Annotated in this window: 50 protein-coding genes and 4 pseudogenes (1 of these 54 cut by a window edge); 20 read left to right on the top strand and 34 right to left on the bottom strand. The window is 60.0% G+C overall.

Features of this window, described 5'->3' with window-relative positions:
* The 8 genes from KBY02_RS08970 to urtA all read right to left on the bottom strand — a co-directional run.
* Positions 1-502, bottom strand: partial view of an urease subunit beta gene (locus KBY02_RS08970; protein WP_011267498.1) — the 5' portion only. The gene continues 194 nt to the left of window position 1, outside the view; only the first 502 of its 696 coding nucleotides appear in the window; its start codon is at positions 500-502; the stop codon falls past the left edge of the window.
* Between the two features lie 33 nt (positions 503-535).
* A complete protein-coding gene (locus KBY02_RS08965; RefSeq protein WP_103359194.1) occupies positions 536-1,285 on the bottom strand; it encodes an urease accessory protein UreF in 750 nt (249 codons plus the stop codon).
* A complete protein-coding gene (gene ureE, locus KBY02_RS08960; RefSeq protein WP_225650199.1) occupies positions 1,282-1,722 on the bottom strand; it encodes an urease accessory protein UreE in 441 nt (146 codons plus the stop codon). The genes KBY02_RS08965 and ureE overlap by 4 nt, the downstream gene beginning before the upstream one ends.
* 22 nt (positions 1,723-1,744) lie before the next feature.
* Positions 1,745-2,434, bottom strand: coding sequence for an urea ABC transporter ATP-binding subunit UrtE (gene urtE / locus KBY02_RS08955; protein WP_060409723.1), 690 nt, complete (start codon positions 2,432-2,434; stop codon positions 1,745-1,747).
* A 2-nt stretch (positions 2,435-2,436) separates the two neighbouring features.
* A complete protein-coding gene (gene urtD / locus KBY02_RS08950) occupies positions 2,437-3,174 on the bottom strand; it encodes an urea ABC transporter ATP-binding protein UrtD (protein ID WP_011267502.1) in 738 nt (245 codons plus the stop codon).
* Entirely contained in the window at positions 3,171-4,313 is a 1,143-nt protein-coding gene (urtC, locus tag KBY02_RS08945; protein WP_103359192.1) for an urea ABC transporter permease subunit UrtC, read from the bottom strand. The genes urtD and urtC overlap by 4 nt, the downstream gene beginning before the upstream one ends.
* Before the next feature lies 1 nt (position 4,314).
* Entirely contained in the window at positions 4,315-5,217 is a 903-nt protein-coding gene (gene urtB / locus KBY02_RS08940; RefSeq protein WP_003432973.1) for an urea ABC transporter permease subunit UrtB, read from the bottom strand.
* 66 nt (positions 5,218-5,283) lie between these two features.
* Positions 5,284-6,465 (bottom strand): urea ABC transporter substrate-binding protein, encoded by a 1,182-nt coding sequence (gene urtA / locus KBY02_RS08935; RefSeq protein WP_011267505.1) that lies wholly within the window; start codon positions 6,463-6,465, stop codon positions 5,284-5,286.
* A 728-nt stretch (positions 6,466-7,193) separates the two neighbouring features.
* Here urtA and KBY02_RS08930 point away from each other — a divergent pair.
* From KBY02_RS08930 to KBY02_RS08920, 3 genes are all read left to right on the top strand, one after another.
* Complete coding sequence (locus tag KBY02_RS08930; protein ID WP_011267506.1) at positions 7,194-8,342, top strand: transporter substrate-binding domain-containing protein; 1,149 nt, start codon at positions 7,194-7,196, stop codon at positions 8,340-8,342.
* A complete protein-coding gene (locus tag KBY02_RS08925) occupies positions 8,339-8,971 on the top strand; it encodes an ANTAR domain-containing response regulator (RefSeq protein ID WP_003407311.1) in 633 nt (210 codons plus the stop codon). Before KBY02_RS08930 ends, KBY02_RS08925 begins: the two co-directional genes overlap by 4 nt.
* 223 nt (positions 8,972-9,194) lie before the next feature.
* Positions 9,195-10,730 carry an amidase gene (locus KBY02_RS08920; protein WP_032607967.1) on the top strand — a complete coding sequence of 512 codons (1,536 nt, stop codon included), beginning with the start codon at positions 9,195-9,197 and terminating at the stop codon, positions 10,728-10,730.
* A 60-nt stretch (positions 10,731-10,790) separates the two neighbouring features.
* Here KBY02_RS08920 and KBY02_RS08915 read toward each other — a convergent pair whose 3' ends face one another.
* The 5 genes from KBY02_RS08915 to KBY02_RS08895 all read right to left on the bottom strand — a co-directional run bounded on the left by KBY02_RS08915 (position 10,791) and on the right by KBY02_RS08895 (position 16,295).
* The gene (locus tag KBY02_RS08915) at positions 10,791-11,765 is read right to left on the bottom strand and encodes an aliphatic sulfonate ABC transporter substrate-binding protein (RefSeq protein ID WP_225650196.1); all 975 of its coding nucleotides are present in this window, start codon (positions 11,763-11,765) and stop codon (positions 10,791-10,793) included.
* A 76-nt stretch (positions 11,766-11,841) separates the two neighbouring features.
* Positions 11,842-12,801 carry a D-isomer specific 2-hydroxyacid dehydrogenase family protein gene (locus KBY02_RS08910; RefSeq protein WP_060405983.1) on the bottom strand — a complete coding sequence of 320 codons (960 nt, stop codon included), beginning with the start codon at positions 12,799-12,801 and terminating at the stop codon, positions 11,842-11,844.
* Positions 12,798-14,144 (bottom strand): LLM class flavin-dependent oxidoreductase, encoded by a 1,347-nt coding sequence (locus KBY02_RS08905; RefSeq protein ID WP_024642892.1) that lies wholly within the window; start codon positions 14,142-14,144, stop codon positions 12,798-12,800. The genes KBY02_RS08910 and KBY02_RS08905 overlap by 4 nt, the downstream gene beginning before the upstream one ends.
* A 196-nt stretch (positions 14,145-14,340) precedes the next feature.
* Positions 14,341-15,231 (bottom strand): arginase family protein, encoded by an 891-nt coding sequence (locus tag KBY02_RS08900; RefSeq protein WP_011267511.1) that lies wholly within the window; start codon positions 15,229-15,231, stop codon positions 14,341-14,343.
* Positions 15,232-15,365: 134 nt separating this feature from the next.
* Positions 15,366-16,295, bottom strand: coding sequence for a helix-turn-helix domain-containing protein (locus KBY02_RS08895; RefSeq protein WP_058399470.1), 930 nt, complete (start codon positions 16,293-16,295; stop codon positions 15,366-15,368).
* Between the two features lie 623 nt (positions 16,296-16,918).
* On the opposite strand from KBY02_RS08895, the pseudogene KBY02_RS08890 reads away from it, so the two are divergent.
* From KBY02_RS08890 to KBY02_RS26175, 4 genes and pseudogenes are all read left to right on the top strand, one after another.
* Positions 16,919-18,376, top strand: a pseudogene (locus tag KBY02_RS08890) (PAS domain S-box protein); the annotation flags it as partial.
* A 48-nt stretch (positions 18,377-18,424) separates the two neighbouring features.
* The gene (locus KBY02_RS26490; protein ID WP_371134797.1) at positions 18,425-19,051 is read left to right on the top strand and encodes a methyl-accepting chemotaxis protein; all 627 of its coding nucleotides are present in this window, start codon (positions 18,425-18,427) and stop codon (positions 19,049-19,051) included.
* The gene (locus KBY02_RS08885) at positions 19,048-20,535 is read left to right on the top strand and encodes a chemotaxis protein CheW (RefSeq protein WP_024642888.1); all 1,488 of its coding nucleotides are present in this window, start codon (positions 19,048-19,050) and stop codon (positions 20,533-20,535) included. Before KBY02_RS26490 ends, KBY02_RS08885 begins: the two co-directional genes overlap by 4 nt.
* Positions 20,536-20,590: 55 nt before the next feature.
* Positions 20,591-20,716, top strand: a complete 126-nt coding sequence (locus KBY02_RS26175) for a hypothetical protein (RefSeq protein ID WP_003315538.1) — start codon at positions 20,591-20,593, stop codon at positions 20,714-20,716.
* Between the two features lie 87 nt (positions 20,717-20,803).
* Here KBY02_RS26175 and KBY02_RS08880 read toward each other — a convergent pair whose 3' ends face one another.
* Together KBY02_RS08880 and KBY02_RS08875 are read right to left on the bottom strand one after the other, a co-directional pair.
* Entirely contained in the window at positions 20,804-21,202 is a 399-nt protein-coding gene (locus tag KBY02_RS08880) for a hypothetical protein (RefSeq protein ID WP_024642887.1), read from the bottom strand.
* Between the two features lie 123 nt (positions 21,203-21,325).
* Entirely contained in the window at positions 21,326-22,201 is an 876-nt protein-coding gene (locus KBY02_RS08875) for an MBL fold metallo-hydrolase (RefSeq protein WP_225650194.1), read from the bottom strand.
* 107 nt (positions 22,202-22,308) lie between these two features.
* Here KBY02_RS08875 and KBY02_RS08870 point away from each other — a divergent pair, with 107 nt between their 5' ends.
* A complete protein-coding gene (locus tag KBY02_RS08870) occupies positions 22,309-23,199 on the top strand; it encodes a LysR family transcriptional regulator (protein WP_058822659.1) in 891 nt (296 codons plus the stop codon).
* A 90-nt stretch (positions 23,200-23,289) separates the two neighbouring features.
* Here KBY02_RS08870 and KBY02_RS26485 read toward each other — a convergent pair whose 3' ends face one another.
* The 12 genes and pseudogenes from KBY02_RS26485 to KBY02_RS08815 form a co-directional block, all read right to left on the bottom strand.
* Entirely contained in the window at positions 23,290-24,018 is a 729-nt protein-coding gene (locus KBY02_RS26485; RefSeq protein WP_371134796.1) for a methyl-accepting chemotaxis protein, read from the bottom strand.
* A gap of 129 nt (positions 24,019-24,147) precedes the next feature.
* Positions 24,148-25,074 (bottom strand): annotated as a pseudogene (locus tag KBY02_RS26480) (cache domain-containing protein); the annotation flags it as partial.
* Between the two features lie 370 nt (positions 25,075-25,444).
* A complete protein-coding gene (locus KBY02_RS08860) occupies positions 25,445-26,017 on the bottom strand; it encodes a sarcosine oxidase subunit gamma (protein WP_060405982.1) in 573 nt (190 codons plus the stop codon).
* Positions 26,018-26,020: 3 nt separating this feature from the next.
* Positions 26,021-28,927 carry a 2Fe-2S iron-sulfur cluster-binding protein gene (locus tag KBY02_RS08855; RefSeq protein ID WP_103378204.1) on the bottom strand — a complete coding sequence of 969 codons (2,907 nt, stop codon included), beginning with the start codon at positions 28,925-28,927 and terminating at the stop codon, positions 26,021-26,023.
* Positions 28,924-29,229, bottom strand: a complete 306-nt coding sequence (locus KBY02_RS08850; protein WP_096104324.1) for a sarcosine oxidase subunit delta — start codon at positions 29,227-29,229, stop codon at positions 28,924-28,926. The genes KBY02_RS08855 and KBY02_RS08850 overlap by 4 nt, the downstream gene beginning before the upstream one ends.
* A gap of 13 nt (positions 29,230-29,242) precedes the next feature.
* A complete protein-coding gene (locus KBY02_RS08845) occupies positions 29,243-30,484 on the bottom strand; it encodes an FAD-dependent oxidoreductase (RefSeq protein ID WP_096134868.1) in 1,242 nt (413 codons plus the stop codon).
* Positions 30,466-31,368, bottom strand: a complete 903-nt coding sequence (folD, locus tag KBY02_RS08840; RefSeq protein ID WP_225650192.1) for a bifunctional methylenetetrahydrofolate dehydrogenase/methenyltetrahydrofolate cyclohydrolase FolD — start codon at positions 31,366-31,368, stop codon at positions 30,466-30,468. Before folD ends, KBY02_RS08845 begins: the two co-directional genes overlap by 19 nt.
* Positions 31,365-32,231: a formyltetrahydrofolate deformylase gene (gene purU / locus KBY02_RS08835; protein WP_003407853.1), complete on the bottom strand. Its 867-nt coding sequence runs from the start codon at positions 32,229-32,231 to the stop codon at positions 31,365-31,367. The genes folD and purU overlap by 4 nt, the downstream gene beginning before the upstream one ends.
* A gap of 296 nt (positions 32,232-32,527) precedes the next feature.
* Positions 32,528-32,983 carry a hypothetical protein gene (locus KBY02_RS08830; protein WP_003407855.1) on the bottom strand — a complete coding sequence of 152 codons (456 nt, stop codon included), beginning with the start codon at positions 32,981-32,983 and terminating at the stop codon, positions 32,528-32,530.
* Positions 32,984-33,382: 399 nt separating this feature from the next.
* Positions 33,383-34,111 carry a DUF4198 domain-containing protein gene (locus tag KBY02_RS08825; RefSeq protein WP_096126683.1) on the bottom strand — a complete coding sequence of 243 codons (729 nt, stop codon included), beginning with the start codon at positions 34,109-34,111 and terminating at the stop codon, positions 33,383-33,385.
* 53 nt (positions 34,112-34,164) lie between these two features.
* Complete coding sequence (locus tag KBY02_RS08820; RefSeq protein ID WP_225650190.1) at positions 34,165-36,276, bottom strand: TonB-dependent siderophore receptor; 2,112 nt, start codon at positions 36,274-36,276, stop codon at positions 34,165-34,167.
* Between the two features lie 188 nt (positions 36,277-36,464).
* Complete coding sequence (locus KBY02_RS08815) at positions 36,465-37,766, bottom strand: Nramp family divalent metal transporter (protein ID WP_003407872.1); 1,302 nt, start codon at positions 37,764-37,766, stop codon at positions 36,465-36,467.
* 160 nt (positions 37,767-37,926) lie between these two features.
* Between KBY02_RS08815 and KBY02_RS08810 the strand changes: the two genes are divergently transcribed.
* A complete protein-coding gene (locus tag KBY02_RS08810) occupies positions 37,927-38,676 on the top strand; it encodes a carbon-nitrogen hydrolase family protein (protein ID WP_103359182.1) in 750 nt (249 codons plus the stop codon).
* A gap of 6 nt (positions 38,677-38,682) precedes the next feature.
* Here KBY02_RS08810 and KBY02_RS08805 read toward each other — a convergent pair whose 3' ends face one another.
* The 3 genes from KBY02_RS08805 to KBY02_RS08795 form a co-directional block, all read right to left on the bottom strand.
* Entirely contained in the window at positions 38,683-39,936 is a 1,254-nt protein-coding gene (locus KBY02_RS08805; RefSeq protein WP_024638453.1) for an MFS transporter, read from the bottom strand.
* A 105-nt stretch (positions 39,937-40,041) separates the two neighbouring features.
* Positions 40,042-40,224, bottom strand: a complete 183-nt coding sequence (locus KBY02_RS08800) for a DUF1289 domain-containing protein (RefSeq protein ID WP_003315517.1) — start codon at positions 40,222-40,224, stop codon at positions 40,042-40,044.
* Positions 40,225-40,226: 2 nt separating this feature from the next.
* Positions 40,227-40,598, bottom strand: coding sequence for a hypothetical protein (locus KBY02_RS08795; RefSeq protein ID WP_011267529.1), 372 nt, complete (start codon positions 40,596-40,598; stop codon positions 40,227-40,229).
* Between the two features lie 427 nt (positions 40,599-41,025).
* On the opposite strand from KBY02_RS08795, the gene KBY02_RS08790 reads away from it, so the two are divergent.
* The 5 genes from KBY02_RS08790 (at position 41,026) to KBY02_RS08770 (ending at position 46,611) form a co-directional block, all read left to right on the top strand.
* Positions 41,026-41,325: a hypothetical protein gene (locus KBY02_RS08790; protein WP_024638451.1), complete on the top strand. Its 300-nt coding sequence runs from the start codon at positions 41,026-41,028 to the stop codon at positions 41,323-41,325.
* A 110-nt stretch (positions 41,326-41,435) separates the two neighbouring features.
* Positions 41,436-42,536: an SMP-30/gluconolactonase/LRE family protein gene (locus tag KBY02_RS08785; protein WP_412548785.1), complete on the top strand. Its 1,101-nt coding sequence runs from the start codon at positions 41,436-41,438 to the stop codon at positions 42,534-42,536.
* A 108-nt stretch (positions 42,537-42,644) separates the two neighbouring features.
* Positions 42,645-43,481, top strand: coding sequence for a DUF1206 domain-containing protein (locus tag KBY02_RS08780; RefSeq protein WP_024647903.1), 837 nt, complete (start codon positions 42,645-42,647; stop codon positions 43,479-43,481).
* 205 nt (positions 43,482-43,686) lie between these two features.
* Positions 43,687-45,672: a methyl-accepting chemotaxis protein gene (locus KBY02_RS08775; protein WP_225650186.1), complete on the top strand. Its 1,986-nt coding sequence runs from the start codon at positions 43,687-43,689 to the stop codon at positions 45,670-45,672.
* Positions 45,673-45,690: 18 nt separating this feature from the next.
* Positions 45,691-46,611, top strand: a complete 921-nt coding sequence (locus KBY02_RS08770; RefSeq protein WP_003407888.1) for a substrate-binding domain-containing protein — start codon at positions 45,691-45,693, stop codon at positions 46,609-46,611.
* Positions 46,612-46,708: 97 nt separating this feature from the next.
* Here KBY02_RS08770 and KBY02_RS08765 read toward each other — a convergent pair whose 3' ends face one another.
* On the bottom strand, positions 46,709-47,653 hold the full coding sequence (locus KBY02_RS08765) for a DNA/RNA non-specific endonuclease (protein ID WP_003407890.1): 945 nt from the start codon (positions 47,651-47,653) through the stop codon (positions 46,709-46,711).
* 205 nt (positions 47,654-47,858) lie between these two features.
* Between KBY02_RS08765 and KBY02_RS26475 the strand changes: the two are divergent.
* The 4 genes and pseudogenes from KBY02_RS26475 to KBY02_RS08750 all read left to right on the top strand — a co-directional run.
* Positions 47,859-48,614, top strand: a pseudogene (locus KBY02_RS26475) (MCP four helix bundle domain-containing protein); the annotation flags it as partial.
* A complete protein-coding gene (locus KBY02_RS26470; RefSeq protein ID WP_373605097.1) occupies positions 48,609-49,472 on the top strand; it encodes a methyl-accepting chemotaxis protein in 864 nt (287 codons plus the stop codon). The pseudogene KBY02_RS26475 and the gene KBY02_RS26470, both read left to right, overlap by 6 nt.
* Before the next feature lie 162 nt (positions 49,473-49,634).
* On the top strand, positions 49,635-51,431 hold the full coding sequence (locus tag KBY02_RS08755) for a methyl-accepting chemotaxis protein (RefSeq protein ID WP_011267534.1): 1,797 nt from the start codon (positions 49,635-49,637) through the stop codon (positions 51,429-51,431).
* A 179-nt stretch (positions 51,432-51,610) separates the two neighbouring features.
* A complete protein-coding gene (locus KBY02_RS08750) occupies positions 51,611-51,922 on the top strand; it encodes a DUF6482 family protein (RefSeq protein WP_024638445.1) in 312 nt (103 codons plus the stop codon).
* 7 nt (positions 51,923-51,929) lie between these two features.
* Here the strand turns inward: KBY02_RS08750 and KBY02_RS08745 are convergent, their stop codons facing one another.
* The 3 genes from KBY02_RS08745 to KBY02_RS08735 form a co-directional block, all read right to left on the bottom strand.
* Positions 51,930-52,331: a RidA family protein gene (locus KBY02_RS08745; protein WP_003403629.1), complete on the bottom strand. Its 402-nt coding sequence runs from the start codon at positions 52,329-52,331 to the stop codon at positions 51,930-51,932.
* 63 nt (positions 52,332-52,394) lie between these two features.
* On the bottom strand, positions 52,395-54,365 hold the full coding sequence (locus KBY02_RS08740) for a DNA topoisomerase III (protein ID WP_225650184.1): 1,971 nt from the start codon (positions 54,363-54,365) through the stop codon (positions 52,395-52,397).
* A 170-nt stretch (positions 54,366-54,535) separates the two neighbouring features.
* Positions 54,536-55,363: an HDOD domain-containing protein gene (locus tag KBY02_RS08735; RefSeq protein ID WP_024638442.1), complete on the bottom strand. Its 828-nt coding sequence runs from the start codon at positions 55,361-55,363 to the stop codon at positions 54,536-54,538.
* 333 nt (positions 55,364-55,696) lie between these two features.
* Between KBY02_RS08735 and KBY02_RS26465 the strand changes: the two are divergent.
* A pseudogene (locus KBY02_RS26465) lies at positions 55,697-56,728 on the top strand (cache domain-containing protein); the annotation flags it as partial.
* 93 nt (positions 56,729-56,821) lie between these two features.
* A complete protein-coding gene (locus KBY02_RS26460) occupies positions 56,822-57,586 on the top strand; it encodes a methyl-accepting chemotaxis protein (RefSeq protein ID WP_370661143.1) in 765 nt (254 codons plus the stop codon).
* Positions 57,587-57,671 lie beyond the last annotated feature (85 nt).

The following is a 57,671-nucleotide window of genomic DNA, read 5'->3' as shown; positions in this document are numbered from 1 at the left end:
TGCCGAAGGCACGTTCACGCGGGAAATCCAGCGCCTTGTTGACCTCGAAAAAGTGATAGTGACTGCCGATCTGCACTGGCCGGTCGCCGGTATTGATCGCGCGCAGGGTGGCGGTCGGTCGGTCGCCGTTCAGGTGGATATCGCCGTCAGGTGCAAGAATCTCCCCCGGTGTGGGCATGACTGCCAGCGGCAGTTGGCCCGGGCGGATTGGTTGATGCACAGTGACCAGTTTGGTGCCGTCCGGAAACGTGCCCTCGACCTGCAGCACCGGCAGCAGGTCGGCGACCCCTGGCATCACGTCATCGGTGTTGAGGATCGTTGAGCCGAAACCGATCAGCTCGGCGACGCTGCGACCTTCACGCGCGCCTTCGAGGATTTCGTCTGCGATCAGTGCTGAGGCCTCCGGGAAGTTCAGGCGCAGGCCCTTGCTGCGGCGTTTGCGTGACAGCTCGGCGGCGGTGTACAGCGTGAGTCGTTCAAGTTCGGTCGGGGTCAACAACATGAGGGGGCTCCAGAGCTGTCAGTAGAAGGCCGGTCAATTGGCAAACAGACGCAGGTCCTGGGTTTCGTGGCGCATCACGGCGATTTCTCCCATGGGTGTGAAGCCGCACGCGTCGTCCGGCTCAGGCGGCTCCTGCGCCAGCAGTTCGGTGATCAGCGGTTGAATATCGGTCAGCACCCGTTGCGCATCGATGTGGCCCATGACCCCGAGCCGCACGGCGGCGCTGACCAGCCCGGTACACAAAGCGTGCGCGGCAGCCAGCTGGCAGTGATCGCGGTGCATGCCGAGGTGATTCCAGAGCAGGCCCTGCACCACGGGCAGATGGCCCGGTGTGTTGCCTGTCAGAATCTGCTGCTGATAGGACGCCGCGCCCGATGTGCCCAGCGCGACATGCACGCCCAGCAATGCCTGGCCGACACGTCGTGAGCCCTGGCGCAGTTCCTCGGCCAGGGTCAGCGCTTCGATCCGGGCGTCCAGAGCCATCAACGTCGGCAGGTCATCAGCCGCGTGCCAGGCGGCGAGCAGAAACACTCGATCAAAACTGTTCCAGCGATGGCGCAACTGGCCCTCGACGAAGCCATGCACTTCGGCACTGCGGTTATGGCGAACAGTTCGTTGTCGTTGTCGTTGTCGTTGTCGGCGTCGCGGCGCGACTATTTCTCCGTGACCGAGATGCCCGTCGGCCACCAGCGTTTCCAGACCCCACGACCACGCCACTGCGCCGCCGGGGAAGAAACTGTCGGCCTGTTGCAGTGCCAGCAAGAGGCTGCTCGAAGCGTTCATGCGCGCTGCACCCGGCCGTCCGCGAGCATGGGCGCCAGACGCTCGAGGTAGTCAGCTTCCGGGCCATTGAGCGGGATCTGCAAGGTGTCTCCGGCAAAACGCACCGCCCAGTGCATGTTGCCGGCGAAATAACCCAGTTCCAGCGCGGCGGCCGCATCGCGCGGCTGCAGGTCGAGATATTCCTGATCCTGCATTTGCACGACGATGGCGCGTTGACTGTCGAGCATCAGCACCGAGCCGTTGCGCAGGTGTTGGTGACGTTCCAGGCGGATCGCGCAGTCGGTGCCGCGGTCGCTGGCCAGGCGCAGGCGATGACGCTGGATGTCACTGCCGGACAGGCTCAGGGTTTCCACCTGACCGGCGTGGCTCAGGTCATGCAGGCGGTCGGCGAGGGCAGGGTCGCTGGCCTGGCCCAGAATGCGGTCGAGTATCAGCATCACGATGGCTCCTGTGCGTTGTTCAGATTGTCAGGTAGCGCAGGATGCGCTCGCGGTCGACGGTTTCGCGGACCTCGCTGTGGACGAACTCGCCTTTTTCGATGATCAGGTAGCGGTCTGCCACCGCCATGGCGAACGACAGCACCTGCTCGGAAACAATCAACGAAAACCCGCGTTCCTTTTTCAGCAGGTTGAGGGCTTTGGCGATGTCCTTGATGATCGAAGGCTGGATGCCTTCGGTGGGCTCATCGAGGATCAACACCTTGGGGTTGGAGACCAGCGCGCGGGCGATGGCCAGCTGTTGCTGCTGGCCGCCGGACAGGTTGCCACCCTTGCGTCGGCGCATCTCGAACAGCACCGGGAAGTATTCGAAGATGTAGTCGGGAATCGGCGCAGCGGGCGCGCCCTGCATGCCGGTCAGAATGTTTTCCTCGACGCTCAGGTAGGGAAAGATCATCCGCCCCTGGGGCACGAAGCCAACTCCGGCGGCGACCCGCTCGTAGCTCTTGCTGGCGGTCAGTTCCTGCCCGGCCAGGGTGATGCTGCCGCTGCGCGTCGGCAGCATGCCGACCAGGCTTCTGAGCAGGGTGGTCTTGCCCATGCCGTTGCGGCCCATGACCGCGAGTGACTCGCCTGCCGCCAGCTCCAGGCTGAGGTCACGCAACACGTGGCTGTCGCCGTAATACACATTGAGGTGAGAGACATTCAGCATGTTCAGTGCCCCAGGTAGACGTCAATGACGCGAGGATCGTTCTGCACCTGATCCATCGAGCCGTAGGCCAGGGTCTTGCCCTGATGCAGGACGGTGACCTTGTCGGCCACCGATTTCACGAACTCCATGTCGTGCTCGATGATCACCATCGCGCGACCCTTGGCGATGAGCTTGAGCAGGCCAGCGGTTTTCTCCCGCTCACCTGCGCTCATGCCGGCGACGGGCTCGTCGAGCAGCAGCAGTTCCGGGCGCTGCATCAGCAGCATGCCGATCTCCAGCCACTGTTTCTGGCCGTGAGACAACAGCCCGGCCTTGCGTCCTAACTGGTCCTTGAGAAAGATCATTTCGGCGGTCTGCTCGATTTCGGCGTTAAGCGCTGCGTTCTTTCCGGCGAACAGGCAGTTGAAGATGCCGCGCTTGTCCGGCGAGGAAATATCGAGGTTTTCGCGCACGGTGAGGTCTTCGTAGACCGACGGGTTCTGAAACTTGCGGCCCACGCCAGCGCGGGTGATCTGGTACTCGATCATGTTGGCCAGTTGCAGGTCCTTGAAACGGATGCTGCCGGCACTCGGGCGGGTCTTGCCGCAAATCATGTCGAGCAGGGTGGTCTTGCCCGCGCCATTGGGCCCGATCACCACATGCACCTGGTTTTCCTCGACATAGAAATTGAGGTTGTCGACCGCCTTGAAACCGTCGAATGAAACGGTCAGGTCTTCGACACTCAGTAACATTGCACTCATGACTGCGTCTCCTTGTTGCTCAGGCGCTGCAGCAGCCCGGCCAGCCCGGTGGGCAGGAACAGCACCACGGCCATGAACAGGAAACCGATGAAGTACTGCCAGAAACTGACGAAGTTTTCCGACAGCCAGGTTTTTGCCGTACCGATCAACAGCGTGCCGTACACTGCCCCCACCAGCGACAGGCGCCCACCCAGTGCGGCATAGATGACGATTTCGGTAGACGGAATGATGCCCACCAGCGAGGGCGACGCCAGACCGACCTGCAAGGTGAACATCACCCCGCCCAGCGCGGAAATCAGCGCGGCCACGGCAAAAATGAAGGCCTTGAACAGCGCAGTGTTGTAGCCCGAGAAACGCACCCGGTCCTCACGATCACGGATCGCCACGATCACCTTGCCCAGACGGCTGCGCAGGATGAAGCCGCACATCGCGACGCTGGCCAGCAGCAACAGTGTGGTGATCAGGTAGAGAATCCAGGGTGTCTGGGGCGTCTGCAGGCTCAGGCCGAAGGCCGTCTTGAAATCGGTCAGGCCATTGACGCCGCCGGTGTAGCCCTGTTGGCCGATGATCATGATCGACATGATCGAGGCCAGTGACAGGGTAATGATCGAGAAGTACACGCCGCCCACGCGTTTTTTGAAGTAGGCATAACTGAACAGAAACGCCAGCAGTGCAGGCAGGATCAGGATCGCGGCCAGGGTAAAGGTCGCCGACTCGAACGGCTTCCACCACCAGGGCAGGGCTTCGACGCTGTTCCAGATCATGAAGTCCGGCAGTGCCGAACCGTAGAACGCGGCGAGGGCGCTGGCCGCTTCGTCCGTGGCGGTGGCTTCGAGTTTGAGGTACATCGCCATCATGTAACTGCCCAGGCCGAAGAAGATCCCCTGGCCGAGGCTGAGGATGCCGCCGTAGCCCCAGATCATCACCATGCCCACTGCGCAGAACGCCAGGCTCAGGTATTTGCCGGCCAGACCGAGGCGAAAATCCCCCAGTATCAGCGGCAATGCCACCAGCAACAGCAGCGACAGCCAGATCAGGCTGTAGCGCTCGATCAGCGTCAACCAGCCACCCGCTGGCTTGCCGGCGCCGGACACCGAGGCCTGCGGCCGCAGCGTCGGCTTTTCAGTCATGTCATTCATCTCAACGTCTCACTTTCGTGGCGAACAGGCCGTTGGGGCGGAAGAACAGCAGCACGATGACCACCAGCAGGGTGATCGCCTTGGCCATGGAACCGGTGGTCAGGTATTCCAGCGAAACCTGGGTCTGGCCGATGGCGAACGCCGAAAGGAAGGTGCCCAGCAGGCTTTCCACGCCGCCGAACACGACGACGATAAAGGTGTCCACCAGGTACTGCTGACCGCTGACCGGGCCGGTGGACGCAAGCATGGTGAACGAACTGCCGGCAATGCCCGCAAGGCCACAGCCCAGCGCGAAGGTCACCGAGTCGACCCGCGCAGTGTTGATCCCGGCTGCACCTGCCATGGCGCGGTTCTGGGTCACGGCGCGAATGCGCAGGCCCCAGCGGCTGCGGTAGAGAAACAGGAACACCGCAGCGGCTATCACGAAGGTCAGACCGATGATGAAAATCCGGTTGAGGGGCAGCTCCAGCCCGTCGCTGATTTTCCATGCGCCCTGCAACCACTGCACGGTGGGCACGCTGACTTCCTTGGGGCCGAAGACCTGGCGGAACAGCTGCTGCAGGACCAGAGACAGCCCCCAGGTCGCCAGCAGGGTGTCGAGCGGCCGGTTGTACATGAAGCGGATGAAGCAGCGTTCCAGCAGTAGACCGAAGGCAAAGGTCACCACAAAGGCCATCCCGATGCCGATGATGAAATACCAGCCCATGAGCTCGGGAAAGTAGCGCTGAAACACCACGGAGGTGACGTAGGTCATGTATGAGCCCATCGCCATCAGTTCGCCGTGCGCCATGTTGATCACGCCCATCAGGCCGAACACGATGGTCAGCCCGAGTGCCATCAGCACCAGCACGGAAAACAGCGAGAACCCGCTGAAGACTTGCATTACCAGCGTATCGAGAGTCATGCCGTCGCTACCTGTTGCTGCACATTGACGAAAGCGGGCGCGAAGCGGATCGCGCCCGGGCCGGAATCAGAGTTTCGGAAAGGGGTTGGGCTCGATCGGTGCCGACTCGTAGATCACGTCGACCTGGCCCTGCGCATTGAGGGTGCCGATTCGCGCACGCTTCCACAGGTGGTGGTTGTCCTTGTGCACCTTGATCTCGCCTTCAGGCGCATCGAGGGTCATTTCCGAGGATGCGGCGATCACTTTCGGCACCTCGAAACTGCCTGCTTTCTCGACGGCCTTTTTCCACAGGTATACCGCGGTATACGCCGCTGCCATCGGGTCACCGACCACGCGCTGCTGCCCATAGCGTGTTTTGAAGGCCTGGACGAATTTCTCGTTGACCGGGTTTTTCAGGCTCTGGAAATAGCTCATGCAGGTCAGGAAGCCGACGAGGTTTTCCGCACCGATGCCGGTGACTTCCTCTTCGGTGATCGCCAGCCCCATCAGCGTCTGGTTACTGCTGTCGATACCCGCGGCCTTGAGCTGTTTGTAGAACGCTACGTTGGAGCCGCCGACGATGGTCGACAGCACGATGTCCGGCTTGGCCGCCTTGATCTTGTTGATCACCGAGGAAAACTCGATGGCGCCCAGCGGCAGATAGTCTTCGCCGACGATGGAGCCGCCCTGTTTGGTCACCGATGCCCGCGCCAGCTTATTGGTGGTGCGTGGCCAGATGTAGTCGGAACCGACCAGATAGACGCTCTTGCCCTTGTTGGCCATCAGCCAGGTAACGGCTGCCAGGGTCTGCTGCGAGGCCTCGGCGCCGGTGTAGATAATGGCTGGGGATTTCTCCAGCCCTTCATAGAAGGTCGGGTAGTAGAGCAGGCCCTTGTTGCGCTCGAAGACCGGCAGCACCGCTTTGCGCGAGGCCGAGGTGAACGCGCCAAAGGTGACCGCGACGTGGTCGTTTTCCAGCAGCTTGCGCGCCTTCTCGGCGAAGGTCGGCCAGTCGCTGGCACCGTCTTCGACGATCGGCTCGATGGTCTTGCCCATCACGCCGCCACTGGCGTTGATCTCTTCGATGGCGAGTTTTTCCGCGTCGACCACCGAGGCTTCACTGATGGCCATGGTGCCGGTCAGCGAGTGGATGATGCCGACTTTCACGGCCTCGTCCGCCTGCGCCTGACCGATCAGGGCAAACGGCAGCAGGCTGATCGCGCCCAGCAACAGAGCATGCTTGATCAAACGGCGTTTGTCGTTGTGCATTCACTTATCTCCCAGGAATGAAAAAAGCCCGACGTCCCGGCCAAATCAATGGGCGGGAGGTCAGGCTTTTGTGCCGAATCTGGCGGGACAACTGCGTCCGATCCAGTCGTACGCGAGGTGTCTCCCTACTTGCCAAGAGGGGCGTAGGGCAAACAGCTGGCGCGATGTCTCAGGGTGAACTTAGCAAGGGCAATGCCAACTGGCGAAACGGCTCTTGGCGCGCGTTTCGAAACCCTCAGGCAGAGCCCCCCTGCATTAATTGCACGCACAAACCGACATGCGCCGCTTTGGCGCGAACAGGGCTCCTACGCACCAAAAGCGTGATGCAGAAGACCCTTTTTTCTCGCGATATGTACTCATGCATAGACTGAGATATTGTGCTTTTGCAGGAGCGAACCTGTTCGCGAAGGCACTGTTCGAGGCGACCTGGACCTCACGAATGCACGGCCTTCTTCGCCAACGAATTCGCTTCTCCCCGACGCGCCTCGTCACGCATGGCCCGCTCCCTGCATGAGCCTGCCCGACACCCTCGCAGGGTCTCTTGCCACACGCCCATTCTCGGCAGGTGTGGAAGGCCCCTCGCACGACTGGTCCTGACACTGCCGTCACGCCAGCCCCAGGCACAACCGCCTGAGAGCCACCGTTGAATCCACGGTTATTCGCTCAGTCTTCTTTTCAGGCTCCCGGCCACCTGCGGGCGTCTCATCTCACGTGAAAGGTTTATAGGCATGACTGACCCGTCGATCCGTATAGGAGGTCTGTTTTCCAATACCGGCGTCACCGCTGCCGGTGAGTGTTCAACAATGCGCGGCGCACAGTTTGCAATTCATCAGATCAATGCCGCCGGGGGCGTGAATGGCCGTTCTCTGGAACTGATCACCCGCAATCCGGATTCCACGCCTGCGCTGTTTGCCATGCATGTCGAATCGCTGATTCGCGAAGAGAACCTGCGGTTTTTCTTCGGTTGCTACACCTCGGCGGCACGCAAGGCCGTATTGCCTGTCGTCGAACGTTACAACGCTTTGCTGCTTTATCCGGTGTACTACGAGGGCTTCGAGTATTCGCGCAACATCATCTACACCGGCGCCACGCCGAACCACAACGCGGTGCCACTGGGCAGCTACATGTTCGATCACTTCGGCAGTCGCGTGCTGATGATCGGCTCGGAGTACGTCTATCCCTACGAAACCAACCGGTTGATGAGCGACCTGCTTTACGAGCGGGGTGGCAGCAAGCTGGGTGAATACTACTTGCCACTGAAAAACGCCAGGGCAGAGGACTTCGCCAGGCTCATGGTCAAGGCCAGAGAGCTGAAACCCTCGTTCATCTTTTCGACAGTGGTCGGCGACACCATGGCGCACCTGTATCAGGCCTACGCCGATGCCGGTTTCGACCCAGCGGTCATGCCGATCGCCAGTGTTACCACCAGCGAAACCGATATTCAGCAGATGGGCGTCCATCTGGGCACCGGGCACATTTCGGCCGCGACCTATTTCCAGTCGATCGACACGCCGCTCAATCGCCAGTGCATCGCCCGGTACCGGGAAATGTTTGGCCAGCATCAGGTGACCGACCGCTGCTGGGAGGCCGCTTACTTTCAGGTCCATCTGCTGGCCAAGGCGATCGCCCGCGCAGGCAGTACCGACGTGGAGAGTGTTTTGCAGACCATGCGCGGTCTGGAATACGACGCGCCGCAGGGACGGGTGCGTATCGATGAACACAACCACCATACCTACCTGTACTCGCGGATCGGCCGTGCCAATGCCGATGGGCAGTTCGACATCCTTTACGAGAGTCAGAAAGCGCTGAAGCCCGACCCTTATGCGGTGGCGCCTGACTTCAATGGCTGGTCCAGCCTGACCGGGAGGCGTCCATGACCCTGCGTGCCGCCAAGAAACGTTTGCGCAACGACAGCGCAGGCGGCATCAAGGACCTGCGCGATATCAGCGTGCTGGTGATGCATCCCGATGACGAAGACGGTCGCAACCTGATCGCTCAGTTGCAGCGCATCGGGTGTCAGGTGCGGGTGCAGTGGCCGATCCCCGAGCGTCTGCACAGCGAGGCTGATGTGATCGTACTGGCGGTATCGCCGGAGAGCCTGTCGACCAATACGCCCTGGCTGCTGCACCACTCGACGCCACCGATCATTCCGGTGATCGCCTATGAAAACCCGATCATTGTCGAGGCGCTGGTGCAGCTCAACGCCTGCTCGGTGATTCCGTCGCCAGTCCGCTCGTTCGGCCTGCTGACCGCTCTGGCCATCACCCTCAGTCAGGCCCGCAAGACGCGGGAGCGGGAAAAGCACGTCAAGCGCCTGGAAGGGCGCATGGCGGTGATGCGCACCGTGCAGCAGGCCAAGATCATCCTGATGGAAACCAAGGGCCTGTCTGAAACGGATGCCTATAACGCGCTGCGTGATCAGGCCATGGCCAAGCGCGAACCGGTGGAAAAAATCGCCGAGGCGCTGGTCAAGGCCCATGAATTGTTTCAACAAGCCTGTTCCTGACAGGTTGCAGACAAGCTTCGAGTGTCGGGCGCCGCGCCTGATCCTCTTCTGCGCGGACGGTTGCCATACGCCCTGAACCGGCAGGTATGGAACACCGCGTGGCGACCGGCGTGGACAACGACGTCCTCCGGATCGAGCCCAGGCCTGTGCGCGCCCTGCGCAGGCGGCTCCAGTCAATGACTGCCTGAACCCGGGCTGTCCTTACCGTTATCTGGAGAACACCATGTCCGTAAAACGCCCCAGCAAAGCCGACTTTCTGATTGCCGCCCAGGACCATGGCTACGACCTGTCAGACAGTCAGATGGAGTCGTTCCTGAGTCTCGCAGACGAAACTCTGGGTTCCTACGAAGCCATCGATGCCTTATACGCTGCCCATGTCGCCCAGCCGGCGCCGTTGCGCGAACACAGCAAACCGGCTGCGGCCGAGAACCTGTACGGGGCCTGGTACGTCAAGACCCACATTGCCGGTGCTGCCAGTGGCCCGCTGGCAGGCAGAACGGTGGTCATCAAGGACAACGTATCGGTGGCCGGTGTGCCCATGGCCAATGGCTCGCTGAGCCTTGATGGTTACGTGCCGTCCGAAGACGCCACGGTGGTCAAGCGCCTGCTGGCCGCCGGTGCGACGGTGATTGGCAAGTCGGTGTGCGAAGACCTGTGTTTCTCCGGAGCCAGTTTTACCTCGGCCACCGGCGCGGTGAAAAACCCCTGGGACCTGACCCGCAACGCAGGTGGTTCATCCAGCGGCAGCGCCGTGCTGGTCGCCCTGCAGGAAGTGGACATGGCCATCGGTGGCGATCAGGGTGGGTCGATTCGCATGCCGTCGGCCTGGAGCGGCATCGTCGGACACAAACCCACCTACAGCCTGGTGCCTTACACCGGCGCCTTCCCGATTGAACGGACCATCGACCATGTCGGCCCGATGGCCAATAACGTGCGTGACTGCGCGATTATGCTCGATGTGATCGCTGGCGCCGACGGGCTCGATTCAAGACAGAAAAACCCGCCAGCCGTCAGCTGCGTCGCGACCCTCGATCAAGGCGTTGCAGGCCTGAAAATAGGCCTGCTGCGTGAAGGCTTCGCGATTCCCGGCATGTCCGAGCCGCAGGTCGACGCACTGGTTCGTGCTGCCGTGGCGCAACTGGAAAGTCTCGGTGCGACGGTCGGTGACGCCAGTGCGCCGTGGCACCGCGGAGTGGCGCTGGACATGTGGAATGTCATCGCCACCGATGGCGCGGCCTACCAGATGTTGCAAGGCAACGGTTATGGCATGAATGTCGACGGCTATTACGACCCCGAGATCATGAGTTACTTCGGCGCCAAGCGTCGCGAACACGCCGATGCGTTATCCAGCAGCGTGCGTGCCGTGGCGCTGACCGGGCATTACAGCCTGAAAAACCTGCACGGTGCGTACTACGCCAAGGCGCGGATGCTGGTGCCGGAACTCACCCGCCAATACGATGAAGCCTTCAAGCAATTCGACGTGCTGGTAATGCCGACCATGCCGTTCGTGGCCACCACACTGACCGCCGCCGACGCGCCGATTGAAGAGTACGTGCACAGCGCGTTGAACATGCTGGCCAACACCGCACCGTTCGACCTGACCGGCCACCCGGCCACGTCAGTCCCGGCTGGTCTGGCCGAGGGCCTGCCGGTCGCCATGATGATCGTCGCGCCGCGCTTCAAGGATGCCCTGGCGTTGCGTGTCGCGCAGGCTTATGAAACCGCCCGCGGAGCGTTTCCCACGCCACCAGGGGTTTGAGTCCGGAGACTGATCGAGGGGCATGCTCGCTCCATGCGAGCGGGTGTGCCCCTTCATCCCTCAAGGCTTCCAGACCTCCACATCCTGCGCATCCACCGCCTTGGGCAGCAGCCCGGCAGCGAAGAAGGCGTCGGCGATATGCTGTTGTTCGTCCAGTTGATCGTGCGTGACTGGCTGGATCTGATAAGCCCGGTTGCTGTTGGCGATTTCAACCGTTTCGATATCCAGATTGCCCCACAAAGGGCTTAGTACCTGCGCTGCTTCGCGTGGATTGGCCTTGAGCCAGATGCCTGCCTTGTGCAACTGCTCGTAAACCACGCTGAGCACTTGTGGGTGTTCCTTGGCATAGCCGGTGCCGGTCAGGTAATAGCGCTTGTAACTGGCCAGCCCTTTGCCGTCAGCCAGAGTGCGCGTTGGTAATTGCCGTTGGGCGCTGGTCAGGAAGGGTTCCCAGGTGACCCAGGCGTCAACCTTGTTGTTCTCGAAGGCTGCGCGGCCGTCGGCGGGCGACAGATAGGCGGGCTGAATATCGGAAAATGCCAGACCGGCCTTTTTCAATGCCGCGATCAGCAGGTAGTGAGAACCCGCCGCCTTGGTGACCGCGACCTTTTTGCCTTTCAGATCCGATAGCTGCCGCACGGGCGAGTTTTTGTGGACGATGATTGCCTGCGCGGAAGGCGAGGCCGCTTCCTGGGCAAAGTAGGTCAGCCGGGCCTGTGCCGCCTGAGCGAAGATCGGTACGGTGTCCGCCACATCCGCGCTGATGTCCACGTTGCCGACATTCAAGGCCTCCAGCAGTGGCAGGCCACTCGGAAACTCATGCCAGGTCACCGCAACGTGCTGTGCGGCGAGGGCTTTTTCCAGAGTGCCCTGTGTTTTCAGCAGCGTGATCAGCGTCGACGACTTCTGGTAACCGATTCGCAGCGTTTCCTGTGCTTCGGCGGGAAGGGTGATGCACAGGGCCAACCCCGCGAGCAGACCTGCCAGCAGCGCACGGCGATAGCCGGTTTGTGTGTGTTTTATCGGTTTGGGCATGGCACGCTCGGTATTTGAAGGTGGCACTGAGTGTCAGGAGTGGTATCCCCACGCAGCGCAATGGCGATGATTTTCGTCAGTAGCCACGCTGGTGATCAGCCTGATTCTGCAAGGCCTGCCCGCTGAGGAAACGGTCAAGGTTGGCCAGAAAGCTGTCGGCTATTTCGTGGCGGCTGTTGCTGGAGATCGCCGAGGTGTGGGGGGACAGGCGTATTCTGGGGTGTGCATACAGGGGATGACCGTCCGGCAGGGGCTCGGGTTCGGTGACGTCCAGCGACGCGAGGCCAATGTTTCCCCGGTCCAGTGCATTGAGCAGCGCCTCATGATCAAGCAGCCCACCACGGGCGATGTTGATCAGGTGCAGGCCGGGTTTGGCGCTGTCCAGTACGTCAGCGTTGACGATGTGCCGTGTGGCAGGTGTCAACGGTGCGGCCAGCACCAGATGGTCGGCGCGGGAAAAAAGCTCGTGAATGTCGCGTGCACTTTCGACGCCATCAACCTCGAACGGTGTCTGGCTCTGCCGCAATGCCACGACGTTGATGCCCAGTGCCAGCGCTTTACCGGCCAGGCTGCTACCGATGGCGCCGAAGCCGAGAATTCCGAGCGTAGTGCCCTTGAGTGGCGTCAGTGCAGTGAAATTCCATTGCGAGTCATGCACCCAGATGTCCGGCAGGTGTTTGGCAGCAGCGAAAATGGCGGCCAACGAGAACTCGGCAATGTTTTCTGCCGCGCTGCCCCGCGAGGTGCTGACCGGCGGGCCGTCGAACAGCCAGCCAGGATAGAAGTCGATGCCCGAAGACACCACCTGAATCCATTTCAGGCCATAAGGCCAGCCCGGAGGCGGCGAGGCAGGGGCTTCATAACCATGCACATTGATAGGGCGCGCCAGCAGAATGCTGACCTCGGCAGGCAGGTCGCTCGGCACGCCGGCCGGTACGCCGATGACCCTGGCTTCTGGATGGGTCACTGCAAGCCGCTCGCGGATGACCTGATTGAAGTCATTATCCAGTTGGCTGGCTATCACGAGTCGGGTCATGCCACAGCCTCGTCCGATTGATGGGCGACAGCCTTTGCATAACGATTGGCCGGCACTTCAAGACCGAGATTGTCACGCAGCGTATTGCCAGTGTATTCGGTACGGAACAGGCCGCGCTGCTGCAGCACCGGCACCACCTGTTCAGTGAAGTACTGCAAACCATCGGGCAGAACGCTGTTGATGATGAAGCCATCGGCCGCCCCTGCTTCGAACCATGTCTGTATCGCGTCGGCAACCTGTTCCGGCGTGCCGACGAAGTCGCGGCGGGGCAGGGAGAAGCGCAGGGCGACTTGACGCAGGCTCAGGCCTTCATCTCTGGCCAGTTGCTTGATCCGGTCCGAACCGCCTTTCTGGCTGTTGGAGCCCAGATCGCCCAGTTCCGGGAAGGGTTCGTCCAGGGGGTACTGGCTGAAGTCATGATCATTGAACGGTCGGCCAAGGGCGACGATGGCATCTTCGATCGTCACCAGATCCACGGCCTGGCGATAGCGGCTCTCCACTTCGGCCTCATCACGCCCGACAATCGGGCGAATGCCCGGCAGAATCGACAGCGCGTGCGGATCGCGGCCAAAGCCGCCAGCCCGTTGTTTCAGGTCCTGATAATAGGCGCGTGCCTCATCGAAGCTCTCGGCGTGAACAAAGATCGCATCCGAGTTCTGAGCGGCGAAGTTACGCCCGGCCTCGGAAGTGCCTGCCTGAAAAATCACCGGCTGACCCTGCTTCGACCGGGCGATGTTGAGCGGGCCTTTCACCGAGAAAAATTCGCCCTTGTGGTTCAGCGCGTGCAGTTTGCCTGGCGTGAAGAACTCGCCTTTCTGCTTGTCGTAGGCGAAAGCGTCGTCTTCCCAGGAATCCCAAAGGCCCTTGACCACGTCGATATGCTCCTTGGCGATGCGGTAGCGCACCGCATGTGGCGGGTGTTCGCCCTTGCTGAAGTTATCGGCGGTGCCACTGAGCCACGACGTCACCACGTTCCAGCCAGCCCGGCCGCCGCTGATGTGATCCAGCGAGGCAAACTGGCGAGCGACCTGGAACGGCTCGGTGTAACTGACCGTGACCGTTGCTACCAGGCCGATGTGCCGGGTGGTGGCTGCGAGTGCGGACAGAATGGTCAAGGGTTCGAAGCGATTCAGGTAGTGCGGGCTGGATTTCTCGTGAATGTGCAGGCTGTCGGCAATAAACACAAAGTCGAAGCGGGCCGCTTCTGCCAGATGGGTCTGTTGCTGATAAAAACCTAAATCAACACTGGCATTGGCCAGCGCTTGCGGGTGGCGCCATTCGCCCCAGCCATGGCCGACCCCGTGGACCATGGCGCCAAGTTTAAGGTGTTGTCGTCTACTCATGGAGTGTGCCCCGGACGTGATGAAGAAGGTAGATTCACCTCCGCCTGGCGAAAGGGGTCGGTAATGGGGTCACGGTATGCCTATAAAAAACCGCCGTGAAATTCTTTTTTGTTATAGGTTTATTATTAAATTAAATAATTATTTATGTGATGAGTATGCATAAATTGAATTTTATCCGCTGATTCAGGAGTAAGACTCATGGGTTGGCAGCCCGGTCGCCGAGCAGCGGCAGTTTCATCAGCATGTTCTTCAACGCCAGAGCATCCCATGGCAGGTGTTCGGCAATGCCAAGTCCGACCACGTCCACGACGCTGGCGACGTCTGTCAGCAAGCGGACGACCTGCTCGATAGTCATCTTGCCCTGAGCAACGCCTTCAAAGTCACTGGCCGGGACACCGGGTTGGGCAAACAGCAGAGAACGAAACAGTGCCGGGTCCAGCACGTCCAGGTCTAGATGGATCGCCAGGTGCCTTGCCCCGATGTCCTCAAGCCACTGCAGCACCGGCTCGCTGGAGTGGGCCAGCGCCTGGGCACCGGCACTGCGCAGCCGGAGACGTTTGATGAACGCGGTTTCTACCTCGAGGGTCTCCTGCAGGCCTGCATACATCACATTGGCCGGCTTGACAGGGCGTTTCACCGCGTCGACGAAATCCTTGTCACCTTCGCCCAGCAGATTGCCCATGACCATCGCATGCGCATGCTGGAAGTCTCTGGGTGTCATGACGTCCGGATGAGCGTCGACCCACAGCACCGCAAGGTCACCGTCGTAACGTTCATTCAGGTAGGCGAATGGCGCGAGGTCGACCAGACAGTCGCCACCCAGAACCACCAGCCGATCCGGCTGATGCCGGTCGATCAGTTGCCGTGCAAGGTCAAGCTGCGCGAGCAACGCATGGCGGGCGATAATGCCGTTTTCCAGTTCAAGTGGTTGATCATCGGGTTCGGTTACGGCCACGTGCTCGACAGGCCCTGACGTGTCCGGTGCCAGCCACGCCAGCAGTTGTGCGCCAAAATGATAAGGTGCGTTGTTGCCGCCCTGCCACTGGGGAAAGATCAGGCGCAGGGTCTTATCGGGGTGGGTCGTCATCGAGGTTTTCCTTCATCACCGTTCATTGGCACGGCGCGCAGAAAGCGCCGTCAGTAGGGCGGTGATACTGATCGACCCGGATGCGGCGTGCTTTGCCTGAACGGTCAATCGCTGTGCCGAAGACGCCAGTCGTCTTATCGTGGCTCCAGCAACTGCTGGGGAGGAATGCCATAAGCGTTTTTGAAGGCTCGACTGAAATGCGAGAGGTTGGTGAAGCCGAAATTCAGCGCAGCGTCGCTGACCCGGCGAACGTGGCGTTTGAGCAGTGCGTCATGGCACGCCGAAAGCCTTTGCTGCCAGAGCCAGCGAATGGCCGTAGTGCCTTCCTGTGCGAACAGTCGATTGAGTGTGCGTGGGGAGACATGAGTCGCCAAGGCAATGTTTTCGGCCGTCAGCCCTGTGTCGGGCAGATTATTCAGCAGGAACTGCTTGATGCGCTGCAGTTGCTGCATTTGATGAGACTGACGTCGGATATCGGTGTCGCCAAACACCGAGTCGAAGGCGGTAGACAGTACGTCCAGCAGTGATGCATTGAGTCGTTCGCTCAGCGGGTCCGATAAACCCTCTGCGTTCCAGGCTTCGGTCAACACGACGGCGGCAACACGACCCAATGCCGAATGGCCATCCAGCGTCCGGCACACCAGTCGTTCGGCACTGGGGATGTGTTGCAGCAACAGCTTGCGGGGCACCGTCAGGACAATCTGATCGTCCCCTTCGGGGTAACGGCATGCGTAAGGCTGTGCGCTATCGTAAAGGACGATATCGCCAGCGCCTTGCCGGGACTCCCTGTCGTTCTGCACGACAAGCGCGTCGGGACACAAAGAGAGCGTGAGGAGGAAGTGATCGCTTTCCCTGTCTTGCTGCAAGCGCCGGTAATGCAGGGGGGATGACTGGATCCGGGTGAAAGTAACGCTACCCTGACCCCTGACGTTCAGTCTGCCGTCAAACGGCGCTTCGTTCAGGGGCTGGCTGGCGACCAGGCCATACGTCGAACTCACAACCTCCTGCCAGGCGTCGAAACGATCCTCGGGTCGTAGTGGTTCGACTGGGAAAATCATGGCCATGTCTGCCTCTGCGAAGAGCGTCTTTCACGAAGTGATAGGCTTCAAGGTTATCAGACGTTGATCCAGAGCAAGACCCCTGCGTCTACAGTGCTCCAGTGTGACGAAAATAATTGATATGTCGGTGATCCGGCCGATATAGGCCTACGTATGCTGCGCTCTGCTTATCCAAGCCTTCCAGAACAGGAGTTCCATGGATCCGCGTCTTGCTGGACTTTCCTTCTTGCTGACCCTGGGCTGGACTGGCGCAGTCATTCTTGTCATCTGGTTCTATTACTGATGACGGCGAGTTGTTCAAAGCAGGTAAAGGAATGGTGTACCAGGCGCGCTTAGCCGACTACCGGCCAGGCCAAGGGGTGTCTGTGTGTGTGGTGGCGAACCAGTTGCCCTAAAGCTGTTCCGTTTGATGCCGATGTTAATGCTACAGCTACCTGCCAAGTGGAGTCGGTCATTCCATCCGACGCTGATGAACTGCAGTTTGCGCTATGGACGGCATTGAGAAAGACGATTAACCGGCTTGATCGGCAGCCTCCATAGTCCACACATCGGTGTGTCTGACAGGGCTCGCGGAAACCGGCGCTTTATAACAATACTTCCATAGATGCTTACTCGCAGAGTATTTCCACATGTCGACCACAATTGAAACCACCCACAGGGACAAGGCCGGGCTGGAACTTGATCTTCACTCGCTGATGACGGCCATTGACCGCTCCCAGGCGATGATCGAGTTCGATCTTGATGGCAATATCCTGCGGGCCAATACCAATTTTCTGGATTGCGTCGGTTATCGGCTGGATGAGGTCCAAGGTCGGCATCACCGCATGTTCTGCACGCCGGAACATGCATCCAGCGTCGAATATGTGACGTTTTGGGAAAAACTCGGCAAGGGCGCTTTCGACGAAGGGCAGTACAAGCGCCTGGGCAAGAACGGGCGCGAGATCTGGTTGCAGGCGACTTATAACCCGGTGTTCGACGAGCAGGGCAACCCGTTCAAGGTGGTGAAGTTCGCCACAGACGTCACTGCGCAACGCAAGTCCAATGCCGAGTACGAAGGCAAGGTTGCGGCCATCGATCGCTCGCAGGGCATCATCGAGTTCGACCTGAACGGTCGCGTGCTCAACGCCAACGAAAACTTTCTCAAGGTCCTGGGCTATCGTCTGGACGAGATTCAGGGTCAGCACCATCGCATGTTCTGCGAAGACGACTACCTGAACAGCCCTGCATATCGTGCCTTCTGGGCCAAGCTGGAACGTGGCGAGTATGACTCAGGCGAATACAAGCGCATCGGCAAGAACGGTCGCGAGCTGTGGATCAGCGCGACGTACAACCCGATCTTCGACCCGGATGGTCGTCCTTACAAGGTCGTGAAGTTCGCCAACGATGTGACCGAGAGCCGCATTCGTCAGGCTGAGTCCGCAGGCAAGGTAACGGCCATCGAACGTTCTCAGGCGGTGATCGAATTCGATCTGACGGGCAAGGTGCTGCACGCCAATCGCAATTTTCTGGCGGTATTCGGCTACGAACTCGATGAAATCGTCGGTGAACACCACCGTATGTTCTGCTCCGAGGAATTCGTCAGCAGCCTGCAGTATCGTGAGCTCTGGGAGAAGCTGGGGCGCGGCGAGTACGACGCCAACGAATACAAGCGCAAGCGCAAGGACGGTAAGGAGATCTGGATTCAGGCCACCTACAACCCGATTTTCGATGCACAGGGCAAACCCTACAAGATCGTCAAGTTCGCGCTCGACGTGACTGTGGCCAAGGAAACCAGCGTCGAGGACCAGGGCAAGGTGAATGCCATCGACCGCGCCCAGGCCGTCATCGAATTCGACATGGCCGGCAACATCATCACCGCCAATGCCAACTTCCTCAAAGCGCTGGGTTATGGCCTGCTGGAAATCAAAGGCAAGCATCACCGTATCTTCTGTGAGGAAGAGTATGTGCGCGGCACCGAGTACCGTGAGTTCTGGCACGGGCTGGGGCAGGGCGAGTTCTACTCCGGGCGCTTCATGCGTGTCAGCAAATACGGGCAGAAAATCTGGATTCAGGCGACGTACAGCCCGATTTTCGACCACGACGGCTTGCCGTTCAAAGTGGTGAAATTCGCCACTGATATTACCCGTCAAGTCGAGATGGAACAGGCGATAGAGGCCAAGACCCGCGCCATGGGCGAGTCGGTGAAAGCACTGATGAACGCCATTTCCTACGTCGCACAAAGCACCGAGACAGCCACCGATCTGGCCAGAATGACGCGTGAGCAGGCCAGTTCCGGTTCGCAGACGCTGGTCAAGGCGTCCGACGCGATGGGCATGATTGCCAAGTCCGCCGAGGGCATTCAGGACATCATTCAGGTGATCAGCGAGATCGCCAGTCAGACCAACATGCTGGCCTTCAACGCGGCCATCGAAGCGGCCAGGGCCGGTGAGCATGGCCTGGGCTTTTCGGTAGTCGCCGACGAGGTGCGTAAGCTGGCCGAGAAGTCCTCGCGTGCGACCAAGGAAATCAACAAGCTGATTCTGGAAACGGTCAGCCGGATCGAGTCGGGCAACGAGATTTCGCGCAGTGCCGGCGAAGCCTTCGAACACATCGTGGAAGGCGTGATGCAGACCACTCAGGCGATCGACGGGATCAACACGGCGACCGAGAAGCAACGCCTGTCGGCGCAGGAAGTCGAGACCCTGATTGTCGAGCTGCATAAAGCCAACCTGACTGGCTATACCGAAACGCTGAACAAGGTATCCATCGGACAACCTGCATGAGCAGCCTGAATGCCTATGGCGTCGTGCAGGTCAATGGCGTGTATCTGGCGGTGGTTGCCGATGCGTTGATGGAGGCCGTGCACTGGCCCGCTGATCTGAATCCCCATCCGTTGACCCGGGGAGCGCTGCGCGGGGTGTTTACCTTGCGTGGCAAACCGGTGCCATTGGTCGACCTGCGGGCTCAACTGGCGGAGGGCGGCGATATGTCTTCGCCGACGCCACTGGTCGCGATTCTCAAGTATGGCGGCGGTTACCTCGGGCTGGCGATCGATGCGGTGTGCGACATTCTCAAGGCCCGTGATTCTCAGTTCAGCCCACTGGGGCCCGAGGGCAGCGCTGTCGGGCTGCTGCCCTCTCTGCTGCTCGGCTCTGAAGAGTCGCGGATGATCTACAAGCTTGATCTTGCCTTCATGAGTGGTTTGCCAGGCGTACTGTTCGCTGCCGATCCCAACGCGCAAGTGCTCAAGGACGAGGCGCTGGCCGCCAAGAACCGTTTGCTGCATTACCTGGTGTTCGAGTGCGACGGCCGTAACTTCTGTATCGATGCCAGCGTTGTGACCGAGTTGGTGGACGAACCCGAGATCACGGCGTCGGATTTTGCCAGTGACTGCTGCTTTGGCGTCACCTCGGTGCGTGGCACCAAGGTCCCGGCGCTCAACCTGTCCGAAGTGCTTGGCCTGGACCACCAGCGTCAGACGTCCAAGCCGCAGTTGCTGCTGTTGACTGCGCCGGACGGGCGGGTCTGCGGGTTCGGCTACGACCGCATGGTCGCCATTCAGCGTCAGGATCCGGACAGTCTGTTGGCGGCGCCGGGCTATGGCCTGCCGCATCCAGAGCTGCTCGCCGGGGTAATGAACCTGGAGGAGGGGCAGCAAGCCTTGTTGCTTGATCATCCGATGCTGTTGCAGCGTCCGGAAGTCAAAAGCTACACCCAGGTTTACCAACACGACGTCAAACCTGCCCAGGCCTCGCACGATGTGACCAAGGCCATGCTGCGCCACGCCTGCCTGCTGTTCGATGCGCCGACCCGCTTCGTCGCACCGTTGAGCCAGATCGTGGAAATCATGAGCATGCCGCAGCAACTGATCGGCCTGTCGCAGCCGGAAACGCATTTGCTGGGACAGTTCAATCTGCGCGGCGAACAGGTGCCGCTGATCTGCCTGAGCAGCCTGTTGGGCGAAGGGGCACAGGTCCAGGGCGAAGCGTCGCGTGTATTGATCGTGCGTGGCGAGCGGCTGTGCTTCGGTTTTGCCGTGAACCGCGTCGATGCGATCGACGCCTTCAATCAGTTCGATCCGGCCATGCTGGAACAAGGCTGGCAAGCCAGTACCGGCAAGGGCATTTCGGTCAATGACCGGGTCCGTTCGCTGGTCAGCGTCGGCAGTCAGGAGCGCAGCTGGCGCGCGACCCTGCTCGATCTGCAGGGCCTGGCCCGACAGTTGGAATGCAACGTTGATCAGCGCCGCACTGTGCAATCAGTCTGAACCGAATGCTCCGCGCGTGGCCTTATTTGAGTGTTCACCAGCGGAGTCAACGACCATGACTGACAAGAAAGACGAGAAAAAACCGGAACCGCAAAGCGACGTGCCCGCGCACTCGACGCCCGAAGAAAAGGAACGCCTGAAAGACTTCAACAAGGACGGCATCCCGCCTGGGGTTTGCTGATCAGCCTGCGGTAGTGTTCACGTGACGCCCGGTCTGTTCAGGCCGGGCGTTTTCGTTTCTGAAAGCCTGACTGGGCTTTGTCTAGACTCACGCGTCGCGCAGCAGGTCGTTGGCGTTGAGCAACTGATAGGCGATCTGTGGACGTGCTTCCAGGGCGCGGCGGATGGCGGCGGGTATCGATTGGCGCGTCTTGCGGCACAGCCCGACCTTTTCCTCGACGACAATGCTGATGCCGCGCATGGTGCGCACTTCATTGAAGCCCGGCGCGACGTCGACACGCACGCCCAGTTGCTGGAAAATCTTGCGCTGCATGTGCTCCAGGTCTTCCAGACTGTCGATACGCTCCAGGCGATCCAGCAGGCTTTTCTCTGCGTCGCGGGACAGCAGCAGAATCCGCAGGTCTGCATCTTCCGCGTCCAGCAGCTCGCGCTTGCAGTCGCAAGCGCCGGGCGGGCAAGGGTTACGGATTTTCAAAGGCGCGTTCATGGGCGCAGCATAGCGACTGATATGGGCGTCTGACCATAGCTGAGTGCATGTGCGCCGCGCAGTTAAAAAGCCTGGCCCCTGCCGATATTCGCAGCGCTCCGCCGGGGCCTTACAGGTGCCGGATCAATTCGGCCACTTCATCTCGCCCTTGATGACTTTTGCGCTCATCTCCAGCGAAGCCGGCTCGGCCAGTTGCGGCCAGGCTTTCTGCATGGCGTCGATCAGGGCGGCGGAATCCTTGGCCTTGGCGGCCTGTTCTTCGAAGGACTTCAGGTAGTCGGCGGTGAACGTCACAGCCTGGGTGCCTGACGGGATCTCGCCCAGATAATGACCCGGAATCACGGTGGCCGGTTTCAGCGCCTCGATGCCCTTGAGTGTCGCGAGCCAGTCCTGACGCGATTTCGTGCTTTGCGTGTCAGCGATCCAGACATGGATGCCGCTGGAGACCACGACACCACCGACTACCGCCTTGAGTGAGGGAATCCATACGTAGCTGCGCTCGTGGGCCGGGCCGTTCAGGCCTTTGATCTGCAACGGTTGGCCTTCAAGCGTCAGGTGGTCGCCCTTGAGTACTTCCGGCACAACCAGGCTGGCTGGCGCATTGTCCTTGAGAATCGGGCCCCAGTAGGCGAGTTTGCCCTGCATCGACGCCTTGATCGCCTTCACGGTAGGCGCGCTGGCGACGATCTTCGCTTTGGGGAACGCAGCTTTGATGACGTCCAGACCGAAGTAGTAGTCCGGGTCACTGTGGCTGATGTAGACCGTGGTGAGTTGCTTGCCGCTGGCCTTGATCTTTTGCACCAGGGCCTCGGCGTCGTTGCGCTGGAACTGCGCATCGATGAGCACCGCGTCATGCTTGCCGGTGATCAGTTCGGATGACACCGGGAAGACGGCTTTTTCAGCCGGGTTGTACACCTCGATGGCCAAGGGGGCGGCGGCCTGGGCTGCGAGAGGGAACAGAGCAGCGAAGGACAGGGCAAGCAGGGATTTACGCAACATGGGTACGACCTTCGTTCGGGCAGGACTGAGGTGGTTATCTTAGGTTGCCTCAGGTGAAACAAAAGCCTCAGTATTGGCAACTATTGATTGCTTATATCGGACGAATCGTGGATCGGATCATAGCGGCAAGGGTATTCATCGCCATCAACGACAGGGGCAGCCTCATTGCCGCCGCCGAGGCGCTGGATATGTCTCGGGCAATGGTCACGCGTTATCTGGCGCAGATGGAAAGCTGGGCCGGAGCGCGACTGCTGCACCGGACTACGCGCAAGCTCGGCCTGACCGCCCCCGGGCAGGTGACGCTGTTGCGGTGTCAGCAATTGGTCGAGCTTGCCGACGCGGTGCCGCTGGCGGCCGATACGCAAGTCGACGAGCCGCGCGGCATGCTGCGCATCGCCTGTTCGCAGTCACTGGCCCTGGCCGTTCTGGCACCCGCGGTGACGGCTTACCTGCAACGCTATCCCGGCACCTCGGCAGACCTGCTTATCGGTAACGAGGCCGTGGATCTGGTCAGCGAGCGAATCGATCTGGCGATCCGCATCACCAATCAGCTGGACCCCAATGTAATTGCCCGTCCACTGGGGCAGTGCGCTTCGGTGGTGTGCGCTGCTCCAGCCTATCTTGCCGTGCACGGCACGCCGTCCAGGCCACAGGAACTGCCTGCCCACAATTGCCTGACCTATTCGTACTTCGGCAAGAGCCTCTGGGAATTTACCCGCCAGCAGATGCCGCTCAGTGTGCCGGTCGGCGGCAACCTGAGTGCCAACGATTCAGTGGTGCTGCTGGAGGCCGCAGTGGCGGGCGCCGGTATCAGCCTGCAACCGGTGCATTCGGCAGCGCCGCTGATTGCGAGCGGCAAGCTGATCGCCCTGATGCCGGAGTACCAGCCACGGGCACTGGGGATACACGCGATCTACACTTCGCGGCACCACCAGTCGGCAACGCTGCGCACTTTTCTGGATTTTCTGACTGAATGGTTTGAGAGGGACGGAGATTAGATCACCTGCTGCGTCCAGAACGGCATGCCCGCGTGGAGCATGGGCACGATAGGGGATGCCCATCGTTCCTCACGCTCCGTGTGCGCGGTATCAGGTCTTGAACTTGCGTACCAGGCCGTCCAGTTCGCTGGACAGCATCTCCAGACTTCTGGAATCCGCGCGGGCCGAGTCCGAGAGTTGAGCGATCAACTGCGCATCACCATGGATCTGGCTGATGTGCCGGTTGATGTCTTCGGCCACCTGATGCTGTTCTTCGGCGGCAGTTGCGATCTGGGTGTTCATGTCGCGAATCACATCCACTGACTCACGGATTTGCCCGAAGCTGCTGCGTGCCTGTCCGATCTTGGTCACCGACTGCTGCGACACGTCGAGGCTGGCATGCATCTGTTGCGCCACCGAGGCAGTACGTTTGGCCAGGTTGCCCAGCAGGCTGTCGATTTCGGCGGTCGAGTCCGAGGTGCGTTTGGCCAGTGCGCGGACTTCGTCGGCTACGACGGCGAAGCCGCGGCCCTGTTCGCCCGCACGTGCTGCCTCGATGGCGGCGTTGAGCGCCAGCAGGTTGGTCTGCTCGGCAATCGAGCGGATGGTGTTGAGGATCGACTGAATGCCTGCGCTGTCTTTTTCCAGTTGCGTCATGTCCTTGGCCGAGCGGGTGAGTTCTTCGCTGAGCTGGTCGACGCTGCGCACCGCATCGTCGATCTGCCGCTGACCTTCACGCGCCTGTTGCTGACCGTTGTCTGCCGAGTCGGCGGCCTGGCTGCAGGAGCGGGCGACTTCATTGGAGGTGGCGACCATTTCATGAAACGCCGTGGAGACCATATCCACCGCTTCGCGCTGCCGGCCAGCAGCTTCGGCCATGTCGTTGGAGACACGTGTCGAGCTGTGTGAGGCTTCGAGAATCTTCCCGGCGGCCTGACCGATGTGCTGGATCAGGCTGCGAATCGCGGTCAGGAACTTGTTGAACCAGCCCGCCAGTTGCGCGGTTTCATCCTTGCCGCGCACGGCGAGGTTCTGAGTCAGATCGCCTTCACCGCCCGCGATGCCTTCCAGGCCGCTGGAAACGCTGTGGATCGGACGCACGATAACGCGGGCAAAACTGGCACCGACAATCGCAAAGACCACCGCCAGCACCGCCGCGATGATGCCGATCAACCAGGTCAGGCGGGTGGCCGAGGCCATCACTTCGTCCTGTTTGATCAGGCCGATGAAGTTCCAGCCCAGTTGTTCGGACGAGTAAACGTTGGCCATGTAACGTTCGCCGTTGAGTGTCACCTCGACCAGACCACTGGCGGTTTTCGCCAGCTCGCTGAAGCCGTCGCCCAGTTCACCCAGTTTCTTGAAATTGTGCTCGGGCTGTTTGGGATCGACCAGCACCGTGCCGTTCTTTTCCATCAGCATCAGATAGCCGCTTTCGCCCAGTTTGATCTGCTTGACGATGTTGGTCAGCTGCTTGAGCGATACGTCGATATTGACCACGCCGCCAGGGTTGCCCAGTTTGTTGGGAATCGCCCGGATGGTGCTGACCAGTACAGCATCGTCGTTGGCCCAGTAATAGGCATCGCTGCGCACAGTCTTGCCGGCATTGGCCATTGCAGTCTTGTACCACGGCCGCACACGCGGGTCGTAGTTGCTCATTTTCGGGTCTTCCGGCGTCATGATGTAGCTGCCGTTGATCAGACCATAAGAGACGTAGGAGTAGGCCGGGTGAGCCTTGGCGATACTGGCGAACAGCTCGGTCGCCTGCCTGTCATTCTCGGACTGCGGAGGAGGCGTTGCGCCCATGTAGTTGCGGAAATCGTCGCTCGCCCCGGCGATCAGCGGGTGCGCCGCGATGTAATTGACGTTCTGCGTAATGCCGTCGAAAAACAGCTGCATGGCGTTGTCGACCTGGCGAATTTCACGCGCGCTGCTGTCCACGAAATCACTGGTCGCCTTGTCACGCAGGTTCACGACCACGATGGCGGCGACGACTAATATGGGCAAGCACGCAATGACTGCGAACGCCCACGTCAATTTTTGTTTGATATTCATTCGAGCTCCGGGATGTCCGTTACTGCCGCAAGTGTTGGGCGCTGCATGGGTACAGTCTGCGCCCCGAGGCGTTGGCCTGAAGGGCGCTCTTATGGTCTACCAACAGTTCAACGGCTTTATGCCAGCATTCTTTAGGCGGCGTGGCGGTAACAGACACTTGTTGTCGTTCATGAGCACGAAACGACCTTTGCTCACTGATGCAGTAACCTGTTGTTCATACGTAGCGCCCTCCAAACTCGGTCATGGCATCCAGCATTGCGTCCTTAAAGTAAGCCAGTGAAGCCCGGTCAAAGAGGATCTGGAAACAGGGTTCGGCCTGCGCGCCGAGGTTGATGACGATCACATTGATGCGCGCTGCCGAGGTCTGCGCCACCGAACCGGGAGCAAAAGCCCCCGGGCGCAGATCCACGCCACACAGTTTGGCCATCACCTCGGCGATACACTCGCCACTCAGTTGCAGCCAGGCATGGCTGTCTTCGCGCGGCAGCAGGTAGTTGGCGCTGTGGTCCAGCTCCCAGCGAGCTTCTTCATCGGCGATGCGCTGCCCGTCATCCAGCGGGCTGCCCAGCAGCAGGTATTCGGTCTGCGAAAGGCGTGCGACCTGGCTGCCGTCCGCCTGTGTGATGGCTCGGTTCGGTGCCTCGGGCAGGCTGAAACCGCGTGCCGTCAGGTAGTCAGCGCTTTGCGTGCCGCGAAATCCCACGCGTGGCCGATCGGTCAGGTCTTGCAGTGTGCACAAGGCCCGCGGGTTGGCGCCGACAGGACTGTTCTGGATAAGGCTGGTCATGGGTCAGAGCTCCTGGCGCTGGTTTTCAGGGTCGAAGAACGGCAGTTTGACGACGGTTGCCTGAACCACCACACCGTCTTCGACGCGGATCGGAATCTGCTGGCCGGGTGTGCTCTGGTCGAACGCGGCATAGGCCATGCCGATGATCATGCCCAGGGTCGAGGAGTACTCGCAGGACGTCACGTTGCCACTGATGTCCGGGCCTTTGAGCACCAGATGCCCCTCAAGCGGCAGCGGGCTGGCTTTGGGCAAGGTGAAGCCAACCAGCTTGCGCTTCTGCGGCTGGGCTTCGAGGATGTCCACCGAGCGGCGGCCGACGAAGAAAGGCTTGCTGCGGCTGACCGCCCAACCCATGTCGATCTCGGCCGGATGGGTCATGCCATCGGTGTCCTGACTGATGATGACGTGGCCTTTTTCCAGACGTAACAGCCGTTGCGTCTCGACGCCGAACGGACGCATGTCGAAGGCCTTGCCAGCCTCGACAAGTGCATCCCAGAGCCTCAGCGCGTGACGAGCGGGGACGTGGATCTCGTAGCCCAGTTCGCCGACGAAACCGACCCGCAACAGCCGCGCCTTGATGCCGGCGACCGTGCCCAGGCGCACGCCAAGATAAGGGAAACCCTCGGCAGACAGATCAAGGTCGGTACAGACCTGCTCCAGCACCTTGCGCGAATCCGGCCCCGCCACGTTGACCGCAGCAATGGCCGCCGTGACGTTGGTGATGTCCACGTTCAGACGCCACTGGGCATTCCACTTGAGCATCTGCTGATAAATGCGATCCACACCGCTGGTGGTGGCGGTGACGTAGAAATGCTGGTCGGCAAAGCGCGCGCAAACGCCGTCGTCGATGACCACGCCTTGCTCGTTGGTCATCAGCGCATAACGCGAACGCCCGACCGGCTGTTTGAGAAAGGCGAAGGTATACAGGCGGTTGAGCAGCTCGGCGGCGTCGGGGCCGCGTACGTCCAGGCCGCCGAGTGTCGACACGTCGATGATGCCGACCTTGTTGCGCACCTGCAGTGCTTCCTGTTGCATGCAGGCATCGCGTTGCGAGGGTTTGCCATAGAACGCCGGACGCTGCCAGATCCCGGCAGGCATCATTTTCGCGCCTGCCTGCACATGACGCGGGTGCATGGGTGTCTGCCGATACGGATCAAAGGCACGGCCTGCAACGTGTGCCAGTTTCTCGGCCTCGAAGGGCGGCCGGGCTGTGGTCACGCCGGTTTCACTGATACTGCGCTGGGTCGAAGCGGCCACCAGTCTTGCAGTCGGCAGTGCCGAGTGACGACCTTGCGACGGGCCCATGCCCACCGTGGAATAGCGTTTTACCAACTGGATGTCGCGATAGCCGATGCGCGTGGCATTGACGATATCGCGTACCTGAAGGTCTTCGTCGAAGTCGACAAAATCCTTGCCGTCAGGGTGCGGGAAGATCGGCCAGGCGAAGTTGACCTGCGCTTCGCTGCGCAGCGCGGCTGGGGTGTCAGCCGAGGTCAGGCCCAGTGCCGAGACCACGCTGGCGGCGGCATGCGCCGCATCGGCCAGCACGTTGTCCAGCGCGTGGTAACCGTTGACCGAGCCCGCGATGCTCAGGTTCTGCGGCAGGCTGCTGATCGTGAATTCGGCCTGTTCATCGTCATAGGCCAGCTTGCCGCCGGCCTGACACAACAACTGGTAGACCGGCATATAGCCGCCGGACATGCACAGCAAGTCGCAGTCGACACGCGAACCGCTGTTCGCCACCTGCCCCTGGCCGGTGATCTTGCGCAGCTCGGCGCCGCTCACATGGCGCATGCCTTTCTCATGCAGCGCTTCATAGACCGTTGTGTTCACGTGGCAGACGATGCCGCGCTTCTCCAGCGCAAGCCGCAGCGTCCGGTCCGACGGGCTGCTGCGCATGTCGGCCACTGCAACCACGTCGACGCCCTGATCGTGCAAATCCAGTGCGGCGAGGTAACCGTCATCATTGCCGGTCAGCACCACCGCGCGTTTGCCGGGCTTGACGGCGTACAACTTGATCAGACGCTGTGCAGCACTGGTCAGCATCACGCCGGGGAGGTCGTTGTTGCGGAAAATCACTGGCTGATCGAATGAGCCGCTGCACACCAGACAGTGTGTGGCGCGCACCTTGTACAAACGCTTGCCCTGAATCACCGGCAGGTAGTTGTCGGTGAACCAGGCATTGCAGGTCGCCTGCTTGAGCACCTGGATATTGTCATGTGCTTCTACCGCAGCGACCAGTTCGCGCCGCAGCTGCTCGGCGCGCAAGCCGTCGACATCGAAGCGGGCATACGCCAGTGAACCGCCGAGGATGGGCTGCTGTTCGATCAGCAACACCTTGGCGCCGGCATTGGCAGCGCTCAGTGCCGCCTGCAAGCCGGCCGGTCCTGCGCCAATCACCGCCAGATCAGTGAACAGGTAGGCCTTGTCGTAGTACTCGGGCTGGAAGGTCAGGTCTAGCACGCCAAGGCCGGCCTTCTTGCGAATGATCGGCTCCCAGACCTTCCACATGCCCTTGGGCTTGTAGAACGAGCGATAGTAGAAGCCCACCGGCATGAACTTCGAGAACTTGCCCAGGTACGCGTCCCGATCGTTGTCCAGCGAGCCGTTGAAGTTCTGGCCGGAGGCCTGCAAGCCTTCCTGCAGGGCAACGGTGTCGGCCATTACGTTGGGCTCGTGAGGCAACTGGATCAGGCTGTTGGCATCCTGCCCGGCCATGGTCAGCGGGCCGCGCGGGCGGTGGTACTTGAACGATCGCGAAAGCAGGAAGCGACCGTTGGCCAGCAGGGCACTGGCAATACTGTCGCCCTGCAGGCCCTGATAGGTTTTGCCATCGAAGCTGAACGTGAGCGGCCGGGTGCGATCGATCAGCAGGCCCATGGGCGCGGGCAGGCGGGCGGGGGTGGTCATCCTGCGATCTCCTTGGAGGCGAGAGGGGCGAAGTCGATACGTACGGTAAATAGTTCGCGTGGGTCGAAGGTGCGGATGATCTTGTCGCTGCCAGTGTGGCGCTCGGCCAGGAACCAGTAGCTGGAGGGAGTGTGCATCCACCACTCGCGCACCACGCCCAGCGTGTCCTCACTGTTGAACACGTAATCGGCCCACTCGCTGTCGCTGCAGGTTTGCGGGTCGGGCATGTGTTTGAATTCCCCGCCGTAGGTGAACTCGCTGATGTTGCGCGGCCCGTTGAGCGGGCAGGTCATGATTTTCATGTGTCGCTCTCCGTCAGTGGCTGGCCGCTGTTGCGCCCATTTCGTTGACTTGCTGAAAGGTCGAGAAGCGCTCGAGCGCGAATGGCCTGATCAACTCGGGCACCTTGCCGCCGCTGGCCACCAGTTCGGCCATGGTCTTGCCGCAGATCGGTGTGGCCTTGAAGCCCCAAGTGCCCCAGCCCGCGTCCAGGTAGTAATTCCGGACCGGCGAAAGGCCCATGATCGGGCTGTAATCCGGGGTCATGTCGGTGATCCCGGCCCATTGGCGCATCAGTTTGGCGTTGGCCAGAAACGGAAACATCTCGATGGCGTGGGCCAGCAGGCTTTCCTTGAGGTCCAGCGTCGAGCGGCTGTTGAACAACGGGTAGGGATCAGAGCCGCCGCCAAACACCACTTCGCCACGGCTGGTCTGCTGCACATAGCAGTGCAGGGCGGACGAACTCACCAGCGGGTCGAGGAACGGTTTGAAGGGTTGAGTGACCATCGCCTGCAGCGGGAAGGTCTGGATCGGCGAGCGAATCCCGGCCTTCTTCATCATCTGCGAACTCATGCCCGCCACCGCCTGCACGGCGCAGCCGCACGTGATGGTGCCGCGATTGGTCTTCACCGCAGTGAGGGTGCCGTTCTCGATCACTAGTTCCTGCACTTCGGTCAGTTGATGAATCTCCACTCCACGCTTGGCCGCCTGCTTGGCGTAACCCCAGGCGACCGCGTCATGCCGGGCGGTGCCACCGTCGATGTGCCACAGGCCGGCGAGCACCGGCAGATGGCCGGGGTCCAGATTGAGGCTCGGCACCAGCTCGCGGATCTGCTGGCGATCGATCATCTCGGTGCGGCCGCCGAAATGCTTGTTGACCTCGGCGCGCTGGCGGAACGACCTGACCGTGGCGTCGGTGTGCGCCAGGGTCAGTTGGCCGCGCTCGGAGTACATGATGTTGAAGTCGAACTCGTTGGACAGGCCCTGAAACATCTTCACCGACTCGGTATAGAACTTCACGCCTTCGCTGGTCAGGTAATTGGAGCGGATCACCGCCGTGTTGCGTGCCGTATTGCCGCCGCCCAGGTAACCTTTTTCCAGCACGGCAATATCAGTGATGCCGTGGTATTTCGACAGGTAGTAAGCGGTGGCCAGGCCATGCCCGCCGCCGCCGATGATCACCACGTCGTAGGAGGACTTCAGTTCCTTCGGCGCAGGCAGATCTACCTCGACCGGGTACTCCGAACTGAGTCCGTATTTCAACAGGTTGAAAGGCATACGGCCTCCGATTGGCTGCGTTGCGCGTGGGCCTGCTGACGGGCAGCAGTCACGGTGTTTTTCATCAGAAAAGCGATGGTCATCGGGCCGACCCCGCCGGGGACCGGGGTGATGGCAGAGGCGACTTCGGTGGCGCTGGCGAAATCGACATCGCCCACCAGGCGGCTGCGGCCATGGTCCTCGATGCGGTTGATGCCGACGTCGATCACCACCGCGCCGCGCTTGAGCCAGTTGGCATCGATCAGGCGCGGACGGCCAACCGCCGCCACGACGATGTCGGCCAACTGGCACAAGGCCCTGGCGTCGGTACTGCGCGAATGCACCACCGTCACCGAGCAATGCGCTTGCAGCAGCAGAGCCGCCATGGGTTTGCCGACGATGTTGGAGCGACCGATCACCACCGCATGCTTGCCGCTCAGATCGCCGCAGGTTTCTTCCAGCAAGTGCAGGCAACCGCTGGGGGTGCAGGGCGTCAGTACGTTGCGCCCCTGGCTCAGGCCACCGACGTTTTCACTGTGAAAACCGTCAACGTCCTTGTCCGGGTCGATAGCCTGCAGGACGCGGTTTTCATCGATGTGAGCGGGCAAGGGCAGTTGCAGGAGAATGCCGTTTACCGTGTTGTCGGCGTTCAATTCGGCAATCAACGCCAGTAAGCGTGCCTGGCTGCTGTCGGCCGGCAGGCGGTGCTCCAGCGAGCGAATGCCGGCTTCCCCGGCGCGCAGGATCTTGTTGCGTACGTAGACCTCACTGGCCGCGTCATTACCGACCAGAATGACCGCCAGCGCCGGTTCGATGCCTTCGGCCTTCAGGGTTTCTACATCGTGTCTGACCTGTTGCAGAACGCGAGCGGCGGCGGCCTTGCCGTCGATGATGTGTGCGCTCATCGGAACACCACCGTTCGATCCGTGTTGAGAAACACGCGGTGCTCCAGGTGATATTTGACGGCCCGCGACAGCGCGATGGTTTCGTTATTGCGTCCCGCCGCGACCAGGTCGGCCGGCAGGTAGACGTGATCGACGCGCTGCACTTCCTGCTCGATGATCGGACCTTCGTCCAGGTCGCTGGTGACGTAATGCGCGGTGGCGCCGATCAGCTTCACGCCGCGCTCGTAAGCCTGGTGGTAGGGCTTGGCACCCTTGAAACCCGGCAGAAACGAGTGATGGATATTGATCGCCCGACCCGCCAGTTGCTGGCACAGGTCGTCGGAGAGAATCTGCATGTAGCGGGCCAGCACCACCAGCTCGGTGCCGGTTTCATCGACCACCTTCATCAGCGCGGCTTCCTGCGCAGCCTTGGTTTCCCTGGTCACGGGCAGGTAAATGAAACGAATGCCCTCGCGTTCGGCCATCGGTCGCAAATCCAGGTGATTGGAGACGATGGCGGTGATGGTCATGTCCATTTCGCCCTTGTGGTAGCGGTACAGCAGGTCGGTCAGGCAGTGATCGAACTTGCTGACCATCAGCAGCACACGCATCGGCCGGCGCGTGTCATGCAGCTCCCACTGCATGGCAAAGTCGCTGGCCACGGCATCGAAGCCGGCTTTCAACTGCTGGATGTCACCCTCATGACCATCGTTGAAACGAAACACGGCGCGCATGAAAAAGGTGCCGCTGTACTCATCGTCGAACTGGGCCATTTCACCGATGTAGCAGCTGTTGCCAGCCAGGTAGGAAGTCACCGCCGCGACAATGCCGGAGGTCGCCGGGCAGCTGATCTTCAGGATGAAATGGTTCTTCTCGTGTTGCATGGCGTGTCCTCTGAAGGGTGGCGGCAGTTCGGCGCAGGGCGAAAAAGGTCAGATGCAGAGGTTTTTCGTCGACGAATAAAATTCTCTACAGGAATTTAATATTCTTGAAGGCTGTTTTATAGGCGAAAGGAAATCCAGCGTCCAGAGGTTTCTGGAAACTTTGTTTACTAAAGGGAATATTGCGGGTTTCTGGGGGGGCGCGCGGCGTTGCCAGATTTTACTGTGCTGGCAAGCTGCTATTCCGGCGGAGCATTGCGCCCGCTGGAAATATTCAGGGCCCGGTCGATGCGTGACGCCTATTTCATCCCGATCAGGCCCTTGGCCTGGCTACGGCTGTCGGAGTCCATATTATTGGACGACATCGCGTTATTCAGCGCGCTCGTGGCTTGGGACAACGCTGATTGCATGCTTCTGATGGTGGACGTCAAAAGCTCTCTCTGCCGTTTCCTCTCATCTTCCGACAGGGTCTTGTCGTTCAGCAGTTCCATCAATTCCTGGTTCTTTTCAGCGATCTGATCCTGAAGCTTGCGGATGTTTTTCAAGACTTCCTTGACGTCCTCAGGCAGGCCGGACTGATCGATGTCTGCGTTCTTTTCACTTTCGAGTTTTTCCTGACCTTCTTTCGAGATCTGAACCTTCGCAGCGGCAGGTGTGACACTGGATACTGCGGAGCTTTCTGTCACCGAAGCTGGCGTTGAGGTCACGACCTGAATATTCATGATCGGAGTGGTGTCGAAAGGTGTGATTTTCATTGAGGTTCCGGTCCCGGAGCATTTGTGGAGTCTTGTCTAATACGCCTATCGGCCCGCAACAGCAGGGCCTTTAGCCTGATGTATCTATTTTGTACAAAATTGTATATTCGCGCACGCATCCGATGGTCAGGCTCTTGGGGAATGGTCTGTACACCTCTACTGGACGGGTTCTTTGATTGATCCCGACTGCCTGACCAAGGCGTCGACCTTGTTTGCTATGACTTGACCGAACTCGGCCACTCATTGAAACCGCAGCTGGAAATGCTGTCCGCATGGGCAAGCAATAACAGACAGGCAATCGAGCAGGCACGCGCAAGGTTCGATCAGCAAAGTTCTCCGGCAACGTCGGCCGAAGATACTTTGCGTACCTGAATAGAAGCAATTTGCTACTGCGCGTCATCAGTCATGATGCGCCTCACCGACAAACGTCAGCGAGGTAAACAAGCCGCGTTCGGCGATGTCGGCGTTGTCCTTGACTGGCAGCGTGATTTCGGCGGCGATGATGTTCAGCCCCTCGTTACGCACGATGACGCTGGCCAGACCCTGTGCATCGGTTTCAGCGCTGACGGCGTCCGGTGCGCTGCGGTAATCGCCGATCAGTTTGATGCCGGCGGCGGGTTTGCCGTCGATCAGTACGCGCACCGGCAGTGGTTTGCCTGCGCCGACTTTCAAGGGATCGGTCTGCGGCACGATCACGAAATTCAGCTTGTTGAACGCTGGCAGGTGCGCGCCTTCTGCGTATATCGCCACGCTGTATTTGAAGGTATGGATGGAGTCGGTGCCGTTGGGCACTTTGCTGCGGCCCTCATTGATCCATTGCTTCTCGGCGTTGCGCGTCCACATGCCGTTATCCAGCGCAATGCTCATGACCGCAGGCGGCTTGAGCGGCACCAGACGCGCGTGGTCTTCAAGACGTTGTACCGTCACCGGGATCATTTTGCCTTGCAGGTCGTAGGCCCACGCGCCGCTGACTTTCTGCGCCTTGAAGGCGTTGTCTTCGGCGCCATGGCCGTAGACCACTTCGATATTGCCGCGACGCTGTTCGGTCCATAGGCCGTGCGCATTGACGTGACTGGCGAATAAAGCGCCGAGCAGGCTCAGGGCCAGGAAAGGTTTGCTTGAAAGCATGATGCGTCCTTGTTGTTGTGAGCGAGGGTCTATTGAATCGGGTGTCATGGGCGTCAGAGGCTGAGGGTCAGGCTGACCGTAACGTTGCGCGGTTCGCCAGGCGCGACCCAGTAGTTGCTGTAGGAGCGCTCGTAGTATTTTTCATCGAAAATGTTGTTCAGGTTCAAACCCACCGTGACGTTGTCGCTGGCTTTGTAATGCGCCAGCAGGTCTACGGTCTGGTAGGCCGGCAACTCGAAGTCAGCGCCCGACTGCCCCGAGCGGTCGCCGACGTAGGTGTACGCCGCGCCCACGTCCGAGCCGCGCAACGCGCCTTCCTGGAACTCATAGACGCCCAGCAGGCTGCCGCTGTGTTTGGCGACACCGAGGATGCGACTGCCCGTGGGGATGCTCTGGTCGCCCTTGGTCACTTCGGCGTCGATGTAGGCGAAGGCACCGATGACCCGAACGGCTTCGCTGACCTGCCCGGTAAATTGCACGTCGAAGCCCTGGCTGCGAGCCTTGCCCACCGCGCGATTGGTGTCGGTGCCGGGGTCCAGGGCCAGAACGTTTTCCTTTTCGATATGAAAGGCGGCGAGGGTCGTGCTCAGGCGATGGTCGAACAGTTCGCTTTTGATTCCGACTTCGTAGCCGACGCCTTCTTCCGGGTCGAAGGTTTTGCCGGCGGCGTCCAGGCCATTGTTGGGCTTGAACGAGGTGGAGGCATTGGCGAACAGGCCGACCTGCGGTGTGAGTTGATAAAGCAACCCGGCGCGTTGAGTGAAAGCGTCCTGGCGCTGCCCGGAAGTGGCGTTGGTGGTGAAGTCATCGACCTGCTGATCGAAGTGCTCGTAGCGTGCCCCGATCATGCCGCGCAGCTTGTCGGTAAAGACAATCTGGTCCTGCAGGTTCAGCGCGCGGCTTTCGACATGCTCGTAAAAATCAGTACCGGAGCGTGCGCCAGCGGGTTTCGGCTGGCCGTAGACCGGGTTGTAGATGTCGATGGCGTAGGGGCTGCCGGCGATGGTCGTGACGCGTTCGTTCTTGCGATAGTTCTCGTACTCGGTGCCGATCAGCACCTCGTGCTCGACGCCCAGGCCGTCGAAACGGCCGCGCAACTCCAACTGGGTGATGCTGTCATGCCAGTTGTTGTCGCGCTCACGGTAACGGCGATTGACCGTGTGCCCGTCGGCATTCAGCGGGCGCGCCTCGCTGGCAAAACCCGACATCTCGCCCTGTTTGTAATGGCTGGCCAGACGCAGCGACCACACATCGTTGAGCTGGTGGTCCAGGGCGAACTGCACCATATTGTTGTCATTATCGATGTCATCGTCCGGCTCACCGAGGAAGGTCGAGCGCGACACGCCACTCCACTTGTTGTTGGGGGCGACCACGCCTCGGTCGAACGTCGATGTGTGGCGCACGAACTCGGTTTCCAGCAGCAGACGGGTGTCAGGGTTCAATTGCCAGCTGAAGGATGGGGCGACAAACACCCGTTTGCTCTCTACATGGTCACGAAAGCTGTTGTTGTCTTCGACGGCCAGATTGACCCGCGAAAGCAGATTGCCTTCTTCATCCAGCGGCGTGTTGACGTCCAGCGCGGTGCGATAGCGATCCCAACTGCCTGCGCTGGTCTGCAAGGTGGTAAAGGCTTCACGCTGGGGTTTTTTGCTGACGATGTTGACCGTGCCGCCCGGATCGCCACGCCCGTACAGGCTGGCGGCGGGGCCTTTGAGCACTTCGATACGTTCGATATTTGCGGCATCCGGCGTGGCTGGGTAACCGCGGTTGGCGCTGAAGCCGTCCTTGTAGAACTCGGACGTGGTGAAGCCGCGGATGCTGTACTCGTAAAGCGTCAGACCGCCGAAGTTATTCTGCTTGGATACGCCGCCGGCAAAATCCAGCGCGCGCTCGACATTGCTGCTGCCAAGGTCCTTGAGTACTGAGGCAGGTACGACGCTGATCGACTGCGGGATATCCGCGATGGCGGTGTCGGTCTTGGTGGCCGTGGCCGAGCGGGTGGCGCGATAGCCCTGGACCGGGCTGGTCGCCGTCTCGTACTGATAGTCGGAAGTGACGTTGACGCTTTCCAGTTCAATGGTCTGCGGGCTTTCCTCCGCGTAACCCGTGTTGCCAAAAACCCCGATTGCCAAGCCTGCCAGAGACACGATTCTACGAGACGACATGTGAGACTTCCTGATAGTAATAGATACAATATAACATCTCCGTTGAGAATTATTGCTGTTTGTTGAAGGGGAGATGTAACCGTCGCATCTATCAGCAGGCGTCCCGGGCTTGAGGACCAGGATTCAGGTAGTGGGAATAGGGATAACGCGTGAGGTCCATCTCTGTTGAAGAAATGGACCTTGCTCACTCACGCCAGCAACTCTGTCCCGAGTTGAAACGCCACCCACAACGCCAGTCCGGTGGCGAAGGTCAGCGCGATGTTTTCGAACCAGTTGTTGCGGTATTCCTTGCTCAACAGTGACTTCTGATTGGACATGATCAGTAGCCCCAGCGAGATGACGGGCAACCCGATGATATTCAGCGCGTTGACGCCCAGGGTCAGGGTCACGAAGTCCGGCATGCCGGGCAGCGACCAGATCAGCGGGGTGACCAGAATGAACAGCATGAACCACCGGTGCATCGGGTCGTTGTGGAACACTTTGCCGTAGCGTTCGCGGCGCTTGGGCTGGATGTGCTGGAAAGCATCGGTGATCAGCATCGGAAAGGCTGTGGTCTTGCCGGAAATACTGGCAAACAGGGTGGCGAACACGCCGATGAAGAAGATGTACCAACCCAATGGGCCGAAAAAGATTTCCAGGGCCTTGCCCAAATCCGCCAGGGTGTTGACCTGAATACCGTTGGGCCGCAGGATTTCGACGCCCACCACCCAGATGGCCAGGTTGATGACGATGCCGACGATCACCGCGAACAGCAGATCGTTGCGCTGGATGCGCTTGTGCTCCGGGCCGGTCCAGCCTTTTTCACGCATCACGTAAGGGTGGACGAAGTTAGCGATCGACCCGGCTACGGCACCGATCACCGAGACCGCCACCAGCAGTGCGCCGTGCACGCCCTCATCAGGCGGAATGCTGAAGCCGATGGTGCCCTTGATGATGCCGGTGACGTCGGGCCCGGACATGATCGCCAGGGTCAGAAACGCCAGGGTCATGATCGCCAGCAGCACCTTCATTACGCCTTCGATCATTGCGTAGATATTGCGTCCCACCAGCAGCCAAACGGCAATCACCACTGCGACGGAGCAGAGCAGTGGCTGGTCGATGTGCAGCAGCATGGCAAGCGCCTCGCCAGCGCCCTTGATCATGTAGGCGTTGATCAAATGCCCCATGAGCAATGCGTAGCCAAGCATGAACCAGGCGAACAGCGGGTGCAGTTGCGCGTAACCCTGGAGGATGGTCATGCCCTGGTTATTGCAGAGCTGGAAGCGGGCGATGATGTTGACGATCAGAAACCTGAGCAACAGCGAAATCGCCAGTACCCACATCATGGCGTAGCCGTAACTGGCGCCTGCCACCGATGAGGTGATCAGATCGCCCGCGCCCAGCCAGGACAGCACGGCGATGATGCCGGGCCCCAATAATTTTGCAAATTTCTTGAGACGAGGTTCGGCTACTGGCGTGGCCGTTTCTTTGAGAGACGGGGTAAGCGGCATGCGGTGAATCTCCGTTTTTTATTGTAATGAGATGTCAGTCACTGCCAGACAAGATAAGACGTCGTACAACATGGGTCGTTGGTAAAAATGTAACTATGTGTGAACCGGCTGTGATGCAGGCTAAGCTCGCGTCTGCCAACCCCGTTTATCTGGAGAGCCCATGACGTTTCCAATACTCGCCGCTGCTCAATTCTGTTCTGCACGGGGAGATATCGAAAGCAATCTCTCCGGGCATCTGGCGTTCATGCAGCGGGCAGCTGAACTGGGCGCCCGTTATCTGCTGTTTCCCGAGTTGTCACTCACAGGCTACGAGCCGGATCTGGCTCGCGAGTTGGCTTTGCTTCCAGACGATGCGCGTCTGGCGCCGCTCGTGGCACTGGCTAAAAAATTGCGACTGACGACCACCCTTGGCGTGCCGCTCAGGGGGCCGGACGACAGCGTGCTGATTGGCGCACTGACCTTCACCGCTCGGGGCGATGTCATCGCCTACGCCAAGCAATATCTGCATCCCGGCGAAGACGTCGTGTTCAGCGCCGGCAACGAGGACTGCTATCTGCCAGTTGATCAGCAGCGAATCGGTCTGTGCGTGTGTGCCGACTTCGCCCACGCCGAACACGCGCAGCGCATGGCGCAAGGCGCAGCCTGGGTGTACGCAGCCAGTGTGCTGATCTCGCCGGGAGGCTATGAATACGATGCCGGACTGCTTTCGGGGCATGCCCGCCGTCACTCGCTGCCGGTGTTGATAGCCAATCATGGCGGGCCGACCGGCGGCTGGCAGTCGGCGGGGCGCAGTGGTCTGTGGGACGAGGCAGGGCGCTGGGTTGGCGGGATGCAAGGTGAAGGAGGTGGTCTGGTAATCGCAACCCGCCAGCGCGAGGGCTGGCGGGTGAGGGCGGTTACGGTGGACTAAGGGTGGTCACGCGCCCACGGCATTGTCCGCTTTGAGCTCGGGCTCATTATGCGAGCGCGAAAGGGTCTCCGGCACGGCCAGCCACAACAGGCAGAACGCGACCGCTGCCACGCCGGCGAGGGTCAGAAATGCCGCGCTGTAACCTGCTGCATGCACAACAAAGCCCGCCAGGCTGTTGCTCAGCGCTGCACCCAGCCCGAATAGCGTGGACAGCGCACCCAGACTCACGTTGAAACGCCCGCTGCCTTGAGTGAGGTCCTTGACCATCAAGGGGAACAAGGCACCGAACAGGCCCGCGCCGATGCCGTCAAGCATCTGCACCGCCACCAGCCAATAGGGATCATCGGAGAGGGTGTAGAGCACACCGCGAATCGGCAAGAACAGAAAGCCGGCCAGCAACAGTGGCTTGCGCCCCCAGACATCCGCTTTCATGCCGACCAGCAGCGCGGCCGGCACCATCACCAGTTGGGCCGCGACGATGCACGCCGAGGTCAGCGGTGTGGCCATCTGCATATTGATTTGCGACAGCTTCTGACTCACCAGCGGCAGCATCGCCGCATTGGCCAAATGGAACAGCGCGCAGCAGATACCGAACATCAGCAGCGGTTTATTGCTCAACAGCGCAGAAAGGCCTGACGGTTGATGACCACTGACGTCGTGGCTGGCATCGAAACCCCGCGCCACGTCGTGATCGATGGCGTCTGCGGAAACGAAGCTGACCGCGACAATACTCGCCAGCGCCATGGCGGCCATCAGGTAGAACACCGCAATAGGTCCGAAGAGGTAGGCGAAGCCGCCAGCCAGCAGGGCTGCGCAGGCATTACCGGCGTGGTTGAACGTTTCGTTGCGCCCGGTACGGCGGGTAAACGCTTTGGGCCCGGTGATGCCCAGGGAAATGGCCGCGATGGCCGGTGCAAATACCGAGGCCGCAATGCTGCTCAACGCCTGGGTCAGGGCGACAACGGAAAAAGACGAGGTGAAGGGCAGAATCAGGCAACTCAGCGTCACCAGCAAGGCCGCCACACCGATCATGGCGCGCTTGTAGGGCGTACGGTCGATCAGCGCCCCGGCAGGTGTCTGGGTCAGCAGCCCGGCAATGCCGGCAATGGTCATCACCACGCCGATGCTGGCCGGGTCCCATTTGTGCACCGCCAGCAGATAGATCGCCAGATACGGGCCCAGGCCATCGCGGACATCGGCAAGGAAGAAATTCAGGCTATCCAGTGAAAGGGTGTTGCGGCGATCTGCATGACTGACCAAGAGTGAGATTCCTGTAATTCGTCCGACCCCAGGCAACCGAGTCACGGGTAATACTGACCCGGGCCGTTTTAAAGAAGTTTCCGCACCCAAGATGAAATTTAGGCTTCAAATGCTCTTTTTCTGCAGGCTTTTCAGTCGCTGGGTCGCGCGTTGCACGGCAGCCATTTTTTCGGGCCGTTTCATGCGCTTCCACTTGCGGATATCGTCTTTGGTACGCCCGCAGCTCACGCACAGATCGCCGCTGAGCTGGCACACGGAAATGCACGGGTTTTCGATGTCCTTGGCCATGCTCAACCTCGGCTGGCGTATTTGCGTTTGATGCGCTGCTGCCAGTTGCCCGCGTTCTCGCGCAGGCACTGCTCTTCGCAGTCGACATGCACATGCGCCGCTGCATTCGACAGGCTGACCTGGGCATCGTCAAGTGCCTCTACCGTGAGACCGATCATGCGCTCGTCCAACCCGCGCTGCAGCGCAGCGTTCTTGTCGGCCAGCGTATCAAACACCCACACCACCTGCAGGCTGGCCGGGAATGCTGCGTAATCGACTTCATGAGTCAGCCAGCAGAAACCGGGCATCTCGGCCTTGGCGGTCTCGCAGGCGTGCGTCAATGCGCTCACCAGACGCCGATCTGTCTGGGCCTGTTCGCGTTTGCTGGAGGGCATGGTGGACCTTGGAGTGTAGAGGGAAAGATGGTAACGATACCTGATGCCAGTATTGCTCGCAGTACTGATCAACCACATACAACGGGGAATGGTGCCTGGCGTCGGTACCCGCCACGTGACGCGCCACAAACAAATGAATGTTTATTGTTAAACACAAATTTGCGATGAGTCCCTCATGATCTTCTGACCGGGATGATGGAGTGTATGATCGCCGTTCAGGTAGTCTGGTATTCAGTAAATCAATGTAGTTTCAGCTGGGCTAAAGAGCGTTACAGGATTAAAAAGCCAGGCGGTTGAGCTGTTTTTAATGTATGGACAAGGAGCGTGACATGGCATTTGATACCTATAGGTACATCGAAGGTATTCCGGGCGAATCGTTTGATGAAGTGTTCAAAAACTGTATTGAGCTTTCCGATTTTGATGTGAAATGAAACTCATCCTTCACAGTGTGCTGATTCTGGCGCTTTCTGTACTGCTTACCAAATGGCTTGTCGCTTTGGACCTGCTGGCCTCGCTACTTCAAACTGAAACAGGCCTCGATCTGTATGCTTCAGCTACAAATACCCTGGGCATAATCGGTGGCGAGGATGGAGAGTTCATGCTTCTTGCCTTGACGGTATTCGTCATGCTGGTTCCATCGGCGTTTCTTGTGGGCGTTGCAGCTAAAAGGCTTCATACGTTCAGAGCAAAACGGCAGTCAGCAGCAAATAAGAGAGCCGGCAGATAATACGCAGTGCTGTCTGATTGCACGCGGCCATTATTCAAGCCGCCCAGCGGTATCTTGTAGGATGACGTGCGGCCGCAAGACGCGCGCCTTTCCGACAATAAAGATAATGGATGCTCATCATGGAATTCTCATCATCAGGCAGCACACCCGATCAAAGCCGCAGGGGGTTTCTCAAGCAGTCGCTGGCCGTTTCTGCAACCGTTGCCGCCATTGGCGCATTGCCGCGTCTTTCCAGCGCTCAGCCGCTGACCCAGCGTTATCCCGACCCTTTGGTCAGTGTGCTGGACGACAGCTTTACCCACATACGAATATTCAATGCCAGCGTCGAGAAACTGGCCAGCGGCATGCGCTGGGCCGAAGGGCCGGTGTGGATCGGTGACGGTCGCTACCTGCTGGTCAGCGATATCGCCAACAATCGCATCATGCGCTGGGACGAGGTGACGGGTGAGCTGTCGGTGTACCGCGAGCACTCGAACTTTTCCAATGGCATGTGTCGCGACCGTCAGGGCCGGCTGCTGGTTTGTGAGGGCTCCAGCACGACCACCGAGGGGCGGCGCGTGACGCGTACCGAGTACAACGGGCGCATCACCGTGCTGGCCGACAGATTCGAGGACAAACCTTTCAATTCGCCCAATGACATCGTCTGCAAACGTGATGGGTCTATCTGGTTCACCGATCCCACTTTCCAGGCCGAAAGCAACTACGAAGGTCAAAAGGTCAAGCAGGAGCAACCCTTTGGCGTCTATCGCATAGACCCCGCGAACGGCAAAGTCTCCAGGGTGATCGATGATCTTGCCGGTCCGAATGGCTTATGTTTTTCGCCGGATGAAAAAACCTTGTATGTGGTCGAGGGGCGCGCCAAACCCCACGGCCTCATCTGGGCGATAGCGGTCAACGAAGACGGCACGCTGGGCGAGCGGCGCAAGCTCATCGAAGGCCTGGACTACGCGGCGATCGACGGCATCAAGTGCGACGAGAGCGGCAATCTGTGGTGCGGCTGGGGCGGTAACGGTGATCCCAAGGCGGATATGGAGAAACTCGACGGTGTACGAGTGTTCAATCCTCAAGGCAAGGCCATCGGCCATATCAGCCTGCCCGAGCGCTGCGCCAACGTCTGCTTCGGCGGGCGAGAGGGCAATCGGCTGTTCATGGCCAGCAGCCATTCGCTTTATTCGGTGTTCGTGAACGCGCGCGGTGCCACGTTTGCCTGACAGCGCGTGACCCGATGACGGCGTATGACACGACGCGTCGTCAATCGGGTCGAACCCCTCGGACTATGCCCGGTCTGTTCCTGTAATTACTTTCAGGGATAGTTATTTATGTCGGCGCAACGCGGCCTTGTTCTACTTGCGCGAGGCGGTTATGCCGCCCGTGGGGTTGTTTATCTGATTATTGGTCTGTTCGCGGTACTGGCGGCGCAGGGCTCCTCGCAGCCGGCCGACAGCCACAGCAGTCTTGAAGCGCTATTGAGCCAGCCCTTCGGCGGCGTTCTGGTCGGGGTGGTGATCGTCGGTCTGCTGGCGTTTGCGGCATGGCGTGTCTTGCAGGCTACCCGGGACGTTGACCATCATGGCCGCGAATTCAAAGGGCTGGTGATTCGCGGCGGTCTGTTGGTGGGCGGCTTTACTTACGGCGCACTGGCGTTCTTTGCCTTGGGGCTGCTGGTCAGTGGGCTGAAGAGCTCCGGAGGCTCATCGGGTGGTGGTCAGGCCAAGGACCTGCTGGCAGCCATTCTGTCCTGGGATCACTCCAATCTGCTGGTCTACGTGGTCGCCCTGGTGCCCCTGGGGTTGGGCATTGTGCACATCATCAAGGGCTACAAGGCGTCCTTCGAGAAGTATTTCGAGGCCGATGAAGACGTGATGAAGTACGTGCGTCCGGTATCGCGCTTCGGCCTGATCGCCCGCGGCGTGGCGTTCATCGAAATTGCCGTGCTACTGGCAGTGAGCGGTTCCAGTTATCAGGCCATGCACCCGCCGGGCATGAAAGATGCGCTCAACGGTTTGCAGGATCTGCCCGCAGGCGGCCTGGTATTGCTGATCGTGGCACTTGGGCTGATTGCGTTTTCGGTGTACAGCTTCGCCCAGGCGGCCTGGCGCAGGATCAATATGGACGTGCCTGACGCGCCGGAGGCTGTAGCGCGCCATTTCCGCTGATCCCGTATTCTGGTAGAGGACTGCGTGACGTCTCAGGTCAGGCAGTCCCTTAGTGGCGCCTGCCAGTAAAAATAATGTGATCTACGTCTCAAGTCGTCCTTGGTGTGGCCGACATTCTCTTTAGCGCTGCGATCATTTTCCGGACTGACGTTCTCCACGCGGGCCCGGATCAGATTCAGCGCAATAAAAATAAAAGAGGATAGCCATGACCATTCTTCAGCGAGTGATCGGTGGGTTTGCTGTGCTGGTGTTACTGCTGCTCGCCATGGCAGGTATCAGCTATCAAAGCACCCATTCCATAAGCGATCGGATCAGCGTCATCACAGGGCAGTCCGCACCCTTGAGCAGGGCGGCGAGCGAGCTTTACGTGCATGTGCTGCGCGCCAACCAGGCACTGCTCGGGATTCTGGTCAGCACTGATCCCAAACAGATCGATGATGGCAAGCAGCCGTTCAACGACAGCATGACCCGGTTCAATCAGTTGCTGGACAGCACGCCTGCCTACATTGGCGATCGTGCCGAACTGCGCGACAACCTGAACCAGCAACGCCAACTGAGTGCGGCTTATGCCGAGCAGGCGCAGACGCTGATTGCCAGCCATCGACAGCACGTTCTGCAGGCACTTCAGAGCCGAGTGTTGCAGGGCTACAGCAGCAGTCAGGGCGCGCAACTGACCGGTTATCTTCGTGACTATATTGCCCGCGAGCGCAACGCCGGCTCCGCCGAGACGGTGGCGGCGGGGGAAAAGCTGTTACTGGACGTCGGCAAATCCTACGAAGGTCTGGCTGCCCATGCCGCCACACCGAATATTCAGACCTTGCAGCGCGTGCTCAACCTGCAGGATGAGGTGATCAGCAGCCGCACACGGGAGCTCATCGCAGTCGACCCGCGCGCTGGCCGGATTGCCAGCGTGATGGTCAACCGCTTGCTGAACGACCTGACCGGCAGCGACGGCGTTTATCAGGCCTACAGGCAGGAAGCGGCACTCGCCGAGCAGGTCGACAAACAGCGCCAGGCAGCGGAAACCCGTCTTCAAGCAACGCTGGGCAAGATTGGCGAGTTCGGCAATCAGTCACTGGCGGTGGCCAACGAGGCCAAGGCCGGGGCTGATTCGACCATCGCCACCAGCCTCAGCCTGTTGCTGATCGCCTGTCTGCTGGCCGTCATGGCGGCAGCGATCATCGGCACATGGGTCGCCTTCAGCCTGCGTCGCCCTCTGGCGGCGTTCCGCGAGGTTTTGAAGACGCTCACCAGTGGCGACATGCGGGTACGTTTCGACGTCAGCCGCCGCGATGAGTTTGGTGAGTTGGGGGGTTATCTCAATGAATTCACCCAGTCGTTGCAACAGACGTTTCGTCAGCTGATCGGGTCGGCCGATGCCCTGGCGCTGACCGCCAGCCAGAACGCGCAGATCAGTGAGCAGACTACCCGCGTGGTCGACGAGCAGAAGGATCGTCTCAACTCTGCCGCGTCAGCCATGAATGAAATGGAAAGCACGGTCGAGGAAGTCGCCCGTCGGGCTCAGGACACCCGTGGCGCGGTGGACAGCACCAGTGAGTTGACCGGGAAAGTGCAAAAGCGCGTGGCTGAAACCATCGTCAACATTCGCCAGCAGGCTGAGCAGGTCAACAAGGCGTCTGCGGTGACCGACGAGTTGCAGAAATACGGGCAGAACATCGACGGCATCGTCGACGCCATTCGCACCATTGCCGAACAGACCAACCTGCTGGCGCTCAACGCAGCCATCGAAGCGGCGCGGGCTGGTGAGCAGGGCAGGGGCTTTGCGGTGGTGGCCGATGAGGTGCGCTCGCTGGCCAGTCGCACTCAGACCTCCACCAGCGAGATCCAGGAAATGATCGGGCAGATGCAGAGCAAGATCCATTCGGCGGTAGAGGTGATGAACGAAAGCCAGATCCAGTCCGACCATTGCGTGACACTGGCCTCCGGCGCTGATCAATTGCTGGTGGAAATGGGCGAGGCGGTGGATGTGATTCGCGACATGAACATTCAGATCGCTGCGGCCACCGAACAGCAAAGCGCGACCGTGCAGGAGACCAGTCGCATGGTCACGCACATCAACGATTCCGCCCAGCAGGCCGCCGACGGTGCCGAGCAATCGGCAATCAGCAGTCAGGACCTGTCGAAAATGGCCAGGGATCAGCGCGAGCTGCTCCATCATTTCAGCGTTTAACGCCCCGGGAGTCAGAACATGAAACAGTGGTTATCGATTTCCCTGAGTGCGAGCCTGCTGTTCGCTGGCCTGGCGCAGGCGGCCACGCCGCTGATCGGTGTAGGCATGGCCAAATATAACGACAACTTCCAGACCATCCTGCGCCACGGCGTGGAAAAACAGGTAGCCCTGCTGGACGCCGACATTTTCATGGAAAACGGCCAGGACGACGTGGAGCTGCAGATGCGGCAGTTTCGCAATCTGGTGAACTCGAAAGTCGATGCCATCGTTGTCGCGATGGTGAGTGGCAAAAGTGCACCGGAAATGATGCGTCTGGCCAACGAGGCCAAGGTTCCGCTGGTATTCGTCAATCGCAATCCTGAGCCTGCCACGTGGCCTGCACTGACGGCGTTCGTCGGCTCCGACGAACTGGAATCCGGCACATTGCAGATGGAAGAGCTGGCTCGCCGTGCCAATTACAAGGGCAATGTGGTGATTCTGGTCGGCGACCCGAGCAACAAATCATCGGTCATGCGCACCGAGGACGTGGAGAAGGTGGTCGCCAAGTACCCGGACATGAAGGTTGTGCAGAAGAAAATCGGCAACTGGGAGCGCAGTCAGGCTGCGACCATCGTGATTGAATGGGTCAAACAGGGCGTTGACTTCTCCATCATCGCCGCCAACAACGACGAAATGGCCATTGGGGCAATCATGGGGCTGGAAAAAACCGGTAAAAAGGCGGGTGATTACCTGGTGGGCGGGATCGACGGCACCCCGGACGGTTTGAAGCTGATGGCCGAAGGCAAGATGGCGGTGAGCGTGTTCCAGGATGCGCTCGGGCAGGCTAACGGCGCAGTGGATGCCGCGATGCGCATGGCGCGCGGCGAAACCCTGGCGTCCCCGGTCATCTGGGTGCCGTTCAAGCTCATTACTCCGGAAAATCGTCAGCAGTTCGAGTAGTGCTCAGGTTACAAACGTGTGGCGCTGGGCGTCACACGTTTGTGTCCTTGCTGCACACTCGGGGTCGAACATGGAGCAGGGCGCGCTTACCGGCAAGTCAGACTCGAATATCCTGCGGTCCGCGGATCTGGGCTTCGATGCGTGTGCCGGTCAGGCGTTCTTCGTTGGAGAAGCCGTCGTAGCTGGACAGGTCGCCAAAGCGAATGCCGGTGAGTTGTTCGATCTGCGCGACGCTGCGTTGCCAGGTTTTGAGTGGGCCGAACATGATGTCCAGCTTACCCAGCTCGCGGGTCTGGTCGATCATGTAGGCGCTGGCCGAAGGCTTGCCGTCATCACCGAGAAACGCCACGACCTTCCAGAATGCAGAAGGGATTTTGACGTTGCGGTAGCTGCGGTCGTCGTCGCGCAGCACCGGGCCGGTGAACACCGTTACCCGTGATTTCCAGCGTCGTGTGTTGTCGAGAATGTAGTCCTCGAGTTCCAGCCAGGTCTTCTGGTTGAACGCGCCCATCTGCGGCGAGCAGTTGGTGAAGTGGAAGGTGTCGCTGTTGGCAACTTCGGCTTCCTTGCCCCAGTTAGGGTCCTGACGCCGAACCAGATGGCCGCGATCCAGCAGGTTGTCGGCATACACGCTCTCGCCAATCTGCGCCTCGGCGGGCAGACGGCCGTCAAATGCCCAGGAATCCTTGCTGCGCTTGACCTCTACACTGTTGGCACCGTCAATGTTGACGCCGACATACAGCGCCAGACGCCGACTGCGCGACATGGTGATGGAAAAGTGCGTGTAATCGAGGCGATCGCCGGCGTTCTTCAAAGGATAGACGTCAGGCGCAAGCTCCTCGTCGGCAGTCGGCCAGGGCACGATAAAATCGCCGAGGAAGTTCTCTGCATAGCCGGTGCGTTTTTTCAAGTCGCTTGCTGGTGTGGTGCGTCCTGCGGCAAGCGCCTGTGGTTCGAGCAATGGGGTCGTCGACGTCAGCGGTTTGAGGTCGGCAAGGCGGGGACGGTAGGCGAGATCGATGGCGAACTTCTTGTCAGGCACAGTGCTTGCTCCTGTGGGGGACTGAATGTGTTTAGTTCACCATAGACGCGTTACAGAGTGGCGTCAGGCCGGACGTTCGACATGATCGACTGCCGATTCGGCAAATTCCGTTAAATAGGCTTAAGTATCTGGCAACGTGCGTCGATAAGCTGTTGATAAGAGCAATCCGCAGCTCGCGTTATTTCATTGACCGGAGGGCTACAGGATGTCGATAAAGCTACGTCTGTTCTTGCTGATAGGCACCAGTGTACTGACCGTCATGATCATCAGCCTGGTCAACTACCTGGGTAACACGCGCATGGAGGCGGCGATGCTCGACAGTGAAGTCAGCATGGCTGCGCTGGGCAATCACCTGGAAGCCGACATGATGCATGACGCGCTGCGTGCCGATGTGCTGTCGGCGATGCTGTTTGGTCTGGGCAGGAGCAACAGCACGCGTGACGAAGTGCAGACATCCCTGAAAGAGCATGCCGCACTGTTTCGCAAGGTCGTGAGCGATAACCTGCAACTGCCGCTCACCGATGCCATCAAGGCGGAGCTGAGCAGGATAAAGCCAAGCCTCGACGCTTATATCAGCGCAGGCGAGCGGATTGTCGGGCTGGCCATCGACAGCCCGGACCGTGCGCAGCAAGATCTGGGTACGTTCTCCAGCGCCTTCACGCAACTGGAGGGGCAGATGTCGACCTTGAGTGACCTGATCGAGGACAACTCCAAAGCCAGCGGCGAACGCACCCGTCAGACCACCCGCAGTGCCAATCTCACCTTGGCGGTCGTGCTTTCGATCAGTATTTTGCTGCTGCTGGTCCAGGGGTATTGGGTGACGCGCAGCATCATGATCCCGCTTGCGTCCGCCAGTCGTATTGCCGACAGCATTGCTCATGGCAACCTCAGCGAACCCATTGCCGAGTCCCGTGGCCGTGACGAAGCCAGCATGCTGATTCGCAGCCTGGCGATCATGCAGCGTGACCTGCGCAGCATGATCGAAGTGGTGCGCAGCAATGCCAATGACGTCAGCGGCATGAGCCGTCAGCTCAGCAGTGGTTGCCATGAGGTGGCCGACAGCAGCCGGCAACAGAGTTCGGCAGCCGGCACCATGTCGGCGGCGACCAGCGAGATGACCGCAAGTATCGAAGAAATCACCCGGCATGCCGGGCAGGCACTGGAAATGGCCAGTCAGGCCGAATCCCTGGCCAAGAACGGCGGTCGGGTGATTCATCAGGTGGTCAGTGACATGGACAGCATTGCCCGTTCGGCACAGCAGTCGGCTCAGGTGATCCGCACGCTGGACAAGGACTCGGAAGGCATCTTCAATATTATTCAGGTCATCAAGGGGATTGCCGACCAGACCAACCTGCTGGCGCTCAACGCGGCCATCGAGGCTGCCCGTGCCGGCGAGCAGGGCCGTGGTTTTGCCGTGGTGGCCGACGAGGTGCGCAGCCTGGCCGGACGCACCAGTGCGTCTACCCAGGAAATCACCGCCATGGTTGCGCGCATTCAGCAGAGCACCCGCGAAGCGGTTACCAGCATGGAAGCCGGTGTCGCTCAGGTCGACAAGGGCATGGCGGTCACCGCCGAAGTGGAACGTGCGATCAGCGACATCCTGGATGCTACGTTGAGCACCACGCAGTTGGTCAACGACATCACCCGTACCATTGGCGAGCAAAGTCTGGCCAGTAATGAAATCGCCCATCAGGTAGAAATGATTGCCAGCATGTCCGAGGGCAATAGCCGGGTCATCGGCCAGACCGCCAGTACCACCGACGAGCTGTCGGTAATGGCCGGGCAGCTTTCACAATCGGTCGATCGCTTTCAGCTGTGATATCAAATTGCCCGGGTCTGCAGTACTCTGCGGCGCGAAAAGCGCCGTGAACTGCGTGGCTGAAGTTTTTTCGCCTGCGCTGAAGGCGAACGCATTAAAGCTTTGGTAGCGACAGACGTTAACCATCGCACCGGAATCACCCTTGTACCCAGGAGCAGCAAAATGCAGACGTTAAAGGCTTTGTACGAGTCAGTTGAAAAGCAGTTTTTCAACACGCTGACCAAGAAGCTATCAAGCCTTTTCCTGCTGGTCCTGGTCAGCGCCTTGCTGTATTGGGTGGCGCTGAATATTCGTTCCGACATCATGCTGCAATTGCGCGGCACACAAACGGACCCGGCCGCGCTGGGCGTGATCCAGAGTCAGCTGGATCTGCTGAGCAATGCGATTTTGCTGAGCACGCTGTTCACGCTGGTCATGGTCAGCTTCATGGTCTGGTATTTCCGCCACCTGATCGTGCGCCCGGTGATGTCCATGACCCGCGCGCTCGAAGAGGTCGCCAGCGGTGAAGGTGATCTGTCGAGGGATCTGCCGTTGCTCACTCACGATGAAATTCGCGGGCTGGCCAGTACCTGCAATCTCTTTCTGGCCAAACAGCGTGAGATCATCAGCAGCATTCAGGGGCTGACGGTACAGATTGCCGTCGAGTCGGCGCGTTCGCTGAAGAACATCAGTGATTCCAGCGACAGCGCGACCGATCAGGCCCGCTTCGCCAGAGAAGTGATGGACCAGAGCAACATGGCAGTGGGCAGCATCGAGGATGTCTCGCAGCAGACTCAGGGCATTTCCAGCACCACCGCGCAGAACCTGAGCATGGCGCGCGACTCTTACGCCGAATTGCTGGAAGTGACCGGAAACATCAGCCAGATATCCAGCAGCCTGAATGAGTTCGGTGGGCTGGTCTCCGGCTTGAATGAGCGTTCATCAAGCATCAAGTCGATTGTCGGGCTTATTCAGCAGATTTCTTCGCAAACCAACCTGTTGGCGCTCAATGCGGCCATCGAAGCGGCGCGGGCGGGGGAGAGTGGTCGAGGTTTCGCGGTGGTGGCCGACGAAGTACGCACGCTGGCGCAAAACGTCAGTAAAGCCACTGACGACATCTCGCGCAACATCGACGCCATGCTTCAGGAAGTCAGCTCCACACACGAACAGACCATTCAGATCAGCCAAAGCGCCCGCGAAACCCAGCTGGTGGTGGAGCGTGCGTCCGGCCATTTCGAAAGCATGATCGGCGATTTCGAGTCGACCAACGACAAGCTCGCCGACATCGCGGCGCACATTCAGCAGTTTGCCTCTACAAACACGGGGATCAATGAACGGGTAACGCGGATTTATTCCGATAGCCAGGCCATCGACCAGCGCATGCAGCACTCCGCGACGGCCACCCGGGATCTGTCCAGTGTGGCCGAGCAGGTGCAGGCGTTGCTGGGGCGATTTGTGCTTGGGCATGGCGAACTGGATGCGGCGATTACTCGCGCCAGTCAGTGCCGTGACATTCTGCAAGTCCGCCTGGCCGAGCTGCACAAGCAGGGTGTCAATCTGTTCGATCAGAGTTACAAGCTGATTCCGGGCACAGACCCCAAACAATACACGACCGGTTACACCGAGCGTTTTGCGCAAATCTGCCAGGAAGAATGCGACAAGCTGACCAAGGGCACACGCGGCGGCAAGGTTACCTTCATCGTCGACAGCAAAGGCTATTGCCCGGTCAATAACAGCTGGGTATCGCAAAAACCTACCGGCAATCGCGAAGTCGACCTGCCGGTGTGCCGCAACAAACGCATGTTCTCCGACCCGATCGGCCTGCGTGCTGCAGGCAACAAGCAGCGTTTTCTGTTGCAGACTTACTTGCGCGATACCGGCGAGATCATGACCGAAATCGATGTGCCGTTCTTCTTTGAAGGGCGCCACTGGGGCAACTTGCGGATGGGCTTCGATGCCGCGCTGCTGCTGGGGAAATAAGCGGGGGCGCGACGTGCGCGCCCGACGCTCGATGCCGACCCACAGTAACATCGCCTAACCCGTTTCATGTACCCATGGCAGAACGCATGCAGGCTGGCCTGATCCGAAACGACTGAACGTTTGTGCCAATAAAAGCTCCATTTTCAAGCGGCGCTGATTTCCAGAACGCCACCGGAGGTGTGACTTTGAACATTCAAGACCTGACCAAGCATGTAAAGGATCAAACGGTTCGTGAACTCGATCTGATCTCCATGGAAGGCGGTTCCTACGTGCTCCACGCGAAGATCGACGGCAAGTCCGTGCCGGTGGAGGATTCGAGTGGAAAAACCCTGCACGTTGCCTCGGTGGAAGAAGCGCGCAAGGTGCTGTCTTCGGTGTCTGACGTGAAGCTGTTCATGACCCAGGCCGTGGCGCATGACGAGATGGTCGGTCTGGATGACGTTCGGGCACAGGCTTCGCGGCACGAGATACCCTTGCGCTCCAGCCTGTAACTGCCGATCAGGCGTTGTTGCGCCTGACCGCAATGCACTTGATCTCCAGAAGCAGCCCTGGATGTGCCAGCTCAGCCACGCCGATGCAGGTCCAGGCGCACTGGCCACGCGGGAAGATGCGGTTTTTCACCTCGCGAAACACCGCCATGTGTTCGCTCATGGCGACGTGATAAGTGGTCATGTCGACGATATCCTCAAAGGTGCAGCCGCCCTCGGCGAGTACCGTGCGCAGATTCTCCCAGCAGGCGATGAATTGCGCCTCGGGGTTGAGAATGACCTCCATATCCCGTGTACGTCCCACCTGGCCCGCGCAGTACAGGGTATCGCCAACCCTGACCGCAGGCGCATAGCCTGCACGGTCCATGATCGACTGCATGGTGGGCGGGATGATGAGCTCTCGGTCTGACATGTTGTAACACCTGTTCGTAACGCTTGAATGTGCAATGGCTGGTCTGGCTATCGCTGTTGCGGCCTACGCCTTGGCGGCCGGTCTGGCAGCACGCCGCGGCTTTTTCGCCGCAGTGTCCGTTGTGGCGGTCTTGGCGACGCGCGTTGTGGTCTTGCGTTTTTTCTTCCAGGGCGGTTTAACGCCCGCCGGGCTGGCCGGTCCGCTGATGCTCATACCCATGCCGACGCAACGGCTGATCTGTTTGCTCATCCACGCCGCCTGTTTGGCGACGAACTCTTCAAGGCTCATTTCGCCGCTCTGGACCATGTCCAGCGCCTGTTCCCAGATGGCGGTGGTGCCCGGATCGGCGATGGCACGGGGCACGGCGTCGATCAGGCTGAAGGCTGCCGGAGCTGCGCACAGCGACTTGCCCTGCTTGGTCAGGTAGCCACGATCCAGCAGGCCTTGAATGATCCCGGCGCGGGTGGCTTCGGTGCCGATGCCGGTGGTGTCCTTGAGCTTCTGTTTGAGCAGCGGGTCTTCCACCAGTTTGGCGACGTTCTTCATCGCCTTGATCAGGTCTCCCTCGGTGAACGGCTTGGGCGGCTGGGTCCAGAGGTCCTTGAGGATGACCTCGGCGACTGCACACTCGCAGCCCTGAAACAATGCCGGCAACGGCTGCGGGGCAGGCGCTTCGCGACCCTTGGCCGGGGCCAGCGCTTCGGGCATTGCACGCTTCCAGCCCGGCTCGACAATCTGCTTGCCCACCGCACGCAGCGCGTGGCCTGCACAGTCGAAGTCAGCTTGGGTGCGGTCGTATTCATGGTTGGGCAGAAACTGGGCCAGATAACGCGCCCTGATCAGGGTGTACACCGCTCGCGGTTTGCCGCTCAGACGTTCTACGCCGCGTACAGCTGCGGTGGGAATGATGCCGTGGTGGGCCGTCACTTTGCTGTCATTCCAGGCCCGTGACCGACGTTGTGGGTCGAGGTGCGGCGACAGGTTTGCCAGCGCAGGGTCGGCCTTGCACAGCGCCGCGATGATGCCTGCGGCTTCAGCGTGCTGACTGTTCGGCAGGTATCCGCAATCGCTGCGCGGGTAGGTGATGACCTTGTGGGTTTCATACAGGGACTGGGCGATGTCCAGGGTTTCCTGCGCGCCGAGGCCGAGCTTTTTCGAGCAGATTTCCTGCAGGGTGCCCAGGCCGAACGGCAAGGGCGCCGCTTCGCGAATGCGCTCGGTGCGCAGCTTGACCAGCCGTGCGCTGGCAGCGCCGCGCATCGCTTGCGCAGCCTGTTGCGCCAGCGCCTGATTCAGGCAGCGGTCCTGATCGTCGCAGGCATCCGAGGGTGCGCGCCACTGGGCAATGAACGCCTGATTGTCATGCAGCAGCCTGACGTCGATAGCCCAATAGGGCGCCGGGACAAAGTTGGCGATACTGCGATCACGGTCCACCACCAGTCGCAGGGTCGGGGTTTGTACCCGGCCGACCGGAAGGACGCCCTGATAACCGGATTGCCGACCCAGCAGGGTGAACAGGCGGCTCATGTTCATGCCGATCAGCCAGTCGGCGCGTGATCGGCCCAGTGCCGAGTGATACAGGCTGAACGTATCGGCACCGGGCTTGAGCGCCGCCAGTGCCTTGCGGATCGAGGCGTCATCCAGTGCCGACAGCCACAAACGCTGAATCGGCCCGCGATAGCGACAGTGCTCGATCAGTTCGCGGGCGATCATTTCGCCCTCACGGTCGGCGTCGGTGGCAATCACCAGCTCCGTCGCTTCACCCAGCAGCCGCTTGACTGCCTTGAACTGGCTGGCGGTTCTGGGCTTGACCAGCATCTTCCATTTTTCCGGCACGATGGGCAGGTCTTCCAGCACCCAGCGTTTGTAACGTGCATCGTAGGCATCGGGCGGGGCGGTTTCCAGCAGGTGGCCGATGCACCAGGTTACCGTCGCATTGGCACCCACCCAGCAGCCGTCGCCACGCCGGGTTGCGCCGAGCGCAGCCGCAATATCTTTGGCCTGGGAGGGTTTTTCGCAGAGAAACAGCCGCATGACTACCGTCGTCGATTACCGGTGCAAGGGCTGCAAGGATGAACGTTGAATGCGCAGCGGGCAAGTTTTATCTGTATGGATATACAGATAAACGCGCTGTGCGGCCGCTGCAATCGACCGCCTGACGCCATGCCCGCTTGCGCGGTTCAGCCTCTAGAGTTGCCGGTGGCTCAGCTCAACAATTCGGAAAATGCCTTGTCGGCTTCCAGCACCGCCGGCAGCCCGGCAAACAGCGCGTCCAGATCGATGCCTTCCATCAGCGGCCCGCCTGACGCCTGCTGCGCCTGAGGTGTCGCGCCGCCGTGAGCTTCCAGGGCATCCGAAATGGTGATGGCCTGGGCGACGATCCTCGGCAGCGATGCGTCAGCCGGTGCTTTCATCGGCGTTGCCTGATAGGCGATAGCCTGTTGAATGACCTTGGGCAGATGCCAGCGACTGGCCAGTTCTGCACCGACCTCCGGGTAGCTGAAACCCAGTTGCAGGGTTTCGCTGGCCGCACGCCCTGGCGTTCCGGCTTTGGCGGCGTTGTTCAGACGCTCGGCAACATCGGGTGCGCCAGTCTGGATCAGTAACTCACCGATGTTATGCATGACCCCGCAGGTAAAGGCGATTTCAGGGTCGACGCCGGTCTGTTTCGCCAGCATCCGGCAGATTCCTGCCACCTGAAAGCTTTTTAGCCAGAACCCCTTGAGATCAAAACTCGGCCCGGCCTTGAATGCACCGGTCACCGCCGAGGCCATGACCAGCGTACGCAGCGTATTGAAACCCAGGCGCATGGCCGCGTCTTCGATACTTGAGGATTCCCTCGAGCCGCGAAAGCGTGCCGAGTTGGCCAGGCGCAGTACCTTGGCGGCAATCACCGGGTCCTTCTCGATGTTGCGGGCGATGCTTTCCAGGTTCGAAGAGGGATTGTCAAATTGCAGCATCAAGTCCTGAGCCACTTTGGGAATACTCGGGAGGCTGTGCAAACCGTCAAAAAGTTGCTCGATACTTGGCATGGCGAGGCCATCCTGTGCAGGGCGGGGGATGATTTCAACCATAGCCAGTTTTTCCTGTTCTGCACGCTTGAGTGTCAATTGTGGGAGGGATGTCTCGACACACGATGAAAAAAATAATCAAGGACTCGTGGATCGCGCCGATATGGCGATACAAGCGTCTCTGTAAGGTTTCGATACTCGCACCTGTCTGGTGATTGACGCCGCGGCAGGCGTATCGGCTCCGGTTGCTGAACGGCCTGTGGGTTGTAACGTGAAATAGACGGCACTGTTGTGAAGTTTGATTGGCGATCCAGAGATCGTCCTTATTGGTTTTTTGCCGTGGAAGTAACCGCTATGAAAAGTCTGGGTTTCAGCAAAAAGATCCTTCTCGCCGCCGCATTGATTGTGGTCGTGGCGTTCAGTGTGTTCATTGTCGTCAATGACTATCGACAACGTCAGTCGCTCAAATCCAGCGTCAAGTCCGAGTTGCAACAACTGGGTACGCTCACCACACAAAACATTCAGACCTGGCTGGAAAGCCGCATGCAATTGCTGCAGTCGATGTCGCAGCAAATCGCCGCGGATGGCAAGGAACTGCCCCAGTTGCAGCGCGCCATCGGCCTGCCTGCCTACAGCGAAAGCTTTCAACTGAGCTACTTTGGCAGCACCGAAGGCGTAATGTTCTCGGTGCCGTCGGCCAATCGCCCGGCTGACTACGATCCGCGTGCGCGTGGCTGGTACAAGGCGGCACAGAATGCGCCGGGCACCATTGTGACCGAACCCTACATCGCGGCATCCTCCGGCAAGCTGGTCATGACCATGGCCACCCCGGTCAAGTTTCAGAATCAGTTCGTGGGCGTGGCCGGTGCTGATATCGCTCTGGACAACGTCACCAAGATCATCAACTCGCTGAACTTCGATGGCCATGGCTATGCATTTCTGGTCAGTGCCGACGGCAAGATTCTGGTGCATCCGGACAGCAAACTGGTGCTCAAGAACATCAGTGAAGCCTACCCGACCAATACTCCGAAAATTACTACCGGCGTGACTGAAATCGACTCCGGTAAAAAGCCGGAGATCATTTCCTTCACGCCTGTTCAAGGTGTTTCGACGGCCAACTGGTACGTGGCACTGGTCCTCGAGCAGGATTCCGCCTATGCCATGTTGGCCGAGTTCCGTGCCTCGGCCATCACCGCCATGGTGGTAGTGGTGGTGGTGATCATCCTGCTGCTGGGCCTGTTGATTCGCGTGTTGATGCAACCCTTGCATCAGATGGGTCGGGCGATGCGTGACATCGCTGACGGCGAGGGCGATCTGACCAAGCGTCTGGCAATCACCTCGCAGGATGAGTTCGGCGAACTGGCCGAGTCGTTCAACCGTTTCGTCGAGCGTATTCACACCTCGATCCGTGAAGTGGCTTCGACTGCCGCGCAATTGGGCGAGGTTGCCACCCGGGTGGTCAAGGTCTCCAACGCCTCGATGGGCAACTCCGACCAGCAGGCCAACCGTACCGAAAGCGTGGCGGCGGCGATCAACGAACTGGGCGCAGCAGCCCAGGAAATCGCCCAGAATGCGGCACGCACCTCGCAGCAGTCGAGCGATGCGAGCGGCCTGGCCAGCGACGGCCAGAACGTCGTGCAGCAGACCATCAAGGCGATGAACGAGCTGTCCGGGAAGATCAGCGAGTCGTGCGTGAACATCGAAAGCCTGAATGGCAAGACTGCCAACATCGGGCAGATTCTCGAGGTGATCACCAGCATTTCCCAGCAGACCAACCTGCTGGCGCTCAACGCAGCCATCGAAGCAGCGCGTGCCGGTGAAGCAGGGCGCGGGTTCGCGGTAGTGGCCGACGAAGTACGCAACCTGGCGCATCGCACTCAGGATTCTGCCCAGCAAGTGCAGACCATGATCGAAGAGCTGCAGGTTGGCGCTCGCGACGCAGTGACCAACATGACCGAGAGCCAGCGTCAGAGCGAGGACAGCGTCGGCATCGCCAACCTGGCCGGCGAGCGTCTGGGCAGCGTGACCCGCCGTATCGAAGAGATCAACGGCATGAACCAGTCGGTCGCGGCGGCAACCGAGGAACAGACCTCGGTGGTCGAGTCGATCAATGTCGACATCACTCACATCAACACCCTCAACCAGCTGGGTGTCGACAACCTGCGCCAGACCCTGGAAGCCTGCAACTCGCTGGAAGAGCAGGCTGCCCGCCTGCAGCAACTGGTAGGCAGCTTCCGGATCTGATCCGGCCACTCTCTGCGCCGCTGCTCATACCCGGGCGGCGCAGACAGAGCGTCTGGAATCGCATCCCGACGCCCTGCATCGCTGA

It is taken from the genome of Pseudomonas sp. P129, assembly GCF_020312195.1.
Classification (GTDB): Bacteria; Pseudomonadota; Gammaproteobacteria; order Pseudomonadales; family Pseudomonadaceae; genus Aquipseudomonas; species Aquipseudomonas fragariae.
This window is presented reverse-complemented; position numbering and strand designations above follow the sequence as displayed.

Coding starts and splice junctions, on each gene's coding strand:
- KBY02_RS08755 (WP_011267534.1), top strand. CDS start 49,635: ATGCAGACGTTAAAGGCTTTGTACGAGTCAGTTGAAAAGCAGTTTTTC.
- KBY02_RS08920 (WP_032607967.1), top strand. CDS start 9,195: ATGTCCGTAAAACGCCCCAGCAAAGCCGACTTTCTGATTGCCGCCCAG.
- KBY02_RS08735 (WP_024638442.1), bottom strand. CDS start 55,363: ATGCCAAGTATCGAGCAACTTTTTGACGGTTTGCACAGCCTCCCGAGT.
- KBY02_RS08785 (WP_412548785.1), top strand. CDS start 41,436: ATGCTCATCATGGAATTCTCATCATCAGGCAGCACACCCGATCAAAGC.
- KBY02_RS08825 (WP_096126683.1), bottom strand. CDS start 34,111: ATGCTTTCAAGCAAACCTTTCCTGGCCCTGAGCCTGCTCGGCGCTTTA.
- KBY02_RS26490 (WP_371134797.1), top strand. CDS start 18,425: ATGGAACAGGCGATAGAGGCCAAGACCCGCGCCATGGGCGAGTCGGTG.
- KBY02_RS08815 (WP_003407872.1), bottom strand. CDS start 37,766: ATGCCGCTTACCCCGTCTCTCAAAGAAACGGCCACGCCAGTAGCCGAA.
- KBY02_RS08850 (WP_096104324.1), bottom strand. CDS start 29,229: ATGAAAATCATGACCTGCCCGCTCAACGGGCCGCGCAACATCAGCGAG.
- KBY02_RS08880 (WP_024642887.1), bottom strand. CDS start 21,202: ATGAACGCGCCTTTGAAAATCCGTAACCCTTGCCCGCCCGGCGCTTGC.
- urtC (WP_103359192.1), bottom strand. CDS start 4,313: ATGAATGACATGACTGAAAAGCCGACGCTGCGGCCGCAGGCCTCGGTG.
- folD (WP_225650192.1), bottom strand. CDS start 31,368: ATGAGCGCACACATCATCGACGGCAAGGCCGCCGCCGCTCGCGTTCTG.
- urtB (WP_003432973.1), bottom strand. CDS start 5,217: ATGACTCTCGATACGCTGGTAATGCAAGTCTTCAGCGGGTTCTCGCTG.
- KBY02_RS08795 (WP_011267529.1), bottom strand. CDS start 40,598: ATGCCCTCCAGCAAACGCGAACAGGCCCAGACAGATCGGCGTCTGGTG.
- KBY02_RS26460 (WP_370661143.1), top strand. CDS start 56,822: ATGGGCAACTCCGACCAGCAGGCCAACCGTACCGAAAGCGTGGCGGCG.
- KBY02_RS08810 (WP_103359182.1), top strand. CDS start 37,927: ATGACGTTTCCAATACTCGCCGCTGCTCAATTCTGTTCTGCACGGGGA.
- KBY02_RS08930 (WP_011267506.1), top strand. CDS start 7,194: ATGACTGACCCGTCGATCCGTATAGGAGGTCTGTTTTCCAATACCGGC.
- ureE (WP_225650199.1), bottom strand. CDS start 1,722: ATGCTGATACTCGACCGCATTCTGGGCCAGGCCAGCGACCCTGCCCTC.
- KBY02_RS08895 (WP_058399470.1), bottom strand. CDS start 16,295: ATGGCCATGATTTTCCCAGTCGAACCACTACGACCCGAGGATCGTTTC.
- urtA (WP_011267505.1), bottom strand. CDS start 6,465: ATGCACAACGACAAACGCCGTTTGATCAAGCATGCTCTGTTGCTGGGC.
- KBY02_RS08845 (WP_096134868.1), bottom strand. CDS start 30,484: ATGCCTTTCAACCTGTTGAAATACGGACTCAGTTCGGAGTACCCGGTC.
- KBY02_RS08800 (WP_003315517.1), bottom strand. CDS start 40,224: ATGGCCAAGGACATCGAAAACCCGTGCATTTCCGTGTGCCAGCTCAGC.
- purU (WP_003407853.1), bottom strand. CDS start 32,231: ATGCAACACGAGAAGAACCATTTCATCCTGAAGATCAGCTGCCCGGCG.
- KBY02_RS08915 (WP_225650196.1), bottom strand. CDS start 11,765: ATGCCCAAACCGATAAAACACACACAAACCGGCTATCGCCGTGCGCTG.
- KBY02_RS08820 (WP_225650190.1), bottom strand. CDS start 36,276: ATGTCGTCTCGTAGAATCGTGTCTCTGGCAGGCTTGGCAATCGGGGTT.
- KBY02_RS08925 (WP_003407311.1), top strand. CDS start 8,339: ATGACCCTGCGTGCCGCCAAGAAACGTTTGCGCAACGACAGCGCAGGC.
- KBY02_RS08860 (WP_060405982.1), bottom strand. CDS start 26,017: ATGACCAGCCTTATCCAGAACAGTCCTGTCGGCGCCAACCCGCGGGCC.
- KBY02_RS08965 (WP_103359194.1), bottom strand. CDS start 1,285: ATGAACGCTTCGAGCAGCCTCTTGCTGGCACTGCAACAGGCCGACAGT.
- KBY02_RS08775 (WP_225650186.1), top strand. CDS start 43,687: ATGACCATTCTTCAGCGAGTGATCGGTGGGTTTGCTGTGCTGGTGTTA.
- KBY02_RS08745 (WP_003403629.1), bottom strand. CDS start 52,331: ATGTCAGACCGAGAGCTCATCATCCCGCCCACCATGCAGTCGATCATG.
- urtE (WP_060409723.1), bottom strand. CDS start 2,434: ATGCTGAATGTCTCTCACCTCAATGTGTATTACGGCGACAGCCACGTG.
- KBY02_RS26470 (WP_373605097.1), top strand. CDS start 48,609: ATGCAGCGTGACCTGCGCAGCATGATCGAAGTGGTGCGCAGCAATGCC.
- KBY02_RS08790 (WP_024638451.1), top strand. CDS start 41,026: ATGAAACTCATCCTTCACAGTGTGCTGATTCTGGCGCTTTCTGTACTG.
- KBY02_RS08910 (WP_060405983.1), bottom strand. CDS start 12,801: ATGACCCGACTCGTGATAGCCAGCCAACTGGATAATGACTTCAATCAG.
- KBY02_RS26485 (WP_371134796.1), bottom strand. CDS start 24,018: ATGGTCTCCACGGCGTTTCATGAAATGGTCGCCACCTCCAATGAAGTC.
- KBY02_RS08885 (WP_024642888.1), top strand. CDS start 19,048: ATGAGCAGCCTGAATGCCTATGGCGTCGTGCAGGTCAATGGCGTGTAT.
- KBY02_RS08740 (WP_225650184.1), bottom strand. CDS start 54,365: ATGCGGCTGTTTCTCTGCGAAAAACCCTCCCAGGCCAAAGATATTGCG.
- KBY02_RS08780 (WP_024647903.1), top strand. CDS start 42,645: ATGTCGGCGCAACGCGGCCTTGTTCTACTTGCGCGAGGCGGTTATGCC.
- KBY02_RS08770 (WP_003407888.1), top strand. CDS start 45,691: ATGAAACAGTGGTTATCGATTTCCCTGAGTGCGAGCCTGCTGTTCGCT.
- KBY02_RS08855 (WP_103378204.1), bottom strand. CDS start 28,927: ATGACCACCCCCGCCCGCCTGCCCGCGCCCATGGGCCTGCTGATCGAT.
- KBY02_RS08875 (WP_225650194.1), bottom strand. CDS start 22,201: ATGTTGCGTAAATCCCTGCTTGCCCTGTCCTTCGCTGCTCTGTTCCCT.
- KBY02_RS08830 (WP_003407855.1), bottom strand. CDS start 32,983: ATGAAAATCACACCTTTCGACACCACTCCGATCATGAATATTCAGGTC.
- KBY02_RS08905 (WP_024642892.1), bottom strand. CDS start 14,144: ATGAGTAGACGACAACACCTTAAACTTGGCGCCATGGTCCACGGGGTC.
- urtD (WP_011267502.1), bottom strand. CDS start 3,174: ATGAGTGCAATGTTACTGAGTGTCGAAGACCTGACCGTTTCATTCGAC.
- KBY02_RS26175 (WP_003315538.1), top strand. CDS start 20,591: ATGACTGACAAGAAAGACGAGAAAAAACCGGAACCGCAAAGCGACGTG.
- KBY02_RS08900 (WP_011267511.1), bottom strand. CDS start 15,231: ATGACGACCCACCCCGATAAGACCCTGCGCCTGATCTTTCCCCAGTGG.